The sequence below is a fragment of the Kribbella sp. NPDC020701 genome (assembly GCF_055562215.1).
In genome coordinates, this window is the sequence record NZ_JBVHFT010000007.1 from 109,153 (window position 1) to 165,820 (window position 56,668).

Annotated in this window: 56 protein-coding genes (2 of these 56 running past the window's edge); 29 read left to right on the top strand and 27 right to left on the bottom strand. The window is 68.1% G+C overall.

From position 1 onward, the window contains the following. The 5 genes in view from ACZ3HV_RS18310 to ACZ3HV_RS18330 are tightly spaced (at most 42 nt apart) and all read right to left on the bottom strand, a layout consistent with a single transcriptional unit that may run on beyond the window. Window positions 1-219 carry the 5' portion of a VOC family protein gene (locus ACZ3HV_RS18310; RefSeq protein WP_465685748.1) on the bottom strand. It extends 234 nt beyond the left edge of the window, so only the first 219 of its 453 coding nucleotides appear in the window; the start codon lies at window positions 217-219; its stop codon lies off the left edge, out of view. A 19-nt stretch (window positions 220-238) separates the two neighbouring features. Further along, window positions 239-1,303: an alcohol dehydrogenase catalytic domain-containing protein gene (locus tag ACZ3HV_RS18315; RefSeq protein WP_465685750.1), complete on the bottom strand. Its 1,065-nt coding sequence runs from the start codon at window positions 1,301-1,303 to the stop codon at window positions 239-241. Between the two features lie 42 nt (window positions 1,304-1,345). Further along, a complete protein-coding gene (locus tag ACZ3HV_RS18320) occupies window positions 1,346-3,883 on the bottom strand; it encodes an ATP-binding cassette domain-containing protein (protein WP_465685752.1) in 2,538 nt (845 codons plus the stop codon). A gap of 34 nt (window positions 3,884-3,917) precedes the next feature. Further along, on the bottom strand, window positions 3,918-5,024 hold the full coding sequence (locus ACZ3HV_RS18325; RefSeq protein WP_360359403.1) for a substrate-binding domain-containing protein: 1,107 nt from the start codon (window positions 5,022-5,024) through the stop codon (window positions 3,918-3,920). Continuing rightward, a complete protein-coding gene (locus ACZ3HV_RS18330) occupies window positions 5,021-6,016 on the bottom strand; it encodes an ABC transporter permease (RefSeq protein ID WP_465685754.1) in 996 nt (331 codons plus the stop codon). Before ACZ3HV_RS18330 ends, ACZ3HV_RS18325 begins: the two co-directional genes overlap by 4 nt. A 154-nt stretch (window positions 6,017-6,170) precedes the next feature. On the opposite strand from ACZ3HV_RS18330, the gene eboE reads away from it, so the two are divergent. From eboE to ACZ3HV_RS18345, 3 genes are read left to right on the top strand one after another with little or no spacing between them, the layout of a single operon-like run. Further along, window positions 6,171-7,394 (top strand): metabolite traffic protein EboE, encoded by a 1,224-nt coding sequence (gene eboE, locus ACZ3HV_RS18335; protein ID WP_465685756.1) that lies wholly within the window; start codon window positions 6,171-6,173, stop codon window positions 7,392-7,394. Between the two features lie 17 nt (window positions 7,395-7,411). Beyond that, a complete protein-coding gene (locus tag ACZ3HV_RS18340) occupies window positions 7,412-8,197 on the top strand; it encodes an SDR family NAD(P)-dependent oxidoreductase (protein ID WP_465685758.1) in 786 nt (261 codons plus the stop codon). A gap of 59 nt (window positions 8,198-8,256) precedes the next feature. After that, window positions 8,257-8,964 carry a helix-turn-helix domain-containing protein gene (locus ACZ3HV_RS18345; RefSeq protein WP_465685760.1) on the top strand — a complete coding sequence of 236 codons (708 nt, stop codon included), beginning with the start codon at window positions 8,257-8,259 and terminating at the stop codon, window positions 8,962-8,964. A 6-nt stretch (window positions 8,965-8,970) separates the two neighbouring features. Here ACZ3HV_RS18345 and ACZ3HV_RS18350 read toward each other — a convergent pair whose 3' ends face one another. Together ACZ3HV_RS18350 and ACZ3HV_RS18355 are read right to left on the bottom strand one after the other, a co-directional pair. After that, complete coding sequence (locus ACZ3HV_RS18350; RefSeq protein WP_465685762.1) at window positions 8,971-9,972, bottom strand: NADP-dependent oxidoreductase; 1,002 nt, start codon at window positions 9,970-9,972, stop codon at window positions 8,971-8,973. A gap of 25 nt (window positions 9,973-9,997) precedes the next feature. Further along, window positions 9,998-10,858 carry an alpha/beta fold hydrolase gene (locus ACZ3HV_RS18355; protein WP_465685764.1) on the bottom strand — a complete coding sequence of 287 codons (861 nt, stop codon included), beginning with the start codon at window positions 10,856-10,858 and terminating at the stop codon, window positions 9,998-10,000. Between the two features lie 148 nt (window positions 10,859-11,006). On the opposite strand from ACZ3HV_RS18355, the gene ACZ3HV_RS18360 reads away from it, so the two are divergent. The 9 genes from ACZ3HV_RS18360 to ACZ3HV_RS18400 all read left to right on the top strand — a co-directional run bounded on the left by ACZ3HV_RS18360 (window position 11,007) and on the right by ACZ3HV_RS18400 (window position 19,073). Next, complete coding sequence (locus ACZ3HV_RS18360) at window positions 11,007-11,582, top strand: TetR/AcrR family transcriptional regulator (protein ID WP_465685766.1); 576 nt, start codon at window positions 11,007-11,009, stop codon at window positions 11,580-11,582. A 148-nt stretch (window positions 11,583-11,730) separates the two neighbouring features. Further along, complete coding sequence (locus tag ACZ3HV_RS18365; protein WP_465685768.1) at window positions 11,731-12,141, top strand: alpha/beta fold hydrolase; 411 nt, start codon at window positions 11,731-11,733, stop codon at window positions 12,139-12,141. Further along, window positions 12,080-12,535, top strand: coding sequence for an alpha/beta fold hydrolase (locus ACZ3HV_RS18370; RefSeq protein WP_465685770.1), 456 nt, complete (start codon window positions 12,080-12,082; stop codon window positions 12,533-12,535). Before ACZ3HV_RS18365 ends, ACZ3HV_RS18370 begins: the two co-directional genes overlap by 62 nt. Before the next feature lie 231 nt (window positions 12,536-12,766). Continuing rightward, window positions 12,767-13,423: a PP2C family protein-serine/threonine phosphatase gene (locus tag ACZ3HV_RS18375; protein WP_465685772.1), complete on the top strand. Its 657-nt coding sequence runs from the start codon at window positions 12,767-12,769 to the stop codon at window positions 13,421-13,423. After that, complete coding sequence (locus tag ACZ3HV_RS18380) at window positions 13,416-13,763, top strand: STAS domain-containing protein (RefSeq protein WP_465685774.1); 348 nt, start codon at window positions 13,416-13,418, stop codon at window positions 13,761-13,763. Before ACZ3HV_RS18375 ends, ACZ3HV_RS18380 begins: the two co-directional genes overlap by 8 nt. 160 nt (window positions 13,764-13,923) lie before the next feature. Then, complete coding sequence (locus tag ACZ3HV_RS18385) at window positions 13,924-16,428, top strand: X2-like carbohydrate binding domain-containing protein (protein WP_465685776.1); 2,505 nt, start codon at window positions 13,924-13,926, stop codon at window positions 16,426-16,428. 324 nt (window positions 16,429-16,752) lie between these two features. Then, on the top strand, window positions 16,753-17,487 hold the full coding sequence (locus tag ACZ3HV_RS18390) for a GAF and ANTAR domain-containing protein (RefSeq protein WP_465685778.1): 735 nt from the start codon (window positions 16,753-16,755) through the stop codon (window positions 17,485-17,487). Window positions 17,488-17,604: 117 nt separating this feature from the next. Beyond that, a complete protein-coding gene (locus tag ACZ3HV_RS18395; RefSeq protein WP_465685780.1) occupies window positions 17,605-18,372 on the top strand; it encodes a GAF and ANTAR domain-containing protein in 768 nt (255 codons plus the stop codon). Continuing rightward, window positions 18,369-19,073: a GAF and ANTAR domain-containing protein gene (locus ACZ3HV_RS18400; protein WP_465685781.1), complete on the top strand. Its 705-nt coding sequence runs from the start codon at window positions 18,369-18,371 to the stop codon at window positions 19,071-19,073. Before ACZ3HV_RS18395 ends, ACZ3HV_RS18400 begins: the two co-directional genes overlap by 4 nt. A 102-nt stretch (window positions 19,074-19,175) precedes the next feature. On the opposite strand, the gene ACZ3HV_RS18405 is transcribed toward ACZ3HV_RS18400, so the two are convergent. The 4 genes from ACZ3HV_RS18405 to ACZ3HV_RS18420 are packed head-to-tail and all read right to left on the bottom strand — an operon-like array spanning window position 19,176 to window position 23,133. Beyond that, window positions 19,176-20,369 carry a serine/threonine-protein kinase gene (locus tag ACZ3HV_RS18405; RefSeq protein WP_465685783.1) on the bottom strand — a complete coding sequence of 398 codons (1,194 nt, stop codon included), beginning with the start codon at window positions 20,367-20,369 and terminating at the stop codon, window positions 19,176-19,178. A 28-nt stretch (window positions 20,370-20,397) separates the two neighbouring features. After that, a complete protein-coding gene (locus tag ACZ3HV_RS18410) occupies window positions 20,398-21,069 on the bottom strand; it encodes a GAF and ANTAR domain-containing protein (RefSeq protein WP_465685785.1) in 672 nt (223 codons plus the stop codon). Window positions 21,070-21,098: 29 nt separating this feature from the next. After that, window positions 21,099-22,115 (bottom strand): DNA topoisomerase IB, encoded by a 1,017-nt coding sequence (locus tag ACZ3HV_RS18415; protein ID WP_465685787.1) that lies wholly within the window; start codon window positions 22,113-22,115, stop codon window positions 21,099-21,101. Further along, window positions 22,090-23,133, bottom strand: a complete 1,044-nt coding sequence (locus tag ACZ3HV_RS18420; protein ID WP_465685789.1) for a Ppx/GppA phosphatase family protein — start codon at window positions 23,131-23,133, stop codon at window positions 22,090-22,092. Before ACZ3HV_RS18420 ends, ACZ3HV_RS18415 begins: the two co-directional genes overlap by 26 nt. A gap of 55 nt (window positions 23,134-23,188) precedes the next feature. On the opposite strand from ACZ3HV_RS18420, the gene ACZ3HV_RS18425 reads away from it, so the two are divergent. The 4 genes from ACZ3HV_RS18425 to ACZ3HV_RS18440 all read left to right on the top strand — a co-directional run bounded on the left by ACZ3HV_RS18425 (window position 23,189) and on the right by ACZ3HV_RS18440 (window position 27,974). Then, the gene (locus ACZ3HV_RS18425) at window positions 23,189-24,217 is read left to right on the top strand and encodes a LacI family DNA-binding transcriptional regulator (RefSeq protein ID WP_465685791.1); all 1,029 of its coding nucleotides are present in this window, start codon (window positions 23,189-23,191) and stop codon (window positions 24,215-24,217) included. A gap of 99 nt (window positions 24,218-24,316) precedes the next feature. Further along, window positions 24,317-25,417, top strand: a complete 1,101-nt coding sequence (locus ACZ3HV_RS18430) for a glycoside hydrolase family 172 protein (RefSeq protein ID WP_465685793.1) — start codon at window positions 24,317-24,319, stop codon at window positions 25,415-25,417. A gap of 10 nt (window positions 25,418-25,427) precedes the next feature. Next, entirely contained in the window at window positions 25,428-26,768 is a 1,341-nt protein-coding gene (locus ACZ3HV_RS18435) for a glycoside hydrolase family 32 protein (protein ID WP_465685795.1), read from the top strand. 141 nt (window positions 26,769-26,909) lie between these two features. Continuing rightward, window positions 26,910-27,974: a hypothetical protein gene (locus ACZ3HV_RS18440; RefSeq protein WP_465685797.1), complete on the top strand. Its 1,065-nt coding sequence runs from the start codon at window positions 26,910-26,912 to the stop codon at window positions 27,972-27,974. 44 nt (window positions 27,975-28,018) lie between these two features. On the opposite strand, the gene groL is transcribed toward ACZ3HV_RS18440, so the two are convergent. The 9 genes from groL to ACZ3HV_RS18485 form a co-directional block, all read right to left on the bottom strand. Beyond that, window positions 28,019-29,710, bottom strand: coding sequence for a chaperonin GroEL (gene groL / locus ACZ3HV_RS18445; protein ID WP_465685799.1), 1,692 nt, complete (start codon window positions 29,708-29,710; stop codon window positions 28,019-28,021). A gap of 37 nt (window positions 29,711-29,747) precedes the next feature. Continuing rightward, window positions 29,748-30,773 carry an NAD(P)-dependent alcohol dehydrogenase gene (locus ACZ3HV_RS18450; RefSeq protein ID WP_465685800.1) on the bottom strand — a complete coding sequence of 342 codons (1,026 nt, stop codon included), beginning with the start codon at window positions 30,771-30,773 and terminating at the stop codon, window positions 29,748-29,750. Beyond that, entirely contained in the window at window positions 30,770-31,477 is a 708-nt protein-coding gene (locus ACZ3HV_RS18455) for an iron-sulfur cluster assembly protein (RefSeq protein WP_465685802.1), read from the bottom strand. The genes ACZ3HV_RS18450 and ACZ3HV_RS18455 overlap by 4 nt, the downstream gene beginning before the upstream one ends. Window positions 31,478-31,485: 8 nt before the next feature. Then, window positions 31,486-32,529, bottom strand: coding sequence for an amidohydrolase family protein (locus ACZ3HV_RS18460; protein WP_465685804.1), 1,044 nt, complete (start codon window positions 32,527-32,529; stop codon window positions 31,486-31,488). 12 nt (window positions 32,530-32,541) lie between these two features. Further along, the gene (gene mimD / locus ACZ3HV_RS18465; RefSeq protein ID WP_465685806.1) at window positions 32,542-32,916 is read right to left on the bottom strand and encodes a propane 2-monooxygenase effector subunit MimD; all 375 of its coding nucleotides are present in this window, start codon (window positions 32,914-32,916) and stop codon (window positions 32,542-32,544) included. Then, on the bottom strand, window positions 32,913-34,097 hold the full coding sequence (locus ACZ3HV_RS18470; protein WP_465685808.1) for a ferritin family protein: 1,185 nt from the start codon (window positions 34,095-34,097) through the stop codon (window positions 32,913-32,915). Before ACZ3HV_RS18470 ends, mimD begins: the two co-directional genes overlap by 4 nt. Continuing rightward, window positions 34,094-35,137, bottom strand: coding sequence for an FAD-binding oxidoreductase (locus tag ACZ3HV_RS18475; protein ID WP_465685810.1), 1,044 nt, complete (start codon window positions 35,135-35,137; stop codon window positions 34,094-34,096). Before ACZ3HV_RS18475 ends, ACZ3HV_RS18470 begins: the two co-directional genes overlap by 4 nt. 92 nt (window positions 35,138-35,229) lie before the next feature. Further along, on the bottom strand, window positions 35,230-36,879 hold the full coding sequence (locus tag ACZ3HV_RS18480) for a ferritin family protein (RefSeq protein ID WP_465685812.1): 1,650 nt from the start codon (window positions 36,877-36,879) through the stop codon (window positions 35,230-35,232). Window positions 36,880-36,963: 84 nt separating this feature from the next. Further along, the gene (locus ACZ3HV_RS18485; RefSeq protein WP_465685814.1) at window positions 36,964-37,209 is read right to left on the bottom strand and encodes a hypothetical protein; all 246 of its coding nucleotides are present in this window, start codon (window positions 37,207-37,209) and stop codon (window positions 36,964-36,966) included. Window positions 37,210-37,376: 167 nt separating this feature from the next. Between ACZ3HV_RS18485 and ACZ3HV_RS18490 the strand changes: the two genes are divergently transcribed. The 3 genes from ACZ3HV_RS18490 (at window position 37,377) to ACZ3HV_RS18500 (ending at window position 41,690) form a co-directional block, all read left to right on the top strand. Then, window positions 37,377-39,179: a sigma-54-dependent Fis family transcriptional regulator gene (locus ACZ3HV_RS18490; RefSeq protein ID WP_465685816.1), complete on the top strand. Its 1,803-nt coding sequence runs from the start codon at window positions 37,377-37,379 to the stop codon at window positions 39,177-39,179. A gap of 94 nt (window positions 39,180-39,273) precedes the next feature. Continuing rightward, on the top strand, window positions 39,274-40,491 hold the full coding sequence (locus tag ACZ3HV_RS18495) for an MFS transporter (RefSeq protein ID WP_465685818.1): 1,218 nt from the start codon (window positions 39,274-39,276) through the stop codon (window positions 40,489-40,491). Continuing rightward, window positions 40,488-41,690, top strand: coding sequence for an MFS transporter (locus ACZ3HV_RS18500; protein WP_465685820.1), 1,203 nt, complete (start codon window positions 40,488-40,490; stop codon window positions 41,688-41,690). The genes ACZ3HV_RS18495 and ACZ3HV_RS18500 overlap by 4 nt, the downstream gene beginning before the upstream one ends. 9 nt (window positions 41,691-41,699) lie before the next feature. On the opposite strand, the gene ACZ3HV_RS18505 is transcribed toward ACZ3HV_RS18500, so the two are convergent. Next, entirely contained in the window at window positions 41,700-42,662 is a 963-nt protein-coding gene (locus ACZ3HV_RS18505; RefSeq protein WP_465685822.1) for a transcriptional regulator TrmB, read from the bottom strand. Between the two features lie 178 nt (window positions 42,663-42,840). Here ACZ3HV_RS18505 and ACZ3HV_RS18510 point away from each other — a divergent pair, with 178 nt between their 5' ends. Both ACZ3HV_RS18510 and ACZ3HV_RS18515 read left to right on the top strand, forming a co-directional pair. Further along, window positions 42,841-43,932, top strand: a complete 1,092-nt coding sequence (locus ACZ3HV_RS18510; RefSeq protein WP_465685824.1) for a WD40/YVTN/BNR-like repeat-containing protein — start codon at window positions 42,841-42,843, stop codon at window positions 43,930-43,932. A 34-nt stretch (window positions 43,933-43,966) separates the two neighbouring features. Continuing rightward, window positions 43,967-45,880, top strand: coding sequence for a putative Ig domain-containing protein (locus tag ACZ3HV_RS18515; RefSeq protein ID WP_465685826.1), 1,914 nt, complete (start codon window positions 43,967-43,969; stop codon window positions 45,878-45,880). On the opposite strand, the gene ACZ3HV_RS18520 is transcribed toward ACZ3HV_RS18515, so the two are convergent. Continuing rightward, window positions 45,864-46,034: a hypothetical protein gene (locus tag ACZ3HV_RS18520; RefSeq protein ID WP_465685828.1), complete on the bottom strand. Its 171-nt coding sequence runs from the start codon at window positions 46,032-46,034 to the stop codon at window positions 45,864-45,866. The genes ACZ3HV_RS18515 and ACZ3HV_RS18520 overlap by 17 nt on opposite strands. A 107-nt stretch (window positions 46,035-46,141) precedes the next feature. Between ACZ3HV_RS18520 and ACZ3HV_RS18525 the strand changes: the two genes are divergently transcribed. Further along, on the top strand, window positions 46,142-47,146 hold the full coding sequence (locus tag ACZ3HV_RS18525; RefSeq protein ID WP_465685830.1) for a hydroxyacid dehydrogenase: 1,005 nt from the start codon (window positions 46,142-46,144) through the stop codon (window positions 47,144-47,146). 13 nt (window positions 47,147-47,159) lie between these two features. Here the strand turns inward: ACZ3HV_RS18525 and ACZ3HV_RS18530 are convergent, their stop codons facing one another. The 5 genes from ACZ3HV_RS18530 to pcaH are packed head-to-tail and all read right to left on the bottom strand — an operon-like array spanning window position 47,160 to window position 51,078. After that, complete coding sequence (locus ACZ3HV_RS18530) at window positions 47,160-48,341, bottom strand: 4-hydroxybenzoate 3-monooxygenase (RefSeq protein ID WP_465685831.1); 1,182 nt, start codon at window positions 48,339-48,341, stop codon at window positions 47,160-47,162. After that, on the bottom strand, window positions 48,338-48,697 hold the full coding sequence (pcaC, locus tag ACZ3HV_RS18535) for a 4-carboxymuconolactone decarboxylase (RefSeq protein WP_465685833.1): 360 nt from the start codon (window positions 48,695-48,697) through the stop codon (window positions 48,338-48,340). The genes ACZ3HV_RS18530 and pcaC overlap by 4 nt, the downstream gene beginning before the upstream one ends. Then, the gene (locus ACZ3HV_RS18540; protein WP_465685835.1) at window positions 48,694-49,794 is read right to left on the bottom strand and encodes a lyase family protein; all 1,101 of its coding nucleotides are present in this window, start codon (window positions 49,792-49,794) and stop codon (window positions 48,694-48,696) included. Before ACZ3HV_RS18540 ends, pcaC begins: the two co-directional genes overlap by 4 nt. Continuing rightward, window positions 49,794-50,333 carry a protocatechuate 3,4-dioxygenase subunit alpha gene (pcaG, locus tag ACZ3HV_RS18545; protein WP_465685837.1) on the bottom strand — a complete coding sequence of 180 codons (540 nt, stop codon included), beginning with the start codon at window positions 50,331-50,333 and terminating at the stop codon, window positions 49,794-49,796. The genes ACZ3HV_RS18540 and pcaG overlap by 1 nt, the downstream gene beginning before the upstream one ends. Further along, the gene (gene pcaH / locus ACZ3HV_RS18550) at window positions 50,326-51,078 is read right to left on the bottom strand and encodes a protocatechuate 3,4-dioxygenase subunit beta (protein ID WP_465685839.1); all 753 of its coding nucleotides are present in this window, start codon (window positions 51,076-51,078) and stop codon (window positions 50,326-50,328) included. Before pcaH ends, pcaG begins: the two co-directional genes overlap by 8 nt. Before the next feature lie 193 nt (window positions 51,079-51,271). Here pcaH and sigK point away from each other — a divergent pair, with 193 nt between their 5' ends. The 7 genes from sigK to ACZ3HV_RS18585 form a co-directional block, all read left to right on the top strand. Further along, window positions 51,272-51,886 carry an ECF RNA polymerase sigma factor SigK gene (sigK, locus tag ACZ3HV_RS18555; protein WP_465685841.1) on the top strand — a complete coding sequence of 205 codons (615 nt, stop codon included), beginning with the start codon at window positions 51,272-51,274 and terminating at the stop codon, window positions 51,884-51,886. Next, window positions 51,883-52,608, top strand: coding sequence for an anti-sigma factor (locus ACZ3HV_RS18560; protein WP_465685843.1), 726 nt, complete (start codon window positions 51,883-51,885; stop codon window positions 52,606-52,608). The genes sigK and ACZ3HV_RS18560 overlap by 4 nt, the downstream gene beginning before the upstream one ends. Before the next feature lie 102 nt (window positions 52,609-52,710). Next, window positions 52,711-53,721, top strand: a complete 1,011-nt coding sequence (locus tag ACZ3HV_RS18565) for a zinc-binding dehydrogenase (RefSeq protein WP_465685845.1) — start codon at window positions 52,711-52,713, stop codon at window positions 53,719-53,721. Window positions 53,722-53,743: 22 nt separating this feature from the next. Next, complete coding sequence (locus ACZ3HV_RS18570; RefSeq protein WP_465685847.1) at window positions 53,744-54,166, top strand: SRPBCC family protein; 423 nt, start codon at window positions 53,744-53,746, stop codon at window positions 54,164-54,166. Between the two features lie 76 nt (window positions 54,167-54,242). Continuing rightward, window positions 54,243-55,628: a DHA2 family efflux MFS transporter permease subunit gene (locus ACZ3HV_RS18575; protein ID WP_465685849.1), complete on the top strand. Its 1,386-nt coding sequence runs from the start codon at window positions 54,243-54,245 to the stop codon at window positions 55,626-55,628. After that, window positions 55,625-56,572, top strand: coding sequence for a sigma-70 family RNA polymerase sigma factor (locus ACZ3HV_RS18580; protein WP_465685851.1), 948 nt, complete (start codon window positions 55,625-55,627; stop codon window positions 56,570-56,572). Before ACZ3HV_RS18575 ends, ACZ3HV_RS18580 begins: the two co-directional genes overlap by 4 nt. Before the next feature lie 13 nt (window positions 56,573-56,585). After that, window positions 56,586-56,668 carry the start of an isocitrate lyase/PEP mutase family protein gene (locus ACZ3HV_RS18585; protein WP_465685853.1) on the top strand. The gene runs 673 nt beyond the window's last position, so the window shows 83 of its 756 coding nt (coding positions 1-83); the start codon lies at window positions 56,586-56,588; the stop codon falls past the right edge of the window.

The following is a 56,668-nucleotide window of genomic DNA, read 5'->3' on the forward strand; positions in this document are numbered from 1 at the left end:
GTTGTCGTAATGGAGCAGCTCGACCACGCAGCTGCCGAAGCGGAGGAACGCGAACCGCAGCTTGGCGTTGGGTACGCCGACGGCCGCGGACAGCTCCGGACCGGAGCCATGGGCAACGAACTCGGGTTCCAGCCCGAACATCCGCTCGTACCAGGCCAGTGAGGCCTCGAGGTCGCGGACCGTGATGCCGACGTGGTGCATGTCGCCGAACGAACTCATCGGAGTCTCCTTCGTCAGGTCAGGAAGCGGAGCGGACCAGGACCTTGAGCTGGTCGCCCTGCGGATCGATCAACGGGTCGAAGCCCTTGGTCACGACGTCGGCCAGCCCGATCTCGGCGGTGATCACGCGGCCGACCGGGTAGGTGCCGGAGGCAACCATGCGGATGATCCGCGGCCAGTCGGTCATCCACCAGCACCAGCTGCCGTACAGGGTGAGGTCCTTGGCCGACAGCGCCATCGCGTCGAGGGTGGCGGGCTTGGTGTGCAACCCGGTCTGGACGATGGCCGCGCGTTTGCGGGTCTGCTCGACGCACGAGGTGAGGCCGGGAGTGCTGCCGGAGCACTCGATGGCGAGGTCGACGCCGTCGCCGTCGGTGAGCTGCCCGACCACCTCGTCGAGCTCTCCGGTGGTCGGATCCACCATCGGGCCGATGTCGAGCGAGGCGGCCAGCGCGGAGCGGTTCTTGTTCGGCTCGGCGATGATCACCGTCGACGCCCCGACCGCACTGGCGTACAGGGCGGACAGGATGCCGATCGGTCCCGCTCCGGTGACCAGGACGATGTCGCCGCCGGTGACCCCGGCGCGCTCGACGCCGTACGCCGCGACCGCCGCGGGCTCGACGACCGCTCCCTCGAGATCCGAGACCTCGTCGGGGAGCTTGGCGACCTGGTACTCCTTCACCACGGCGTACTCGGCGAGGCCACCGGTCTCGGCGCTGAGGCCCGTGCAGGCGAACTGCACACACAGGTGTCCCTGACCGCGGCGGCAGTAGCGGCACCGTCCGCACACGATGGCCGGCATGATCGAGACCCGGTCCCCGACGCTGACCCCGCGGACCGCGGCGCCGACCGCGGCTACCCGGGCGGAGAACTCGTGTCCGAGGGTCTGTGGCAGTGTCACGCCAGTCAGCGGATGCGGCGTCGTCGGGGTGACGATTGGTCCTACGGCGTACTCGTGCAGGTCCGTCCCGCAGATGCCGCAGTACAAGACCTCGACCAGTACGTCGTCAGCCTCCCGCACCTGGGGCTCGGCGACCTCCTCCACCCGGATGTCCTGTTTTCCGTAGTAACGCGCTGCTCGCACGGCGGTGTCCTTTCGTAGTCGGCGACGGGAGATCCCGTGCGGTCAGTGTGCGACGCCCTCGGCCTTGCGGCCGCTACCTCGCACCTGGCTGTAGACAAGGGCCGCGATCACGATCAGGGCGCCCTGGAAGAGGTACTGCCAGGTCTGGGTGAGGCCGAGGAACGTGGTCGCGTTGAGGAGCTGCACGATCAGGCCGGCGCCCAGCAGGGTGCCGACGAAGGTTCCGCGGCCGCCGAGCAGGCTGGTTCCGCCGAGCACGACGGCGGTGATGCTGGTCAGGGTGTAGCCGACGCCTTGGGCCGGATCGCCGATCCCCAGCTGGGACAGCAGGACGAGCGCACCGAGGAACGTGAAGAGCGACACGACGACGTACCCGGTGACGACCGTCCGCGTGGTCCGTACGCCCAGCCGCCGGGCCGACTCCTCGTCCGAGCCCACCGCCCGGATGTTCAGACCCCAGCGGCGGGTGCGCAGCAGGAACTCCATCGCGAAGGTGACCAGGACCAGAACGACGAAGGCCACCGGGACCGGGCCGATCGTCGTGGTGATCAGGTCGGTCGCCGTCCGGCTGATCAGACCGCCGGGCTTGTCCCGCAACAGGAAACTGAAACCCTGCAGAGCGATGTACGTTGCCAGGGTCGCGGCTACCGGGGTGAACTTGCCGAATCTGATCAGCGAACCGTTGACCACCCCGGCGAGTGCGGCGAGCGCGGCCATCAGGGCCAGTCCGAGGACCACCGCCGTACCGGAGTGTCCTTCGGTGAGGAAGAAGGAGCCGACCACGACGAGGAATCCCGCGAGTGGGCCGACGGACAGGTCGATGCCGGCGGTCATCAGGGCGACCGTCTGACCGAGCGCGATGAACCCGAGCGCACTGACGAGCAGCATCACCGAGGTGACGTTGAAGGGCAGCAGGTAGCGCTCGTTGCGGGAGTAGATGTACGCGCCGAGGCAGAGCATCACGGCGGCCAGAATCAGAACGGGGGCGTAGTCGCCCTCGAGCTTGCGGCGCCAGCGCGGGCTGAGCCTGCGGCCGGCCGCCCGTTCGGTCTCGGTCCGGGTGTGCGTGGTCGATTCGACCGCAGCGCGGATCATCCGCTCCTCGGTCACCTCGGCACCGGCCAGCGAAGCCACGACATGGCCGCGGGACAGCACGATCACCCGGTCGCAGAGTCCTTCGAGCTCCTTGGCGTCCGATGACGCGACGACGACCGGGACCCCGCTGTCGGAGACCTCCCGCAGGATGCGGTAGATCTCGGCGCGGGCGCCGACGTCCACGCCCTGGGTCGGCTCATCGGCCAGCAGGATCGCCGGCTTCGACAGCAGGGACCGGGCCAGCACGACCTTCTGCTGGTTGCCGCCGGACAAGCTGGTCACCGGTGACTCGAGACTGGCGGTCTTCACCGCCAGTCCGGCCACCTCGGCGCCGACCAGCTCGACCTCGCGCCGGCGACTGACGAACCGGGCCGGGCCAAGCCGCTCGAGAGCGCTGAGCGCGGCGTTCTCGCGCACCGACAACGACATCATCAGTCCCTCGTGATGCCGGTCGGCCGGCAGGTACGCCGAGGAGCGCAGCAACTGCCGATGGCCGAGCCGCTCCCCGTCGATGACCACGGCGCCGCTGTGCGCGTCGAGACCGGCGAGGGCCCGGAGCAGGTCGCTCTGGCCGTTGCCGACAACGCCTGCGACGCCGATGATCTCGCCGCGCCGAGCGGTGAAGGAGACGTCGGAGAACCGGTCACCCGACAACCCGTCGACGGTGAGTACCGGCTGCTCGTCGTCGGCACCGAGCTGCTTTGCCGGGAAGGTGTACTCCAGTTGCCGGCCGACGATCATGGCCAGCAACTCCTCGTCGGTGACCTCGCCGACCACAGCGGTCCCGCGGTGATGCCCGTCCCGGAGAACGGTCACGCGGTCGGCGAGCTCACGGACCTCGGCGAGGCGATGCGTGATGTAGACGACGGCGGTGTCCTCCGCCGCGGCGGAACGGATCAGGTCGAACAGCAGCCCGACCGATTCCTGGCCGAGTGGTGCCGTCGGCTCGTCGAGGATGAGCAGCCGCGGCTTCATCGCCATCGCCTTCGCGAGCTCGAGCAGATGTTTCTGCGCGATGCTCAGGTGGCCGACACGATCCTCCAGGTGCGCGGTGCATCCGACGCGCTCCAGCAGTGCTCGCATCGCCGTACGCCGATCGGGACCGTCGAGGAAGCGCGCGGGCACGGCGACCGCGATGTTCTCCGCGACGGTGAGGTCCGGCAGGACCGCGGGGTGCTGGTGCACGATCGCGATCCCCAGCTCGGTCGCCCGTCCCGGCGTGAGCTCCTCGACGACCTCGCCGAGGACCGCGATGGTGCCGCGGTCGGGAGCAATGGCGCCGGAGGCAACACCCATCAGGGTGGATTTGCCGGCGCCGTTCTCACCGAGCAGTGCGTGCACCTCGCCGGGCCGGACCTCGAGCGACACGTCGGTCAGGGCGGCGACAGCGGCGTACGACTTGGAGATGCCTTGCAGCGCCAGGGTGGGCTGCGTCGCCGCGTCCGTCGTCCGGGCAGCTCTTGTCTCCTGCGTCACGTTGATCACCACAGCGTCCTTCGGGTCAGGTGTTCTGTCGGACTCACTTGAGGAGCTTCGCCTGCTCCTCGCCGGACATCTCCGCGGACAGGTAGACGTCATCGGGCAGGTTCGACTTGCACTGCACCGGCTTGTCCTTGGAGGTGGAGTCCTCGAAGACCACCGAGGGGAACGTCGAGGAGGCCGGCACCTGTCCGCCGGTGGCCCGTGCGACCGCTTGCTGGATGGCCAGCCGGGAGTGGTCGTTCTGCGTCGAGACCGTGAACAGCTTGAAGTCGGGGTTCTTGGCCTTGTTCTTCTCCCAGAAGCAGGACAGGACGTTGCCGTCGGAGGCCGCGATGGCCGGGATGGACCGGCCGCTCTGCTCGAACACCGGCAGCGCGCCCACCAGGGACGGGCCGAAGTCGGAGACGATCACGTCGATGTCGGAGTTCTGCGAGATCGCCGCCGTCAGCCGCTTCTGCGTCTCGGCCGGATCCCAGTTGGTGACCTCGAACGGCTGCTCGCCGATGAACTTGTACTTGCCGGTGGCATCGAGCACCGAGTGCAGGCCTTCGGCTTCCTTGCGGCCCTGGCTGTTCCCGGGCGGGCCGGACAGGAACAGCACGTTGCCGCCGTCCGGCAGGATCTTCTTGATCCAGTCGCCCCAGTTCTTGCCGGCGTCGGCGAAGTTCGTGTCGACGAACACGTCGTAGTCCTCGCCGGCCTTGCCACCCGGGTCGACCCGGTACGGCACGGTCACGACGCCGGCCTTGTAGGCGCTGCGGATCGCCGGCAGCACGGCCTCACCCGCGTCGGGGAAGACGACCAGCGCGTTCACACCCTTCGCGACCATCCCCTGGATGTCGGCGATGGCCTTCTGCGTGTCGCCCTGGCCGTCGGCGTACTCGAAGCTGGTGACGCTGGGGCACTTGGCGGCCTCCGCCTTGGCGGACGCGGTGGTGACGAGGCGCCAGCTGTTGCCGCCGAAGCCGTCGGTCATGCCGAGGACGGCCTTCTTGCCCCCACACCAGGAGGGGACGTCGCCGCCGGCGGCCGCGTTGTTGGAGGTGTTGGCGGAGCCGGAGCCGCCGCAGCCCGCGAGTGCGAGGCCGACGGCTCCGGTGCCGAGCAAGGCGATCAGACGTGCGCGGCGAGCGGATCGGATCATGACAGGGTTCCCTTCCTGGAACTTGCCGTAGTGAGGGGCAGCTGAGGGGCCGACGTGAACCGGCGGCGTACGGCGGTCCAGTCGACGCTGTAGAGGGCGACACCCACGGTGAGGGCAGCCGCTTCGACCAGAGTTCGGATGGCGAACGAGACACCGAGCGCGAGCACGAACTGCTCGAGCTGGGAGAGGAAGACCGCGGCGACGGCCGTCGCGACCAGGAAGCCGCGGCCGCCGAGCAGCGAGGTCCCGCCGAGCACGACGGCGGCGACCGATGGCAGAAGGTAGGCGTCGCCTTGGAACGCGGTGGGCTGGGCGATGATCCCGGCCAGCAGGACGCCCGCGAGCCAATAGAGGATCTGGGCCCACACGTAGGCACCGGCGCGATACCAGGTGACCGGGAGTCCGGTGGCGGCCGCGGCGGTCGGGTTCGCGCCGATCGCCTCGAAGCGGCGCCCGCCGACGGTGGTCTTCATGACGATCGTGGCGATCGCGACCACGACGACCGCGATATAGACAGAGTTCGGAATGCCGGCGGTGACTCCCCCGGCCACGTCTCGCAACAACGCGGTCGTACGCCGGGGCGAACCACCGGAGATGCCGAGTACCACGGCGTACAACAGGGCGTTGACGCCGAGGGTGGCCACGATGGGGTTCAGCCGGCGCCGGCCGATCAGTACGCCGTTGAGGACACCGAAGCCGATCGCGACGACGAGACCGAACAGCAGCGCGCCCGGCAACTTGGCGTCGTCACCGGCCGGCCGGTGTGTGGTGATCACCACCGCCAGCGAGACCGCGCCTGGAACGGACAGGTCGATGCCGCCTTGCTGCACGACCAGCGTCTGCCCGATGCCGACGATCGCGAGGACCGCCGCGAACGGCAGCATGCCCAGCAGCGCGCTGTGGTCGACGCTCGTCGGCGCCAGTACCGCGCTGGCGGCGACGAGCAGGATCAGCGCCGCGCTGACGGTGATCAGTCCCCGGGAGACGCGCATGCTTCCACCTCACAGTCACCAGCCGAATGTTTGGTGGGACTGTACATATGGCCCCTGATGTTCACAAGACCCCAGCTTCTGTGACCTTGAGTGAACATTTACTCAGGATTCTGAGGTATTGCTAGGCGCAAGTGTTCAGTGCTACTAATCATTCATGAAGCTCAGTGACCGGCTCGGCCACCTCACCTACTCGACCCTCGTCCATCCCGGTGACACCTGGGCCGAGATGCGCGACAGCGTCGTACGCCATGTGCCGGAGGTGAAGCGGCGGGTGTCTCCGGACGCACCGATGGGCCTGTCGCTGCGGCTGTCCGGCGCGTCCGTGGCGACGTTGCTGGACGATCCGGCCGAGCGCGCGGACTTCCTCGGCTACCTTCGCGACCAGGATCTCTACGTCTACACCGTCAACGCGTTCCCGCACGGCCCCTTCAAGGGCCGGTCGGTGATGGAGCAGGTGTACGAGCCGGACTGGGCCACCGAGGACCGCACTCTCTACACGATCGGTGTCGCCGAGGTCCTGGCCGACATCACCGAGGCCGACGTCGAACCGTCCATCCAGACCGCCCCGCTGGCGTTCCGCCCGAACGTCGACGGACCGGCGTTCGTCGACCGCTTCACCACGAACCTGCTCCGCGTCGTCGCCCATCTGGTCGACGTGGAACGCCGTACCGGGCGCAAGGTGAAGCTGGCCCTCGAGCCCGAGCCGTTCTGCTTCCTGGAGACGACCGAGGAGACCGTGCGGTACTTCGAGGAGCGGATCTACTCCCGGGCCGGCATCGCCGAGTTCGCGAAGCTGGCCTCGGTACCGGTGTCGGCCGCGGTGGGGCTGGTCCGGCGGCATCTCGGCGTCGTCTTCGACATCGGGCACCAGTCGGTGGAGTTCGAGGACATCCCGGCCGCGCTGGAGTCGCTGGTCGCGGCCGGCATCCCGATCTTCAAACTGCAGGAGGCCGCGGCGCTGTGGGTGCCCGAGGTCAGCGCGGACACAGTACGGGCGCTCGAGCAGTTCACCGACACGATCTACCTGAGTCAGACCACCGAGCGCCGCGACGGGCAGCTCACCCGGTTCCTCACCCTCGGGGACGCGATCGAGGCCTGGAACGAGTCGCCGGGTGGTCGGCGTGAGTGGCGGACGCACTTCCACGTACCGGTGTTCCTGGACGAGATCGGTGGATTCCGGACCACCCGGTCGAGCATCGAGGCCGCGCTCGACCTGCATCGGCGTACGCCGCTCTCGGACCACCTGGAGATCGAGACCTACACCTGGGACGTGCTCCCGGAACACCTGAAGACCGGCGACATCGACGAGTACGTCAGCCGCGAGATCGACTGGGTCCGCAACACCCTCGGGGTGCGCGACCCGGTCTTCACACACTGAGAACGAGGGGTCAGCGGATGTCTGGACGAGTGGCCGGCAAGAGCATCATCATCACCGGCGCGGGCAGCGGCATGGGCCGGGTCTTCGCCCTGGGCCTGGCCGGCGAGGGTGCGACCGTGGGAGTCCTCGACCGCAGCAAGGAGGCCGCGGAAGCGGTCGCCGCCGAACTGTCCGCGGCCGGGCTGCCGGGTATTCCGCTCACGGCCGACGTGAGCCAGCGCGACCAGGTGAGCGCGGCCTTCGACGCCTTCGTCGAACAGACCGGACGGCTGGACGTCCTGTTCAACAACGCCGGTTTCAACGAGCCGATGCACCTGCTCGATGTGACCGAGAGCAACTGGCACGCCATCATGGACGTCAACGCGCTCGGCACGCTGATCGGCATCCAGGAGGGGGCCCGCAGGATGATGCCCCTCGGGGAGGGCAAGATCGTCAACACGTCCTCCATCGCGGGCCGGCAGGGATTTCCCTCCTTCGCGCCGTACTGCGCGAGCAAGTTCGCGGTGAACGCGTTGACCCAGGCGGCCGCGCGGGCACTGGCCGAGCACAACATCACCTGCAACGCGTTCGCCCCGGGCGTGGTGGACACCCCGCTATGGACGAGGCTGGACGAGGATCTGATGAACATCGGCGACGCGGACCGTCCCGGTCAGGCGATGGCCGATTTCGCCGCGGACATCCTGCGCGGGCGGGTCGCCACCGGCGAGGACATCCTCGGCACCGCGCTGTACCTGGCCTCGGCCGACTCGGACTACCTGACCGGCCAGGTGATCATGATCGACGGAGGCATGGTGTTGGTGTGAGCCCTTCCGATCAAGGCCCCGTTGCCCGTTCCCACCCCGCCATGACCCCAGGAGTCGCCGTGACATCACCTATCGCACCGCAAAGCCCGGAGGATGCGACGGCGGTCAACCTCGGGCTCCAACTGCGGACGGCCCGGCAGAAGTCCGGGATGACACTGCGCGAACTGGCCCGGAAGCTCGGCGTCTCGCCCTCCTTCCTGTCCCAGATCGAGAACGGCAAGTCGCAGCCGTCGGTGGCGACGCTGTACTCGATGGCGCAAACCCTCGGAGTGTCGATCGACCACCTCTTCGAGAGCGAGGACGCTCCGGACGAACCGGCTGAGGCTCCAGCGGACAAGCCGGTAGCCGACGAGGAACCCGGGACCGTCCGGCGCTCGGATCTCGGGTCCCTGGAACGAGTCTGGGAGGACACCGGAAGCACCGGCCGGCTGTCGGTCACGTCGCCAGGCAACCGCACCCGCCTGGTGATGGACACCGGAGTCGTGTGGGAGCAGCTGGCCACGAACACGGCCCATCAGCTGGACTTCATCGAGATCGTCTATCCCCCCGGCTCCAGCTCGACCAACGACGAACGCATGCTCCGCCACGACGGCTTCGAGTACGGCTACCTCCTCGAGGGCGAACTGGAGGTCACCTTCGGCTTCGAAACCTTCATGCTCCACGCCGGCGAGGCCCTAGGCCTGAACTCCTCCGTCCCCCACCTCTTCCGCAACCTGACCACCGCCCCAGCCCGAGGCATCTGGTTCGTCCACCACGACCACAACTAGCCAACGTCATCTCATCGTGACGACGACTTTTCCTTGGGTGCGGCCGGTTTCGACGTAGGCCAGCGCGTCTTTGGTCGACTCGTAGGGGAAGACCTTGTCGATGACTGGGCGGATGGTGCCGGCGTCGACGAGTGTGGTGATTTTGCGCAGTTCGTTGCCGCTTGCCTTCATGAAGAGGAACGAATAGGTCGCCTGCCGGCGGCGTGCCTGCTTCTTGATGCGGTAGCTCAGCAGGGTCATGGCGAGCCTCACGAACCACGACGCTCCGATCTCTTGCGCGAAATCAGGATCGGGTGGACCTGCGATGCCGATGACGGTTCCGCCGGGTCGCAGTACTCGCAGAGACTTCTCGAGGGTCTCTCCGCCCAGCGGGTCGAGTACGACGTCGTAGTCGTGCAGGATCGTGGCGAAGTCTTCCTTCTTGTAGTCGACGACCACATCGGCTCCGAGGCCCTTCACCAACTCGACGTTGGCGGTGCTCGTCGTCGTGGCCACGATTGCGCCGAGATGTTTGGCCAGCTGGATTGCTACCGTCCCCACACCGCCCGAGCCTGCGTGGATGAGTACCTTCTGGCCCGGGCGCACGTTCGCCCGTTCGACGAGCGCCTGCCAGGCGGTCAGGGCGACCATCGGAAGGGAAGCGGCTTGTTCCATGGTGAGTGATACCGGCTTCGCCGCCAGATCGTCTTCGCTGATTGCGATGAACTCCGCGAAGGTACCGATCCGATCCTTGTCGGGTCTCGCGTAGACCTCGTCGCCCGGCGTGAACCGCTGCACCCGAGGGCCGACCCGGACGACGACTCCGGCCAGGTCGTTGCCGAGGATCAACGGAAGGCGGTACGGCAGGATGCGCTTGAACTCGCCGTCTTTGATCTTGGCGTCGATCGGATTCACGCCGGCCGCATGGATCTGAACCAGTACGTCGTTGTCTCGCAGCTCCGGAACCGGCACTTCGGCGGCCCGGAGGCCGTCCGTGCTCTGATACCGGTCGATGATGAAGGCCTTCACGATGTCTCCGGTTGCGGTCGCGGGCTCACAGGAACCGCAGGGCGCGCTGGACGAAGTCGTCGTGGAACTGGAACACCCCGCCGTGACCGGCGTCGGGGTAGATGACGAGCTGGCTGTTCGGCAGTCGCCGGTCGAGGTCGACGGTGTTCGAGGTGGGGACCATCTTGTCGTTGTCGCCGTTCGCGACGAGGACGGGCTGGTGGATAGTCGCCAGGTTCGCGGGCTTGTCCAGGCCCCAGCGGTGGATGGCCTTGAGCTGAGCGCGGAACGCGCGCACGGTGATGGCCTTGTCGCGGTCGTTGGTGCGCTCTTCCAGTCGGGCGAGGAACTCCTTGCCGGCGCGGATCCCGTTCGGGGTCCTGGTGAAGAACAGGAACTGTTTGGGGTCCTGGCGGGTGAGCAGTCCGCGCGCGGTGTCGAGGTAGGAGATGCGGGTCACCTTGTCGATGCCCACGCCGCCGGCCGGACCGGTTCCCGCGATGATCATCCTGCGCACGAGCCGCGGCTCTTCCCGGGCGATCACCTGCGCGATCATGCCGCCCATCGAGAACCCGAACAGGTCGACCTGATCGAAGCCGAGGGCGCGGATGAAGGTCACCGCATCCCTCGCCATCTCCTCGATGGTCGTCGGCGTTGACCCGCTGGAGGCGCCGACACCGCGGTTGTCGAACGTGACGACCCGATGCTCGGCAGCGATGCCGTCCACGACGCGGGGGTCCCAGTTGTCGAGTACGGCGGCCAGGTGGGTGAGGAAGACCACCGGTAGGCCGGTCGTCGGGCCGAGCTCCCGGTAGGCGAACCGGACTCCGTCCGCGGAGAGGGTCCGCGTGGGGGCGTCCCGCCAGGACGTCGTCAGGCTCCCGTGCACGGCTGGTGACTCGTTCATTGCTGCTCCTTCTGTGGTTGCTCAGCTGTCGATGTGTCGATGTTTTAGATTATGATCATAATTCTATGGACCCGGCAAGCCTCTGCGGCAAAATTGGCGTATGGATGTAATCTAATTACTGGGAGTGGCGAGGCGACTGGAGGAGTAGATGGCGCGGTACGGCAAGGAGCACAAGGAGGCCACCCGGCAGCGGATCACCGAGACGGCCGGCCGCCGGCTCAAGCGGGACGGGATCGACGGCTCGGGCGTCGCGACACTCATGGCGGACGCAGGCCTGACCAACGGCGCCTTCTACGCCCACTTCGACTCCAAGGACGATCTGGTCGCCACCGTTGTCGCCGACCAGCTCCGCGGACAGCGCGAGTGGCTCAGTTCCCTCGCGACGGATCGCGCCGGGATCGAACGGATCGTCCGCGAGTACCTGTCCCCCGCACACCGCGACAACCCCGGGGAAGGGTGCCCCTCGGCCGCTCTCCTCGACGAGATCGGACGCTGCCCGGACGCGACGAAGCAGGCCTACACCGACGGCGTGCTGGCGTTCATCGACGACATCGCCGCCCAACTCGCGCCCCACGATCCGGAATCGGCGCGTATGACGGTGCTGAGCGCCTACGCCCTGATGGTCGGAACGATGCAACTCGCCCGCGCCCTGGCCGATCCCGAGCTCTCCGATCAGCTTCTCGAGCAGGGCATCCAGAACGCCCTCACCGTGCTCAACACATAGAAGCGGTCCGGGGCCGCTGCTGGTTTGAACGGGCCCGGACCTAAAGCCACTGAGCCCCCGAGAGCCCCGCCGCTTCTGCGCCTCCAGTGCCCCGATTTCGGTTGGTCGATTCGTCGTCGGCGGGGAGAGGTGCTGCGAGGATGGCTGGGTGGACGTCTTGCGCAGGAACAGGGTCAGCGTCGTCGGGAATCCGGATGGCCGGACCGTCGTGCTCGCGCATGGGTTCGGGTGTGACCAGAACATGTGGCGGTTGACTGTTCCTGCGTTGGTTCGGGATCACCGGGTGGTGCTGTTCGACTATGTCGGATCCGGTCGGTCCGATCTGTCGGCGTTCGACGAGGTGCGCTACTCCTCGCTCGGTGGGTACGCGGACGATGTGGTCGAGGTTTGTGCCGCGCTGGACCTGAGTGAGGCAGTGTTCGTCGGACACTCGGTCAGCGCGATGATCGGCGTACTGGCCGCGCGGAAGGGCGCTGGAGCGCATCAGTGCGCTGGTGATGGTCGCGCCCTCCCCCTGCTACCTCGACGACGCCGGCTACCACGGCGGGTTCAGCGCTGAGGACATCGAGGAACTGCTGAGCTCACTGGAGTCGAACTACCTCGGGTGGTCGGCAGCGATGGCGCCGGCGATCATGGGTACTCCTGATCGACCCGAGCTCGGCGACGAGCTCACCACCAGCTTCTGCGCCACTGATCCCGCGATGGCTCGGGTCTTCGCGCGTACGACGTTCTTGACCGACTCCCGCCCGGATCTGGCCTCGGTCCGGGTGCCGACCTTGGTGCTGGAGTCGACCGAGGACGTGATCGCACCGCGTGAGGTCGGCGCCTATGTGCACGCCGCCGTCGAGGGATCGACCCTGGTCACCTTGGACGCGACCGGTCACTGCCCGCACCTCTCGGCGCCTGACGCCACCAACAAGGCGATCGTGGAATTCCTCGCGGGCCTGAAATGACCGACAGCACCGAGGAGGCGTACGAGACCGCCCCCTGCGGACTGCTGTCGACGTCGATGGACGGCACGATCGTCAAGGTCAACAGCACGTTGCTCGACTGGCTCGGTATGACCCGTGATGCGGTGGTGGGACGACTTCGGTTCGTCGACCTGTTGACCGTCGGCGGGAAGCTCTACCACGAGACCCACTTCGCTCCTGCAACAGTCCTTGCTTCCAGCAACCATACCGGCGGTGCCGGGGGTGGAGACCGCGGCGTACTACCACACGGCCTCGCCCGACGAGCTCGGCGGCGACTTCTACGACGTGTTCGCCATCGACAGCGAGCGCTGGGGCTTCTTCCTCGGCGACGTCTGCGGCAAGGGTCCCGAGGCTGCCGCGGTGACCTCGGTGGCTCGCTACACCCTGCGGGCAGCCGCGATACATGACCCGACTGCTGCGCTCGACACGCTGAACGGCGTACTGCACGAGCGGTACGCGGGCGGCGACGATCGCTACTGCACGGCCGTGTTCGGGACTCTGCGGAGTGACCTCGAGACCGGCCAGGTCGCGGTTGAGTTCGCGTCGGGCGGTCATCCGCCACCACTGCTGATTCGTGCCGACGGCAGCTGCGATTACATGGTCAGTCCGGACGGCACGCTGATCGGCATCCTGCCTTCGTCACGGTTCCCGCAGACTCGCATCACGCTCGATCCGGGCGACATGCTGCTGCTCTACACCGACGGACTGACCGAAGCCCGGGTCAACGGCAAGCGAGACCTGTTCGACCTCGACGACACCCGCGCCTTCGAGATCCTCAAGCGCTACTCGCAGGAGCACAACGTCAAGCTGCGCGACGTCGCCCAGGAGCTGATCGACACCCGGAAGCTGCGAGGCAGCGGCGATGGGTGACGATCAGCTGACGGTCGAGGTGGTGGACCGCGGCCCGGACATCCTGATCAGCGTCTCCGGAGAGATGGACTTCGGTACGAACGCCGACTTTCTGCGAGTCGTGCAGCCGTTGGCAGAGTCCGGACGCCCACTGGTCGTGGACCTGGCAGACCTGGCCTTCTGCGACTCGAGCGGCCTCGGCGCCCTCGTCCGCGTTCACAACATGACCGAGGCGGCCGGTGGCACCCTCTACCTGGCCCATCTGCGCCCACAGCTCAAGTCCACCATCACCGTCACCATGCTCCACCGCCTCTTCCACATCCGCGACGACCTCCCCGACCCAGGCGCGGCCCCGAACTGACCTAGCTCATCAACGCCCCCCGCGTGGCGGTGACGCGGTGTTGGCAGCTTTGGCCGTTTGAATCTTGACAGAGTTAAGTAAAGGGCCCAATATCCTATCGGATCCTGGTTTCGGAGACCGGGGCGCTCGGCTGTCGGCATCATCAGAGAGGTCACCGCTCATGATCAGATCCCTTCGAAAGAAGGCGATGCAAGGCGTCATCACCGCTGTCACAGTCGGTGCGCTGCTCCCAGCCGCGACGTCGTCGGCCGCTCCAGGCGCGAGTGGGCCGCCGCAGGGGCCGCACCGAGACACCACGAAGTCGAGCGTCACCAGCGCGGCGACCATCAGCACTCCGGCGACCGTGACCTCGAGTACGAGTCTCGGACCGGCGGGTGCGGCGGCGCAGAAGCCCTACATGGGCTGGAGCAGCTACAGCATGCAGGTGTACAAGACCGGCAGCTGGATCACGGCGGACCAGATCATCGCCCAGTCGGACGCGATGCACAAAAAGCTCCAGCCGTTCGGATACAAGTACATCAACATCGACGCCGGCTGGAACGGCGGCATCGACGGGTACGGCCGGCCCGTGCCGAGCAAGACGCTGTTCCCGAACGGCCTGCAGGCCGTGATCGACCACATCCACGCCAACGGCCAGAAGGTCGGGCTCTACAGCATCCCCGGGATCTCCCAGGCGTTGCTGGACGCGAACCTTCCCGTGTACGGCCACCCCGGCTGCACCACCGGCGATCTGGCGGTGCAACCCCACCAGCAGGGCGACTACTGGGGCTTCGGCTACCGCATCGACATGACGAAGCCCTGCGCCCAGGCGTACATCGACTCGATCGCCGACGTGTTCGCCTCGTGGGGTGTCGACTTCCTGAAGTTCGACAGCGTGACGCCGGGCTCGGGTCACAACGATCTGTCCCTCGACGCCCGCGACGAGGTCAAGGGCTGGTCGCAGGCGCTCGCCACCCACAAGATCTGGCTCGAGCTGTCCTGGGCGCTCGATATCAACTACGCCGATTACTGGAGGTCGGTCGCGAACGGCTGGCGTCTGGACTGGGACGTCGAGTGCTACTGCCAGGGTGAGGCGCTGACGGCCTGGCCGAACATCGCGCGGCTCTTTCCGAAGGTGGCCGACTGGTGGCGCCACGGCGGACCGGGCGGCTGGAACGACCTCGACTCGCTCGACGTCGGCAACGGCACCATGGACGGTCTGACCAAGGACGAGCGCCGTACGGCGGCAACCCTGTGGGCAGTGTCCGCGGCTCCGTTCTACATCGGCAACGACATGACCAACCTCGACTCGTACGGCCTCGAACTGCTGACGAACCCCGAGGTGATCGCGGTCAACCAGGCCGGCCGTCCCGCGCAACCGGTGTCGACCAAGACCAACCGCCAGGTCTGGTACTCCCTCAACGCGGACAGCTCCTACACCGTTGCCCTGTTCAACCTCGGGACCACCGAGGCCAACATGACCGCGAACTGGGCGGACCTCGGACTCACCGGCTCCGCGAAGGTGCGCGACCTGTGGGCGAAGAAGGACCTCGGCACGTTCGCCTCCAGCTACACGGCGGCGACCGTACCTCCGCATGGCGTTCGGCTGTTCAAGGTCACGCCGCAGAAGGGCTCGACGATCCGCGTCAACGACGACGATCTGCGGGTTTCGTACCAGGGCGACTGGCAGCGCAACGGCAACCGTGAGGTTCCCGCGGTCTCGGAGCCGCTGACCGTGACCGTGACGGACACCGGCACTCCCCCGGCATCCAACCCGGCGACTTCCGGCGTACGCACGGTTGAGCTGAACAACGATGACCCGGGAATCGTCTACACCGGTTCGTGGAGCCGCAGCACGGGCCGTGGACTCGGTGACTATCAAGACGACGTGCAGTACACCGAGACCAACGACGACGCCTTCAGCTACAGCTTCGTCGGCACCGGCGTCGACTACGTGACGGAGAAGGATCCGTCGCAGGGCCAGGTCGACATCTACATCGACGGCGCCCTCAAGCAGACCGTCGACACCCATGCCGACGGACGCTCCGCGCAGCAGACGGTGTTCAGCATCTCGGACCTGCCGAACGGCAGCCACACGATCCGCGGCGTCAAGAAGTCGGGTCAGTTCATGCTGGTCGACAAGCTGGTCGTCCGGCAGGAGAGCTTGCTGAACCCGGGTACGGCGTCCTTCGACAAGCAGCCGTCCGCCCAGGCCGATGTCACCACCCAGATCGGTCGCGACCCGGGCGAGCTGGCCGGGATCGCGAACGCCGGCACCGACCTGGTCAAGGGCACCGACTACACCGTCGACGGCCAGACCGTGACGATCAAGAAGGCGTACCTCGCGACCCAGCCGACCGGCACCACGAAGCTCGACTTCCGCTTCCGTGGTGACTATCGCGACGACGTCCACGCCACGACAGCCAACGGCGCGGCCTTCGAGTTCGCCTTCAAGGGCACCGGCGTCAGCTGGTCCACGGCACTGGCTCCGGACCAGGGCGAAGCCGACGTCTACCTCGACGGCAAGCTCGCGGGCCAGGTCAACCTGTCCAACCCCGCGCGTGTCACGACCCGCGAGGTCTTCACCCGCACCAGCCTGAACGATGCGGCCCACACGCTGCGCATCGTGAAGGTCTCCGGCGACGTACTGCGCACCGACGTGGTCCAGTACACAGCGACACCCTGACAGCCGCGGGCTGGGGGTCCGAGGGCTTTCGGATCCCCAGCCCAGCGGTGTTCTCAGTAGCGGGCGATCCCTTCCAGAGGTGCTGCTTGCCGAGGGCAACAGCCACCGGCAGCGTCACAGGACGTCGATCTGCACAGCCTGCCGGTACGAGCAGCAGACGGAACGCGGGCGTCACCCAGCGACGCACCTGACACCTCGATCCACGGTCCGATAACCGTACGCCGTCCCCGGTTCCCCGGCCCACTCCCGCGCCCCGGGCGGGAAGACATCAGGAAGTTACGGATTCGAACTCGTCCCGGCGGCTCTCGGGTGGATGATTGGTCTATGGGTGGGCCGCGAGAATCGGACACGCTCGCCGCCGCGGATCGCCGGACCTCGGCCGATCGCGCGGGCGCCGACGTGTTCGGACGGCTGGCGACGGAGCTGCATGAGGCCGAGGGCGTGGAGAACACGGTCGAGGCCGTCGTGCAGTTCGCGCTGTCCGCGCTGCAGTGCAGCTATGCGGGGATCGCGCTGATCGGCAGCACCCGGCGGCTGGAAGTACTGGCGCTCACCGATCCCCACGTCGCGTCCTTCTACCAACTGCAGATCGACGCCGGCGAAGGCCCGGTGATCACCGCGATCCAAGAGGGCAGCATGGTCGTGGTCACCGATGTAGCCAGTGACACGCAGTGGTCGCCGGCGTGGCGCACCCGGCTCCGGGATGCGGGCATCCGCAGCGTGGTCCACGTGCCGCTGCTGGCCGCCGGGCGTGTCGCCGCAGTTCTCAGTCTGTTCAGCCAGCTCCCGGACGCATTCGACGCCGATGATCTGGCGGTGGCGCACATCTTGGGCGAGCACGCCTCGGTCGCGATCGCGACCGCGCGCCAGGAAGCCGCGCTGCTCCAGGCGATCGATGCGCGCAAGCTGATCGGACAGGCGATGGGCATCGTGATGGAGCGCTACGACCTGGACGCCGACCGGGCGTTCGAGGTCCTGAAGCGCTACTCCCAACAGTCCAATCGCAAGCTGCGCGACGTCGCCCAGGAACTGATCGATACCCGCCGCCTGCCCGGGTGATACCAGCCCGAAGAGGCCCGGATAGGAGTAGTGTTTGGATCTTACTGCGGTTACGGCCAGGGGGGCCGCGCCGAGACGGGTCGCCGCATCCGGATCGGCAGGAAGAAGGTCCTCTACATGGCAGCACCCGACAAGGGTGAGCTCCTGGCCCAGTTGGCACGGGCGATTGCCAATCCCACCGGTGATCCGCTGGAGTCGCGCCTGTGCCAGGCGTACCTCGAGATCCTCGGAGGTGACGGGGTGTCCCTGACCCTGGCCAACGGACTCCCGGAGCGGATGATGCTGCACAGCACGAGCGCCGCGGCCACTCGCCTGGACGAGCTGCACGAGGTTCTCGGTGAGGGACCCAGCATGCAGGCCTACCGATCGAACACCATCACCACTCTCGATCTGCATGCCGCGGCCAGTGACTGGTCGACCTTTGCAGCCACTGCCCGGGCGGCGGTCGGAGAACTCATCATCCACGCCGTACCGATCAGCCCGGCCGGCCACGTCCTCGGCGTCATGACCATTCACCGTACGTCGTCGGCCGGCCTTCCGGACGCGGAGATCGCGCAGTTCCTGGCCGACGCGATCGGTACGGCGCTGCTGCACAACCCGGACAGCTACCTCGAGGACCTCGGCCGCCGCGGCTGGTCCGAACGGGCCACCATCCACCAAGCCACCGGGATGGTGGTCGTGCAACTGAAGCTCAACACCACCGACGCTGTCGCACTGCTGCGGGCCCACGCGTTCACGCACGGCTTCAGCCTCGGTGCCGTCGCCCGACTCGTGGTGAACCGCGAGTTGCGCTTCTCCGACCCTGACAACACGACCCGGCCGTCGCCTCCGCGGCCTCCTCGTGACAGCAACACTGATTCTGATGGGGGGACTTCTCCAGCATGATCGCTGCGAACGCATCCCAGGCCTTCGCCAACGCCGCTGCGGCGATGGTCGGACCTCATGACGTGGCCGGAACCCTGAACGGCCTGCTCAACGACTGCAGATCACTCACTGGAGCGGCAGCCCTCGGCATTCTCGTCCGCACGGACGGCGGGCAGTTCGAACTCCTGGCCGCGACCTCGCACGCCGTCGTGGAACTCGAGCTGTACCAGATCCAGCGCGACGCCGGACCCTGCCTCGAAACCCTGAACACCGGCCAGGCACTCTACGTGTCGAGGACCGAGGAGATGATCCGGCGCTGGGGCGAGGTCGGGCAGGCGATCACCGCGGCCGGCTACACCCAGGTCCAGACCAGTCCGATGCTCTGGCAGGGCGAAACGATCGGCGCCCTCAACACCTTCCACCGCAACGACAACCCGCTCGAGGACACCACCCTGGCCTTGTCCCAGGCCTTCGCCGATATGGCGACCGCGGTGATCGTCCAAGGCACCGACCTGTCCGGTCCGCAGGTCGTCACTCGGATCAGCGAGGCGCTCCATGGCCGCATCGTGATCGAACAGGCCAAGGGCGTCCTCGCCGAGAGGTACAACCTCGACATGGCCGAGGCCTACCAGATGCTGATCGAATGGCCGGCTCACGACGGCGAGACTCTGACCTCGATCGCGACCCAGATCCTCCAGCAGGCCGAGCAGGGCCGCCTGTAACCACTCTGCTGACATACTGCCTGGTTGGGGTTCATGGTGGACCGTCGATGCAGTCGTGCAGTTCGCGCCGCAGGCCGACACCCGCAAACTGCCCGGCTGACCTCAGGGCTTGGGCTTCTTCGGCCCCTTCGGCTTGTCCGGTTTGCCCTGCGAGGGGTGGTCGCCGGGGGCCGGCTTGGCTTTGGCCGGACTCGATCGAGGTGGCGGTTGCGAATGGTTGGTGATGGTCGTCTTGTGGGTGACCGTCGGGGCCGTCGCGGTCGGCGGCGGCGTGGTGCGTGGAGTGACTGAGGGAGTCTCGGTCGGAGACAAATCGCTGGTTGCCGGGAGGTCCACACCTCGGGTGTCCAGGACGAGGCCGCCGGCGGCCGACAGGGCGAGTGCGAGCGCCGCCCCCACTCCGGCGAAAACGGTTCTCGAGGGCGTCCGGGGTACGGGAAGGGCTGTGATCTCGGCCGTGTCGGCTTCCGGGTCGATGCCGTTCGGCGGCTTCGCGCCGGCGGCGAGCTGGGCCGCGGTCGGGCGGCGGACCGGGTCCTTGGCGAGCATCCAGAACACCAGTGCCTCGAGGTCGCCGGCCAGCTCCGGACGGAGCTCGCTCGGCGGGACCGGTGCACGCTCCACGTGCTGGAACAGGATCGCAGCGGGCTCATCGGCAACGAACGGGAGCTGTCCGGTCACCAACTGGTACAGCACACAACCCAGCGCGTAGATATCGGACGCCGGCCCGGCCGGCTGACCCAGCGCACGCTCCGGCGACAGAAAGTGACTCGTGCCGACAATGTGACCTGCCGAGGTCATCGTCGTCGTGGATTCGTCAAGGAAACGCACGATGCCGAAATCGGCGACCTTCACCGTCCCGTCCTCGGCCAGCAACAGGTTCCCCGGCTTGACGTCGCGATGCACGATCCCCTGCCGATGAGCCGCCGCCAGCCCGGCCGCTGCCTGCCGTACGACGTACTCGGCCCGCTCCGCCGGAAACGGCCCCGTCCGCTTCAGCTCGTCGCCCACCGTGCGACCGCTCACGAGCTCCATCGCAAGGTACGAGCAATCCCCGTGGGCACCGAAGTCGTACGCCACGACGACGTGTGGATCGCGGATCCGTGCCGCCGCCCGCGCCTCCCGCAGGAAACGCTCCGAGACCGCGAGCGTCTCGGGAACCGGCAGCATCAGCTTGACGGCCACCTCCCGCCCCAGAACCTCGTCCGTCGCGCGGTAGACCTCACCCATCCCACCGCGCCCGATCGCCTCGGCGACGCGGTACCGGCCCGCGATCAACTCCCCTGCTCGTGCCATTCGAAACCGGTACCCGCGGCCACGCCGATCAGTCGCGGGAGGTCTCGATCAGGCGGCGGGCCACCTCGCGGAGCTTGATGTTGCCGTCCTGGGAGACGCGGGTGAGGAAGGCGAACGCGCGTTCGTCGGTCAGGTGGTAGCGCTCCATCACGATGCCGACCGCCGTACCGATCATCGTGCGGGTGCCGACCGCCTCGCGCAGGTTGTGGATCTCGCGGGCATAGTCGATCGCCATCGCGGCCTGATGGCGGAAGAGTTCGCCGATGGCACCGAGATCACGGAAGGCGCCGAGCTTGCGGGCGTACAGGTTGAGGGCGCCCCGGGACTTCGGAGCGGTGAAGAGCGCAATGCCCGCCTGCGCCCGGATACCGGCAGCCACTGCGCTCGCGGCGTACTTCGGAAATCGTTCATCGTGGGCAAGATCAGGTGACGCGATATGAACGGAATCAGCCGCCGCCTCGTAGCAAGGTCCTTCACGCAACTCGTACTGCGCGGCGTCGACGCCCCACAGCACGTCATCGGTGGGCGAGACCGTCTCCAGCCGGCCGTCGGAGTGCAGGACGGTGATACTCGCGTAGTCGGTTTCCGGCAGGGACTCGACCGCCGCCGCCGTGATGCGACTGAGCGTGTGATCGAGGTCGCCGGGAGTCAGCGTCCGCGCGAGCCGCTGAGCCAGGTCGAGGAGCCGGTCATCATTCACGGCATCCCCAGTACCCCGAACCCCGAACGCTAGCCGCGGGAGTCTCGGTCCAGCAGGCGATTGACCGAGCGTTCGAGGGTGCCGCGGGTCTTTTCGTCGTCGAGATCGGTGCCGACCCGGTCGACGGCGTCCGCGATGGTGTGGCCGTGCTCGTACTGCGTGACGACGCGAGGATCGACGTACGACGCCCGCGCGACGGTCGGCGTGTTGCCCAGGTGCTCGGACACCTCCTCGAGCATCTCCTTGACCGCGGCGTTCAGCGCCTTCTTCGTGCGGGGCGGATCGGCCTCTGCCAGATCCACGGCGGCGTGCACGGTGGCAGTCCAGGTGCGCAGATCTTTGACCGTGTAGTCGTCGCCGACCAGTTCCTGAAAACGCTCGTTGATCATGCCGGCATCGATCTCGTGATAGCCGTCGTCGTCGCGGTACACGAGCAGCAGCGGGTTGTCGTGCCGGCCACGCTTCAGGGACCGTACGGCGGTTGCGAGCCGATCGTCATCGAGTTCGATGGTCCGGTCCTGTCCGCCTTTGGCGACGAAGTCGAACACCACGTTGCCCTTGCTGACGCGGACGTCGTCACGCAGCAGCGTCGCGGCCCCGCGGCTGCCGTACTCCTCGGCGTACTCGGTGTTGCCGGTCCGGAAGACGCCGTAGTCGAGCATGCGCAAGGCGACCGCGATAACCCGCTGCCGGTCGAGCCCCTCCGTACACAGATCGGCGTCGACCGCCTCCCGGAACGCGGGCAGCTTACGCGCCAACTGACGAACTCGGTCGTGCTTGTCCGCGTCCTGGGCCGTCCGCCAGTCGTCGTGGTAGAGGTACTGGCGCCGCCCGGCCTCGTCCGTGCCGATCGCCTGGATGTGCCCGTTGGGGTAAGGGCAGATCCACACGTCGGTCCACGCGGGCGGGATGGCCAAGGTCCGGATCCGCTCGACGACGTCGGTGTCCTTGATCGCCTTGCCCTTGGTATCGGCATAGCTGAAGCCACTCCCACGGCGCCGGCGGGAGTAGCCCGGCTGATCAGGATGACTTTGGCGAAGACGCATACGGCATCCGGGTCACGTTGGCCGGTGGGGTGCCGGCGGTTTCGAGCACCTCGACCGGCTGCAGGGAATCCAGGGTGAGTGGCTGCTCCTGATGCATCACCGTCTCCAGGTGGTGCAGGATGATGCCCTCCCGCAGCGCCCACGGCGATACGTCCAGCCGCTTGATGTCGAGCGTCGTCATCACCGCATGCGCGGCGATGGCCCCGGCAACGATCTGCCGGGCGCGCGCCTCGGAGACACCGCGAAGCCGGGCCCGCTCGGCGGTCGAAAGCTCCGCCAGCCGGGGAATCCACGCAGCCACATCAGCACGGCGCAGACGACGCCGTACGAACGGACCGGTGCGTTGCGACGGAGCGCCGGCCAGCCGGGCCAGTTGCTTGAACGTCTTCGAACTGGCGATCACCCGCTTGGGATCGCCCTCCCACCGAAGCCGGTCCGACACCTCACGAAGCGTCGACCGCGTGTGTTGCCGCACCTCGCGCAACTGCCGCTTCGTCGGCGGATCGTCGGGCAGGAACGCCCTGGTCAGCCGGCCCGCACCCAACGGGAGCGAGACCGCTAGCTCGGGCCGCGCGTCGCGGCCGAGCGCGATCTCCATCGACCCGCCGCCGATGTCGAGAACGAGCAACCGGCCGGCCGACCAGCCGTACCAGCGCCGGACGGCCAGGTAGGTCAGCCGCGCCTCGTCCTCACCGGTCAGGAACCTCGGCTTGATACCGGCCTCGACTTCCAGCCGAGCGGCGATCTCGCCGCCGTTGACCGCGTCCCGGACGGCCGACGTCGCGAAGGCGAACAAACGTTCCACCTGCAGTGCCCGCGCGGCGGCCACGGTGTCGCGGACCGCGGTGATCACCCGGTCGACTCCCTCGTCGGTGATCGAGCCGTCCGGCTGAATCGCCTCGCCGAGCAGCGTGGCGTGCTTCACCGCGTGTGTCGGCAGCGGCGGCGCACCCGGCGACGCCTCGACCACCTGTAACTGGGCCGAATTCGACCCGACATCCAGTACTCCGATTCTCACCGCACCCCTGTTCCCCACCCGGAAACCACGTGATTCTGCGTGAGATGCTGGCGCCATGAGCAAGCGGCGGGTGACGTCGGCGGATATCGCGAAGGCGTCCGGGGTCTCGCGGTCCGCGGTGTCGCTGGTGCTCAACGGGCGTGGCGACGGGATGGTCGACGCGCAGAAGCAGAAGCGGATCCGGGCCATCGCACACGAGTTGGGCTACGTGCCGAACGCATCCGCGGTGAACCTGCGCCGCCAGCGGACAGCAACCATCGGCCTGGTCACCGACGCCATCGCGAGCGCGCCGTTCGCCGGTCCACTGTTGTCGGCGGCCAGTGATGTGGCGCTCGAGGCCGGCTACATGATCCTCACCATCGATACCTGGCAACATCCGTCGTACGTCGATGGCGCGCTCGCGACCCTGCGTGCCCGGGACGTGGACGGGCTGATCTACGCCGACGCCGGACTGCGGCAGCTGGACCAGATCGACGTACCACCAGGCGTTCCGCTCGTGCTGGCCAACGCGTTCGTTGCCGACGGCTCCTTGCCGGCGTTCATTCCCGACGACGAAGGCGGCGGACGCGCGGCCGTCGACCTCGTGATCGCCGCCGGCCACCGTCGCATCGCCTTGATTACTGGCAATAGCGACGCGCCGGCCACCGTGCAGCGCGTCCGCGGGTTCACCGCCGGGATGAAGGCCGCAGGCCTGCCGATCCACGGCACCATCGTCCCGGCGAGCTACAGCGTCGGCTCCAACCATGCGGCCGCGCTCGAACTGCTGCAGAGCCCCGACCGGCCGACCGCGATCCTCGCCGCCAACGATCGTGGCGCGACCGGGGTCATCCTGGCCGCGGCATCGCTCGGGCTGTCCGTGCCGAACGACCTGTCGGTGGTCGGGTACGACGACGAGCAGTTCCTCGCTGCCGAGGTCCCGCCCGGGCTCACCACCATCGCGCTGCCGCACCGCGAGATGGGGCAACGTGCCGTCGCGGAGTTGGTCGCCCGGATCGCCGGCAAGGGGTCCGGGGAACCCCGCACGGAGCGCCTCCCCTGCGTCCCCGTGCTCCGCGGCACCGTCGCCACACCACCGCCCGGCTGACCCGGCTCGCCGACCCCGCCCGGGTTCCGGATCGGACCTTGACACTGCGGACCTAACACCTGTTAGGTAGCGCACGGTCATCGATCGAATGAGGGACTCATGACGGATTGGTCTGCACTGACTCGATCGCCCGGCCGCCGCCGGAGCCGGTCCATCAACGCGGAGAACCCGACCGGCGCACCCGGACAGGCAGCCATGACGGCTTCGGCGCTCGGCCCTTCCCGCAAAGGCCGGCCGGCGATCTCGCTGGAGTCGGGCGAGACGGCAACGCTGGCCGATATCACCGGTCCCGGCACGATCCGCCACCTCTGGATGACTGTGCCGGACAAGACCGCGGCCGGTCCCTGGGTACTGCGGGATCTCGTGCTGCGGATGTGGTGGGACGACGACGAGCAGCCGGCGGTCGAAGTACCGCTCGGCGACTTCTTCTGCAACGGGTTCGGCCAGCGCGCGCTCGTCACGTCGGAGCCGATCGCGGTCGCGCCGACCGGCGGGCTGAACAGCTACTTCCCGATGCCGTACCACCGCCACGCCCGGATCGAGCTGACCAACGAGCACCCGGGCACCATCGGCGGGATCTACTACCAGATCGACTGCACGGTGGACGACGAACTCGCGGACGACACCGCGCTGTTCCACGCGCACTGGCGACGCAGCAACGCGTCCACCGCTCCGGGTGAAGACCACGTCATCCTCGACGGGATCGTTGGTAGCGGCAACTATGTCGGCACCTACATCGGCCTGACCGCGCTGGAGCGGTTCTGGTGGGGCGAGGGCGAGGTGAAGTTCTACCTCGACGACGACGAGGATTACCCGAGTCAGTGCAGCACCGGACTCGAGGACTACGCCGGTGGCGCGTGGGCCTTCCAGGATGCGCTGCGGACCAATCCCCCACCCGTGCCGCTCACCTTCAGTGCGCCGTACTGCGGGTATCCGTTCTACTCGGCCGAGGACACCACGGGCCACTCGCCGTTCGTCACCAGCACGCTGCAGTCGCACGGCATGTACCGATGGCATCTGCCGGATCCGGTGATCTTCCACCAGCGACTGCGGATCACGTTGCAGCAGATCGGTGCCTGGGATCACGGGCACTTCGAACGCAGCGACGACATCTCCAGTGTCGCCTACTGGTACCAGCTGCCGGGTGGTGCGAACGACCTGCCACCGCTTCCGTCCCGCGAGCACCGCCGTCCACGTTAGAAGGGCTTCCATGACCGACTATCAGGAATCCAACCGCGGTCAGTTCCACTTCAGCCCGCGGGCCGGGTGGATGAACGATCCCAACGGACTGCTCCACTACCGCGGCACCTACCACTTCTACTTCCAGCACGCCCCGAACAACCTGGTCTGGGACACGATGCACTGGGGTCACGCCACCAGCACCGACCTGGTGCACTGGCAGCAACAACCCAACGCTCTCGATCCCACTGTCCACGTGGGCGACCTGTGGTCCGGCGGCGGCGTGGTCGACGTACGGAACACGTCCGGACTGAAGGACGGAGACCACGATCCGATCTTCGTCTTCACCGGCACGCAGGGCGTCCGGACGTTCTACAGTATCGACGGTGGCATGACATTCACGGCGTACGACGAGGGCCGGGTGATCGCCCGGCCGAGCGGTCACGAGAGCCGGGACCCGAAGGTCGTCTGGCACGAGCCGACCCAGACCTGGGCGATGGTGGTGTGGTCGGACAACGACGGGAACGGGACGGACTTCTTCGTGTCGCCCGACCTGCGGACGTGGGAACGGACCGGACGGTACGTCGCGGACTGGTTCTTCGAGTGCCCGGACTTCACGCCGATGGAGTTGGACGGCACGGTGCATTGGGTGCTCCGGGACGGACGGGGCACGTACGTCGTCGGCGACTTCGACGGGCGGGAGTTCCGGACGGACTGGACCGAGGCGCATACGGTCACCGTGAACCCGGGTGGTGCGGCCGGTCACTACTATGCGGCGCAGTCGTTCGACAACCTGCCGGACGGACGCGTGGTGACAATGGCGTGGCAGGGGCTCAACCACGGCTCGACCTGGACCGGCAACGCGAGCTTCGCGGTACAGCAGCGGTTGGTCGCGACGCCGGACGGGCCCCGGCTGTTCAGCCTGCCGGTCGACGAGATCGCCTCACTGCGTCGATCGACGAAGACCTGGGGCCCGGAACAGCTCACCGCGGAGTCCCCCCTCCTCATCGACGACGCCTCCACCAGTTACGAGCTCGAGGCAACCATTGATCTCACCGCGACCCCGGCCGGTTCCTTCACCTTCCGGCTGCGCACGGGGTCCGGCGGATCGGCCGCCCATGAGGTCAGCTACGACATCGGAGCCGCCCTGCTGGACGGCGTACCGCTGGCTGCCGACGGCACCCTCACCATCCGCCTCCTCGTCGACCGCGGGCAGCTGGCGATCTTCGCGGCCGACGGCGCCTACTACGCGTGCTACAACGTCGACTTCGACACCGCCTCCACCGGCGACGGCCTTCAACTCACCACCACGGCTCCCCTCCGGTTGGAGTCCCTCACGCTGCACCAGCTGGCGTCCATCTGGCCTCTATAGATGCACGTTCGGACCCAGAAGTTGCGCCCGGCCGTGGATTGTCCGGCGATCGTTGCGCCCCGGCGAGATTTCGGGATTCCCCAACAAATAAAGGGATTCTGAGGCTAGCGCGACAAGGAATCATCGTGCCACCCTGCGGACATGAGGACGAAGATCTGGGCGGTTGTGACCGTCGCGGTAGCGCTGGTGCTGGGGGCGATGCCGGCGCCGGTCGCGAGCGCCGTACCGGAGATGACGAGTTTCGTTGATCCGAACCTGAAGGTCACGAGCGTCACGCTCGGGCGTACGTCGGTTGTCGTGTCCGGACTGAACACCGTGGCTGTGCCGGTCACGGTGGTCGGCGGGTACACCACGACGGGGTCGTACACGATCTATCTCAATGTGTTCCTCGATCGCACCGGTGGCACCGGGCCGGCGAGATACATGGTCGCGGCACTCCTGACGCTGGCCTCCGGGACCAACGAGAGCGGCACCTGGACGGGCTTCCTGTACGTACCGTCGACGGCGAACGGGACGTTCAAGGTCAACGGAGTCATGGAGGGCCAGATCATCGACGGCTCCAACGGCAGCATGACGACCCCGACCCCGTTCGCCGGCCCGACGATCACCGTCACCGGCGTGCACCTGCCGAAGATCGGCGTCTCGATCATCCCGAAGGTGGTGCCGTTCGGTTCGGCGTACAAGGCCCGGGTCGCGATCACCGACGCCACGACCGGCAAGCCGTACGGCAGCCGGATCAACGTCCAGATCACCTTCGACAACCTCTGTGTCGAGTACGACGGGGACCGCTACCTCACCAATACCGCAGGCGTCGTCGAACGGAGTTTCCCGGCCGGCGCCGCGGACGCGCTGAACTGTGTCCGGTTGCGCGGCCGGGCGTTCGACACCGCGGGGCTCCATTGGTGGGTCGCCCGGCCGGGGATCGTCGCCGCGACGCCGTCCAAGACAAGCGTCAAGGTCGGTACGATCGTCCCCGTCAACGGCTCGGTCGCCGGTGCACCCGCGAGCTGCCCGGTGATCCTGCAGCGCCTGTACGGCGCGACGGTTTGGCGCGGGGTGAGCCAGGCCGTGGTCCGGCAGAGCGGGCGATTCACGGTCCTCGCGCAACCGCCGTACGTCGGCAACGTGATCTACCGCGTGTACTTCCCGAGGTGCTGGCAGTATCAGGCCGGCTACAGCAAACCGTTCACCATCCGCGGTCTGTGACCCACGGCCGCCCTCAGCCGAAGCTGAGGGCGGCCCGGAGGGTGTCAGCCGACGGAGGGGCCCAGACCGAGCGATTGCGGGGTGCTGGAGTCGGGTGACGGTTGGTGCAGGCCTTCGTCCAAGGCGCCGTACTCGGTCATCAGGGCAGGGCTGCCGCCCCACGGCGTCTGTTCCTCGGCGATCAGGGTGTTCGTGGTGAGCAGCAGACCGGCCACCGAGGCGCCGTTCTGGAGGGCCGAGCGAGCGACCCGGAGCGGGTCGATGATGCCCATCTCGAGCATGTTGCCGTAGCGGCCTTCGAGGGCGTCGAAGCCGTCGTCGACACCGAGCTGGGAGGTCCGCTCCAGCACCTCCGCGCCGTTGTAGCCCGCGTTCGCCGCGATCAGGTACGCCGGCTCACGCAGCGCCCGCCGGACGATCTCGACCCCGGTCTGGTAGTCGCCCTTGACGTCGAGATCGTCGAGAGCCGACGCGGCATGCAGGAGGGCCATACCGCCACCGGCCACGATGCCCTCGGCCATCGCGGCCCGAGTCGCCGACAACGCGTCCTCGACCCGGTGCTGGAGCTCCTTCAGCTCGGCCGGGGTCGGCGCACCGACCCGGATGACCGCGACCTTGCCGGACAGCGACCCGATGCGTTCGGTGAGCACGTCCTCGTCGACTCCGAAGGTGGCCCGCTCCAGTTCGGCGCGCAGCTGCGCGATCCGGAACGCGACCTCCTGTTCATGACCGGGCTCGGCGACGATGGCGGCACGGTCCGCGGTCACCCGGACCTGCTCCGCGCGGCCGAGCTGGTGCAGGGTCATCGACTCGAGGGTGAATCCGGAGTGCCGGCTGTAAACGGCACCACCGGTGATCGCGGCGATGTCCTCCAGTTTGTGCAGCCGCCGATCACCGAAGCCCGGTGCCTTGACGGCGACACACTGGAACAGACCGTTCACATGGTTGTGCACCAGCATGCTGAGCGCGGTCCCCTCCAGGCTCTCCGCGATGATCACCAGCGGCCGCGGCTCGCGCATGATCTTGTCCAGCAGCGGCATGATCTCCTGGACCTTGCTGATCTTCTCGCTGCACAACAGGATGTAGGGGTCGTCGAGAACGGCCTGCAGGCTGCCGGGGTCCGTGACCATGTACGGCGACAGGTAGCCGTTGTCGAACTCGAATCCCTCGACGAAGTCGACGCTCATGCCGTGCGTGGCCGACTCCTCGATCGTGACGATCCCGCCGTCGCCGACGGTGTGCAGGGCCTTCGCGATCACCGCTCCGACCAGGTCGTCGTCGTTGGCCGAGATGGCCGCAACCCGGGCGAAGTCCTGCTCGGTGACGACCGGGTGGGCGACCTCGCGGAGCCGCTCGACGAGCCTGCCGACCGCGAGGTCGATCCCACGTTTCACCAGCACCGGGTTGCCGCCGGTCCCGATCGCCTGCATGCCCTCGCGGACGATCGCGTGCGCGATCACGGTCGCCGTGGTGGTGCCGTCGCCGACGATGTCGTTGGTCTTGATCGCGGCTTCCTTGACCAGCTGGGCACCCATGTTCTCGAACTGGTCCTTGAGGAAGATCTCCCGGGCGATGGTGACGCCGTCGTTGGTGACCACCGGCGAGCCGGTGATCTTCTCCAGGATGACGTTGCGCCCCTTCGGGCCCAGAGTCGACTTCACCGCCTCGGCCAGCTGGTCGACACCGGACAGCATCAGCATCCGCGCCTGCTCACCGAATCGCAGTTCCTTGGCCATGAGTGCCCTCCCGGTCGTCTACTACCTGTCAAGAAACCTACGGAACGAGGATCGCGCGGCCACGGACCCGGCCGGCGTCGAGATCGGCGACCGCCTCGGCGGCCGCGTCGAGCGGATACGTGCGGGTGTGCAGCGTGACCTTGCCGGCCTGGGCGAGCGCCATCAGCTCGGTCAGTTCGTTGAACGTGCCGACGATGTTGCCGACGATGTTGCGTTCGGTGGAGATGATGTCGAGGGTCGGGATCTGGACCTGGCCGCCGTACCCGATGACGAAGTACGAACCGGCCGGCGCGGTCATCGCGAACCCGTCCTGCTCGGCACCCTGCTCGGCGACGAAGTCGAGGACGACGTTCGCCCCGGCGCCACCGGTGAGCTCGAGCACGGTGGCAACTTGTTTGCCATCAGCAACCACCGTCTGGTCCGCGCCGAGCTGCTCGGCCAGCTTCAGCGCCTCGGGGTTGCGGTCGACCACGATGATCCGGGCCGCGGTCAGTGCGGCGAGGCACTGGACCCCGATGTGGCCGAGCCCGCCGGCGCCGATCACCACACACGTCGTACCGGGCGGCAGCAGCGGAATCGCCTTGCGCACCGCGTGGTACGCCGTGATGCCGGCGTCAGCGAGTGCCGCGACATCCTCTGGCCGGGTCGTCGGGTCGAGCTTCACGCACGCGCGTGCGGACGTGAGGAGGTACTCCGCCATCCCGCCGTCACTGTCGAGACCGGGGAACGTGCTGTTCGCGCAGTGCATGTCGTTGCCGGCCCGGCAGGCCTGGCAGAGCCCGCAGGTCGGGGTCGGGTGCAGGATGACGGTGTCACCGACCTGGACATTGGTCACGGCCGAGCCGACCTCGTGCACCCAGCCGGCGTTCTCGTGGCCGATCGTGTAGGGCAGGGTCGGGTGCATGGCCTCGGCCCACTGACCCTCGATGATGTGCAGATCGGTGCGGCACACGCCGGCGCCACCGATCTTGACGATCACGTCCAGCGGACCCTTGACGACCGGTTCCGGTACGTCCTCGACCACTGGCTGCTGGTGGTACCCGTGCAGTCGAACCGCCTTCATCCCGATCCCTCCTCGCCGGCCCCGGTCTCGGCGTACCGGTGCCGCAGCATTCCCCTACAGATGCCGGTGTTGGCCTCGATCCCGGTCCGGGTGAGGCGTGCCTTGCCCAGATACTTAGGCGCCCCGGCACCGGTGATCGCGTCACCGGTGCCGGGGTCCAGGAGCAGCGGCGCCGCCAGGTCTGCGCGCAGGCCGAGCTCGGCCCGCCGCCGGCGCAACCGCTCCAGCTCGTCCGACGGTGGTACGTCGCCCAGCGTCAGGCCTGCCAGCTCCGCGGGATCCATGCCCGAGGCAATCAACGGCCGGCACACCTGATCGGTGCCGGCCAGGACCGCCTTGGACACGAAGGTCCGGCGCAGCTCGTCCAGCTCGTCCTCGGCCTCACCCGCGAAGGAGGCCACGAACCCGGCCCGGGCCGCGACGCCGGCGTTGATCTGGTCAGCGGCGAAGTGATCCACCAGGGCGACATCGACGGCGCGTACGGCGGGCAGCGCGGAGACCACGTCGTACGCGTCGGCGACCATCAGGAAGGCGAAATTGGGTGCGCAGAAGTACGTCGGCAGGCGCAGCCGGACGACCACGTCGCCCGCCGCCGACACCACGCAGGTGGACACGAACCCGAGCGTCGTGATCGGCTCGTCCAGCTCCGGGTCCCGGACCGCGTCCAGGGCGGTGAGCACCGCCCTGGACCGTTCCGTCACCATTGCTGTCATTACTGCGTGACCAGCTTCGCGTCGTCCTGCGCGGCGGGTTCGGCCTCCTTGAGCTGGTATTCGTCGGGTACCTTCAGGTCGTACAGCTTGGCCGCGTTCAGCCCGAGGATCTTCTTCTTGCCCTCGACCCCGAGCCGCGGGTAGTCCGCGAACTCCGGCTCGTCCGGGAACTCCCAGTCGACGAACCCCTCGACCTGCCACTTCGGTTCCCAGATGCCGTAGTCGCTGCCGAAGGTCATCTTGTCCTCGCCGACCCAGAACAGCAGCTCCCCCATCACTTTGGCGAAGAACCGCGGCCGGGCGTGCATCAGGCCGCCGATGACGACGGACAGACCGGCGTACACGTTGGGCTCCTGGGTCGCCATGAAGCAGAAGTCCTCGATCCGCGGCAGCCCGACATGCTCGACGATGAAGTTGAGCTCGGGGAAGTCCGTCGCGGCGTGGTCGATGTCGGAGACGTCGAACGCGTCCTTGTCCAGCGGCCAGATCGTGGGGCCCTTGTGGACGTGGATGTTCTTGATCCCGAGTTCCTGGGCCTTCTCCAGATAGCGGTACGATGCCGGGTCGCTGAGCTTGTAGCCACGGGACCCGTTGTTCCACTCGGCCGTGTAGAGCTTGACGCCGCGCGAGCCGTACCGGTCGACGTTGCGCTTCAGCTCCTCCAGCCCGGCGTCACTGTCGCGCGGGTCGAACCGGGTGTTGTGGACGAACATGCCCGGGTGCTTCTCACCCAGTGCGGCGTTCCGCTCGGTGGTGTTGAACCCTTCTATGTACCACTCCTTCAGGTACGTCGGCTGGAACACCGCGACGTCCACGTAGCCGTCCTCGAAGACGTCCTTCATCAGGTCGTCCTCGGAGTACTTCATGAACTTCTCGATCGGCCAGTGGGTCTCCTTCGGCGCCAGGCTCATGTACGCGTGGAAGCACTCGATCCACCCCTTCGCGTACTGCTCCGCGCCCGGCACCCAGTTGTCCGGCGCCGCGTTCCAGAAGTGCATGTGGCTGTCGACCACGTAGTACTTCTCGCCGTTCTTCTCGTACACGTCCGGACCCCCTTACTTGGAAGCGGTCAGGTCGAAGCCGAGGTACTCGGCCGCGTCCTCGGGATTGGCGACCAGGATCGTCCGGTCGTCGGTGTGGATCATTCGGCCGTAGTGCGTCGACATGTTCTCCTCGAACTCGGCCTGGTCGAAGTAGCCGGGCTCCTCGCCGAGCGCCTCGGAGACCTCGTCGTACACGACGTCCATCCGGCCGACCGCGTCGACCCGGATCATCGACGGCAGCGGCGTCACGGTGACGTTGTCCAGGTGGCTCATCACCTCGGCGACGACCGCGCCGACCTGATTGTTCATCAGGGTGAACCCGGCCTTGTTGGACGCGGTGCTGTTCGACTTGAAGGGGCTCTCGACGGATGCCTTGAGCGTGGTCACTGTGCCAACTCCTTCGGTTCTTCGAGGCCCAGCGAGGTGACGATGCCGCTGAACCGGCTCTTGACCCGGTCGAGGCCGTCCTCGAACCGTGGCGGTTTCGCGTCCGGCTGCGACCACAGCGGCTGCAGGGTCCGGGCTGCCGTCAACGCCCTCGAGGTCCAGTCCGCGGCCCAATCCTGCATGATCGCCTTGTTGTGGTCGGCGAACTCGCGGTCGTTCGTGAGCAGCTCGAACATCGCCGTCGTGTAGCGCAGGTCGCGCTCGGCGAAGTCGTACTCGGCGGCGCCGACCACGGTCGGCGTGACGAAGTCGCCGTTCCTGGGCGCGGCCTGCTGGACCAGCTGGCTACGGAACAGTTCGCCGACGATCGGCTCGAACACGACGTTCGCGGCGAAGATCGCCTCGCACCAGTCGTCAATCCCGGTCAGCCGCTCGGCGAGTTCGCGGACACCCTGCCAGGCCGGGTCGGACTTCCAGGTTTCCAGGTGGGCGCTGCCGTCGAAGCCCTCGATCTCCTCGGACAGCGTCAGGTTGTACAGCGCGAGATCCTGGGCGGCGCGGATCCGGTGCATGCTGTTCACCGAGATCGCGTTGTTGTGCATGTTCGTCGGTGCGCGCCGGTTCGCGTTCGCGTACAGGTAGAGGCCGAGACCGTGGTCGACGTGCATCCAGGCGCCGATGTGGTGCTCGACGAAGCGCACCCAGTTGGTGTTCCACTGCTCGAAGGCCTTGGACTGCCGGGCGGCCTCGATGTTCTGGCTGATCTGGCGGACGACGTTGGAGTTGTAGCGGTAGAGCGAGAGCTCCCACTCCTCGTTCGGGTCGCGGAACTCGTGCCAGCCGGTCGCCGGCCAGTTCTCGACGATCATGCCGCCGGTGCCCGGTCCGCGCTTCGGCACGGGCTTGTCCGAGCCCCACGCCTTCAGCACGGTCCAGTCCAGCGGATACCCGCCGCGCCCGTCCGCGAACCCGTAGAGCCAGCCCTGCGTGAGGTAGTGCCGCGGATCCGGTTGGACCTCGACGGTCACGTCCTCGTAGTGGCTCTGCTTGCGCTTCTGCGGCGTGTAATAGTTGAACTGCCGTGAGTACGAGTCCGGGAACACGCGAGCGCCAGCTTCGGCGTCGGTGAAGACCGGCTTCGGCACGCTCCGCTCTGCGGCGGAGTCTTGTGTGGTGGTCATCGGCTTTCTGCCTCCAGCACCTTCGAGTCACCGGCGTCGCCGGTCGTGGTGAACTTGTCGTAGTAGATGCGCTTCGTGACGACGCCCAGGCCCTCGAGCAACGGGATCGCGGCCTCGACCATCGGCGGCGGCCCACAGACGTACGCGTCGGCCCCCGTCAGGTCCGGCTCGCACCGCCGGACCACGTCGGTGATCAGACCCATCTCGCCGTCCCACTCGTCCTCGGACAGGGCCGGCACGTACTGGAACCGCGGCAGCGTCTGTTCGAGCCCGCGGAGCTCTGCCTCGAAGCACAGGTCGCGGCGTGTGCGAGCGCCGTAGTAGAACGTCGTCGGCCGATCGATGCCCCGCTCGGCCATCGACCGCAGCAGCGCCAGGATCGGCGCCATCCCGGCCCCGCCACCGAGGAAGATCAACCGGGCGTCGAGGTTGTCCCGGAGCGTGAAGACCCCGAAGGGTCCGGACAGCTCCAGCCGGTGACCGACCTGCAGTTCCCGGTCGAGGAACTCCGAGAAGATGCCGCCCGGGTAGACCTTGATGACGAATTCCAGCTGACCGCTCTCCCGGCTGGACGTGTTCGCCATCGAGAACGAGCGAGTGGCGTCCCAGCCCGGCACCTGGATGTCGACGTACTGGCCGGGGAAGAACTTCAGCTCGCCGGGATCCACCAGCTTCAGGACGAGATGGCGCAGGTCGTGGGTGACCGGCGTGATCGCGACCACCTCGGCGGTGCGTTCCTGGATCGGCAACCCGGAACGGATCATGTCCTCGTCGTAGTTGAGCAGCTCGATCGTCAGGTCCTCGTAAGGATGGGCGCGGCACAGCAACGTGTAGCCCTCGTCCAGCTCGTAGTCGGGCAGTGCGAACGTCGAGTACCGGTCGAGCTCGATGTCATCCCCGTCCAGGACGAAGGACTTGCAGGACGAGCACTGTCCCTCCTTGCAGCCGTGCATCAGCATCACGCCCTGCTCCGCCGCAGCGCGCAGGATCGTCTGCTCCTCGTCGACCTCGATCTCGATGCCGACAGGTTCGAATCTCACGACATGCTTCTCGCCCATGGCTCCTGCTGCTGGTCGAGGGGATGGATCGGGGCGGGCGGGTACCCGGCGCACCCACCCGCCCCGGGAAGGGATCAGGCGTCGGCCGGTGCCCTTCCGGCAGGGCCGCCACGCACGTAGCGAGCCGCGAACGCGGTCCGCTCCTCGTCACTCATCTCGTTCAGCAGGACGTTCGGGCTCGCCAGCGGCGGGCACTTGCGCAGGTCGTCCAGCGTCCACATCTTGTCCGGGTTCAGATCGAGGTGTGGCTGCGCGACCATCGTCTTGCCGTCGTCACGGACGAACCCCATGTCGGAGACCACGTCAGCCCAGTTCCAGCCGTGGTAGAGGGTCTCCCACTCGCGGTGACCGATCAGCTTGCCCATGTTCGGCGTCTGCCGGCCCTGGTACGTCGGCCGGAAGGCCGTCTCGTCGGTCCACTTGCACATCTCGTGGCAGTACGTCCGCCACTGGCCGTCGACCTTGGCCATCACCATGTCCTCGCGGACCAGGCACGGGACCATGCAGGTCCAGCACCGGTGCGGGTACTCGTAATCGACGTCCTCGAACACGATCGGCTTGTGCCCGTTCGGCATCGACAGCCGGTTGTAGTTCTCCCACCACGCGCCGTACTTGTCGTACCAGCCCGGGTACTTGTACTCGAACCACTCGAAGTCCTTGTCCGTCATCGGGTCGATCCGCCAGTAGTTGGCGAGCCAGCCGGTGGCGAAGAACTGGGCGACCTCGTGCACGTAGCCCTTGTTCCAGATCTGGTTCCAGGACTCTTCGATCAGGTCGTGCGGGATCTCGAGGCCGTACTTCTCCAGCGGCACCAGGTAGCTGCGGTAGTAGTCGTCGTAGATCCAGCGCCGCCACATCTCGGCGTAGCTCTCGCGGTCCTTACGGCGGTCCTTCGTGCCGTACTCGATGAACGTTCCGATCGCCGCGTCTACGACACGGTGGTTGTTCCACCAGGCGTAGCGCAGGTCGCGGGCGAGCAGCTGGTGGTTGCCCTCGTCGGCGAGTGCCATCAGCAGCGTCGCGTACCCGTTGCTGATGTGCCGGGACTCGTCGGACTGCACCGAGTGGAACACCGTCGGCAGCAGGTAGTCACCGTTCGCGGCCGCCTCAGCCGGCATGGCGACGAACAGCGTGTTCGTGAACGCCGTCTCGGCCACGATGGTCAGGTAGATGCTCGCCGCGGTGATCGCGTCACCGGTGATGAAGCCTTCGGCGAACTGGCGCCCGATCGTGCCGCAGTAGTCGCTCTGGAAGTCTCGCAGGCTCGAGTTGAACCCCGCCGGGTCGATGTAGTTGTTCATGTACAAGCGTTTGAGGTTCTGCTGGATCGTCGAGTGCCTGACCTCGTCGATCATCTGGATCGCCTGGCCGTTGTGCAGCTCAGGGTTCGGCACCGTCCGGAACAACAGCGGCATCGCCCGGGCGGCGGAGATCTCCGGCAGCGGAATGATGCTGAGGAAGAGCTTCTGCCACTCCAGCCAGCGCTCCTGCACCTGGCGGAACATGTTGCCGCGGATCGCGCCGTCCGAGGCGCCGTACACCCGGTGGTCCTTCTCCTCCTGCATCGGGAAGTACGACCGCAGGACCTGCTTCAGCGGGTCCTTCTTCTGTGCCTTCTGGAACGTGTAGTCGGTTCCGTACTGGGAGACCGGCTCGTGGTACGCCGGTTCCCAGGACAACTCCTGGATCTTCTGGTGGGCCTTCGCCACACTCTGGCGACTCATGGCACTCCTCCCGCTCGACTGGCCGACTGTTCTTGCAGTACATCGCCGCTGCGATGTGACTGAGGTCTCAAATTGAGATGGCGATCACGGCTCGCCGAACATCGCCTCCCGGAGCTCCGCGAGGCGGTCCTGTTTCTGCTGGACGAGGCGCTGGTCGCCTTGTGGATCGGGCTGAATACCCAGGCAGCGCAGGAGTTCCGCGGCCGGTTCGCCCGGGTGCCCGGTGGCCCCGAGGACGGGATGAAGTCCCACGTCGGCCAGATATTCGAAGACGACATTCACGATGGTCCACGGGTTGTACGACTCCTGGCCCAAGACATCGTTGTCCATCGGAACCTCCACAGGTCACCACTTCAATCACACGCCCGTCAGCGGCCGCCGGTCGTCTCAATCTGAGACACCGCTTGCGTCTGGCTGTATTAGGCTCGAAGAGCGATGACCGGGTGGGGCCGCGCGAATCCCTGCGGTGCCGTGCCTGCCTGGCCTCAGGAGGCTCCGTGGACGAACTCGCTGCGACGGACGACAGCGTGCGGGCCGCCACGGCCCGGCTGAACTTCCTCACCCTCGATCCCGTGCGCCCGCAGGACGTCCGGCCGCCGATCCTTGCGTCCTGGGTGCGATCGCGGCGATGGAACCTGCCGGCCGACCGGATCACGCTGCCCTATGTCGCGGACCCGGATCTCGACCTGCCGTTGACTCGCAGCGCCCGTCCGGTGCTGCAGCAGTTGCACCAGAATCTGGACGGCCAGCCGATCAGCATCATCCTCACCGACCGGACGGGGATGGTACTCGAACGTTTGACCGCGGACGCCGAGCTGAGCCGGCACCTCGACAAGGTGTTCCTGGCGCCTGGCTTCAGCTACGCCGAGCAGTTCGCCGGGACGAACGGGATCGGGACCGCCCTCGAAGGCGGCGGTCCGATGCACGTCTTCGGTCATGAGCACTACGCCGAGGATCTCGAGGACCTCGCGTGCGCCGGCGTACCGATCAAGCACCCGGTCACCGGCAAGACCGTCGGGGCCATCGACCTGACCTGCTGGCGCAAGGACGCCGGCTCGCTACTGATCGCACTCGCCAAGATCACGGCCGACAACATCCGAGAGGCGATGCTGACCGACAGCTCCACGCGGGAGCTGGCGCTGTTGCGCGCGTACAAGCAGAGTGCCCGGCGGCTCGGCGACATGGTGCTCGCCGTCGACGACGACGTCCTGCTGATGAACGCCAACGCCCGGCAGTCCCTCGATGCCGCCGACCAGCGCGCGGTGCTCGGCCACGCCGCCGAGCTGCTGGAGCGCGGCGATTCCGATGCGGTGGTGGTGGAGCTGCCCACCGGCGGCTGGGCCAGGATCACCTGCCGGCCGGTCACCGTCGGCCGGCACGACGAGGCAGCCGGGATCATCCAGGTCAGTGCGCTGAGTGCCGGAGTGGACGGGCCGACGCCGGGCTCTGTGCACCGCCCGCCGTCCCGGCCGGTGCTGCCGGGGCTGGTCGGCCGGAGTGCCCCCTGGCTCGGCAGCAGCCGCGAGGTCGACAACGCGTGCCGGGCCGGGCAATGGGTCGTCCTCACCGGCGAGCGCGGCGTGGGCAAGGTCGCTCTCGCACGCGCCGCACACCACCAGAACAACCCCGGCGGCCTGTTCCATGTGGTCGACGTCGCCATCTCGGGCGCCGGCTTCAGCGCGGACCTGGAGGCCGAGCTGGCCGACGACTCCCTGCATGCGCTGGTCATCCGGCACGCCGAGCGACTCGATGCCGCCGGTGTGGACGCAGCCATCGAGTCCTTGTACGCCCTGCAGGAACGCCGGCCGTCGGCGCCGCCCTGGATCGCACTCACGCTCACCGGTGACGACGAGGAGGCCGCGGACCTCGCCGACCTGCTGGCGTTGTTCCCACTCACAATCGAGGTGCCACCGCTGCGGCACCACATCGAGGACGTCCGGGACCTGGTGCCGCACTTCCTCAACCAGATGAGCCACGGTGAGCTGACCTGCTCGCCGGAGTCGATGCAGCAGCTGATGCGCTCGTCGTGGCCGGGGAATACCGCGGAGCTGTGTCACATCCTGAAGCAGGTCGTCCTGCGGCGACGCCGGACCGGCGTGATCACGCCCGCCGACCTGCCGGCTCGCGTCCAGGCGATCAGCCGGCGCAGCCTCAGCCAGCTCGAGTCGCTCGAACGCGACGCGATCATCCGGAGCCTGGTCGCCAACGACGGCCACAAGGGCCGGGCGGCGAAATCCCTCGGGATGTCCCGCGCCACCATCTACCGCAAGATCCACGACTACGGCATCCAGCCGCAGTAAGAGTTGACCGCAGCTGCACAAGTAGCAGCCGCTGGCGACAAGTTTGCTCAGTTTCCTCTTGCCGTGCACGGCTCCGTCAGGGTTCGATAACGACATGACGGAAATACGGGCGGCCGGTGCGACGGATGGGCAGAAGATGTCGTACCGGCCGTTGCTGTGGCTGGCGGTAGCGCTGTTCTCGACCGGAATCGACGGGTATGTCCTGGCGGGGCTACTGCCTGCGATCGCCTCGGACCTGCGCGTCAGCGCGGCGGCCGCCGGACAGCTGATGTCCGTGTTCGCCCTGACCGCGGCGCTCGCGGGGCCGGTGCTCGGAACGCTGACCTCGCGGTGGGAGCGCCGTACGACGATCGCCCTGTCGCTCGCCGTCTTCATCGTCGGGAACCTGATCGTCGGACTCGCGACGCTCTACTCGGTCGCGATCGCCGGCCGGGTCGTGGCGGCGCTGGGCGCCTGCTTGCTCAACGCCGCCGTCACCGGGTACGCGATCGCGCTCACGCCGGAGCGCCATCGCGGCAAGGCGTTGTCGTTCGTGCTCGGCGGGTGGATGGCCGCGACCGCGCTCGGCGTACCCATCGGCCTGGTGATCGGACAGACCAGCTGGCGCCTCCCGATGATCATGGTCGCCGTCGTGGGGACCATCGCGCTGGCCGGCATCCTGCTCAAGCTCCCGAAGCTGCATCTCCCCGGTGGAACCCTGGTCGACCGCCTCCGCCCGCTGCGCCAACCGCGGCTGCTCGCGGGCCTGCTGGTCACGACCGGCATCCTGTGCAGCAGCTACGCCTGCTTCACCTACGCGACTCTGATCCTCGGTCCGCACTTCCACGCCGAGTGGATGATCATCGTGATCATGTTCGGGTACGGCGTCGCGAGCATGCTGGGGAACGCGGTCACGGGCCGCCTCACCGACCGCTTCTCCGCGATCCGCGTGCTGACGGTCGTTCTCTCCGGACTGCTGCTGAACGCGATCGTCGGCATGGTCGCACTGTCACTCTTCCCGCTCACCCTCGCCGCGGCCTGCGGGCTGCTGTGGTTCTTCACCGCGGGTGTCGGCAACGGCGGCGCGGCCGTCCCGCAACAAGCCCGCCTGGCCTCGATGGCGCCGGACTCCGCGACGATCGTGATCGCGCTGAACGGCAGCGCGATCTCGCTGGGCTCCGCGCTGGGCAGTGGGCTCGGTGGCGCCGCGCTGGCCGCCGGCTCCGCGGCCAACGACCTGCTCGGCGTCTCGGCTGTCGTCCTCGCCATCACCGTCACCCTCCACCTGACCGTCTCCCGCTCCACCACCGCCGCAAAAGTCGCCGTCGAGTGACGAACACGTGCGCCGCGGAGACTGTTGAGGAGCAGGAGTTCTCGTACCGGCCGCTGGTCTGGCTGGCGGTGGCGACGTTCTCGATGGGAATCGACGGGTACGTCCTGACCGGGTTGCTGCCGGCCGTCGCCGCGGACCTGCAGGTGAGCGCGGCGGCCGCGGGCCAGTTGATGTCCGCCTTCGCGCTCACCGCGGCCTTCGCCGGGCCGGTGCTCGGGACGCTGACTTCGCGGTGGGAGCGCCGTACGACGATCGCCGCGGCGCTCGCCGTCTTCGCGCTCGGCAACCTGATCGTGGGGCTCGCTACGAACTACCCGATCGCGTTCGGCGGTCGGATCGTGGCGGCGCTCGGCGGCTGCCTGCTGAACGCCGCCGTCAGCGGGTACGTGATCGCGGTGACTCCGGTCCGGCATCGTGGCAAGGCGTTGTCGTTCGTGCTCGGCGGGTTGCTGACCGCGACCGCGCTCGGCGTACCGGTCGGCCTGGTGATCGGACAGTCCAGCTGGCGATTCCCGATGATCCTGGTCGCCGTGACGGGAACGATCGCGTTGGCCGGCATCCTGCGCGGCCTGCCGCGCCGGCACCTCCCCGCGGGCAGGCTTGCCGACCAGCTTCGCCCACTCGGCCGGCCCCGGCTGCTCGGCGCTCTGCTCGTCACCACCGGCATCCTCTGCGGCAGCTTCGTCTGCTTCACGTACGCCGTCCTGATCCTCGGCCCGTCCTTCCCGGCCGGCTGGATGATCATCACGGTCATGTTCGGGTACGGCGTCGCGAGCGCGGTGGGCAATGCGATCACCGGCCGGCTGGCGGACCGCTTCTCGGCACCGCGCGTGCTCACCGTCGTCCTGATCGTGCTGCTGCTGAACTCGATCCTCGGCGTGGCCGGCCTGATGCTGACGTCGGCCGTCGTGGTCGCGGTGCTCGGCCTGATCTGGTTCTTTGCCCAAGGCATCGGCAACGGCGGCGCCGCCGTACCGCAGCAGGTCCGCCTGGCCGGCCTCGCCCCGGAATCGCCCGCGATCGTGATGGCCCTCAACGGCAGCGCGATCTCGCTCGGTTCGGCGCTCGGCAGTGGGCTCGGCGGTGTCGCGCTGGCCGCCGGGACCGCACCGAGTGGCCTGCTCGGCGTCGCGGCCGTCGTCCTCGCCGTCACACTGGGCCTGCATCTGGTCGTCGTCACATTCGGAGGGTCGTCCTGACGGAGCGCCTCACTCCCACCCGCGACGGCCGGCTTGGAGGCCGGCTTGGAAGCGGCTGGTGGCGCCGAGTTGCTCCTGGACCTGGGCGATCCGCCGGCGCAAGGTACGGCCGCTGACACCCAACTGGCGGGCGATCGCCTCGTCCTTCATGCCGCTGGCCAGCAGGTTGATCAGCGTCGCGTCGGGATGGGCGGTGGCGGGCCCGGCCAGTCGGAGCGGCGTGGCCTGGCCCCACAGTTGGTCGAACAGCGCCTGCAGCGCATTGGTCAGCGCGGAGTCCGTGACCACCACGGCACGCGCCTGACCCGGCGTCGACGGTCCGTCACCGGCCAGCGGGAGTATCGCGGTCCGGCCGTCGACGATCAGCAGCTTCACCGGGACCTGCGGGAGCACTCGAGCTTGTTCGCCACGCTGGGCCATCGACCCCAGCCGCTCGACCCAGCCGGGATGGTCCAGCACCTCGGCCGCGTAGATCGCCCGGAACCGGACACCGCGATCCAGCAGGGCCAGCTCGGCGCCGGACACCTGGTGGCTGCCGTCGGCGACGTACGGCGGGGTGTCGGTGCCGACCGCCTGTTCGGTTGCCCCACGCAACATGTCGTCGATCCGCGCCTCGATCGCGTCCCGGCCGACCGCGATCTCGATCAAGCGGCTCGGCTCGGCCTGCAACTGGCCGGCACTGAACTCCCGGGCCAGCTGGTCGGTCATCGCGGCGACACCGTCCAGCGCCGCCCGCCGTTCGCGCACCAGCATGCCGAGCCCGGAGCGCGGATCGACCGGCGCCGGCGCGGCCTCCGAGCCGCTGCGTACCAGTCCGACCGCGATCAGCCGCCCGACCGCGGCCTCGACCGTTGCCTCCGGCTCCTCCAGCGCCTCGCTCAACTGCCCGACCGGAACCCCCGGATCACGCAACAACTGCCGGTACACCTGCGAGTCCAGAGCAGACAGCCCCACCGCTTCCCAATCAGCCACGGATCGAGGGTAGTTGGCCGCAATCGGCGTTTGGCCGGATCCGGCGCCGCACAGGCTCGGTCAGGGCTTAGCGTGTCCCGAGGAAACGTCGTTGTCCGAGGAGTGAACTGTGCGTTTACATGCTGGTCGTGCTCTATGGAACGCCTTCCCCGCCCCACCGCCCCGGTCGATCGCCCTGGTGGGCGCCTTCGCCACCGCCGTTCTGGTCGGCTCGGGAGCCGGCGTGGCAACCGCCCAACCCGCCGAACCGGCGTTCTCACCGCAGTCGATCGTCTGGCCCACGCAGACCGACGGCTACCTGCTCGGCGGCGTCGCCTGCGGTACGGCGGCCTGCCCGGCCGAGGTCAAGGCCACCCACGACGGCGGCAAGACCTGGACCACCGCCGGCCGGACGCACAACGGGCTGGCCAAGAGCGGCGAGCCCGGCCTGACCAGCCTGCAGTTCGCCAACCAGAAGTTCGGTTGGGCCTACGACCCGTTCCTCGAGGTCACCCGGGACGGCGGCCGGACCTGGACCCAGGTCCCGGTGCCCGGCGGTGACGCCAAGATCCTCAACCTGCTGGCCGCCCCGGACGGTACGTACGTCGTCACGTCCGGCTGTGCGATCGGGACCGGCATCTGCGACGACCGCCCGCTGAAGATCTGGCGCGCACCGGCCGGCAAGTCGACCGGCTGGAAGCAGCTCGACCTCGCCGTGGCGGCCGACGACCACGTCAGCATCGATGCCGAAGGGTCGACCGTCTACTTCCTGGCCGCACCGTTCATCGGCTCGGGGCGCCTGTCCACGCTGGACAACGGCAAAGTCCTGTCGACCAGCCCGGTGACCTGCGCGGACCCCGAGGACGCCACCATCACCGACCTCGCCACGAACGGCCCGGGCCGGGTCTTCGCCCTCTGCATGGCGAACTTCGGCCGCGGCCACTCCGACAAAACGCTCCTCGTCTCCGGGGACGGCGGCAAGACCTTCCGGTACGACGCCATCCCCGGCGGACTCGGCCTGGCCAGCCAGCTGGCGGTCGCCCCCGACGGTGCGGTCATGCTGACCACCGTCACCGCGAGCCTGGTCTACAACCGCCCGACGCTCTCGAAGTCGTGGCGCGTCGATCAGAACTGGCTGGAGAACAGCGAGCACATCCACGACCTGGTCTTCCAGTCCGGCACGACCGCGTGGCTCGTCGAGCGCGATGCGGCGTACACCCCGGACACGCAGCTCTGGGTGACCCACGATGCCGGCCAGAGCTGGCAGCAGACCACTGTCGTCCCGGCGTGACGCCGATCCACTCTCGAATCATCGGAGTACACCTGTGATCTCACTGCGCCGGTTGGCGATCCCGCTGGCCCTGGTCCTGGTCGGTGCCACCACCACGGTGGCGGCCGCGGACGTCCAGGAGTCCCCGAAGGTCGTGGCCAGCTGCGACCAGAAGGTCGAGCCGGGACACTTCACGTGCTTCGCGCAACGACGTGCCGATCTCGGCTTCCGGACCCGGGTCGCCGGTGCGCCCGCCGGGTACGGTCCGGCTGACCTGCAGTCGGCGTACAAGTTGCCTTCGGCATCGGCCGGTCAGGGTCAGCGTGTCTACATCGTCGACGCGTACGACGACCCGACCGCCGAGCCGGACCTGTCCGAGTACCGCACGCAGTTCGGGCTGCCGGCCTGTACGACGGAGAACGGCTGCTTCCAGAAGCTCAACCAGGACGGCCTGTCCAGCCCGCTGCCCGCCCCCTCGCGCTCGTGGTCGGGCGAGATCTCGCTGGACCTCGACGCGGTGTCGGCGGTCTGCCCGCACTGCGGCATCACGCTGATCGAGGCGAACTCCGCCAGCGACGACCTGCTGAAGGCGGTCGAGACCGCCAACCGGCTGGGGGCCAAGTTCGTGTCGCTGAGCTGGGGCGGACCGGAGTCCGCCGACCTCGCCAAGCTCGACAGCACCTACTTCAACCAGCGCGGTGTGGTCTACGCGGCCTCGACCGGCGACAGCGACTACGACGCCGGGGTCTCCTATCCCGCGAGCTCCGAAGCCACCACCGCGGTCGGCGGCACGACGCTGACCAAGGACGACTCGGCGCGCGGCTGGACCGAGACGGTCTGGAACAGCTTTCCGGGCAACGGCACCGGTTCGGGGTGCTCCGGCATGATGACCAAGCCGAGTTGGCAGTCGGTCATCCCGGCCGCGGTCTGCCCGCAGCGCGCGGTCGCGGACGTGTCCGCGGTGGCCGACCCCGCGACCGGTATCGCCGTCTACCAGACCACCGGCGGCGACGGCTGGGCCGTGTACGGCGGAACCAGCGCGGCGGCACCGATCGTCGCCGCGATCTACGCACTTGCCGGTGACCCGGACCCCGCCTCCCGTCCGGCGAGCTATCCGTACGGCGTCACCGGCAACCTCAACGATGTTGTCCAAGGCAACAACGGCGCCTGCACCCCCGCACCACTGTGTACGGCGCAGGCCGGCTGGGACGGCCCGACCGGCCTCGGTACGCCGAACGGCACGCGCGCTCTCACCTCGCCGACCACCGGCAACCACATCACGGTCACCGCGCCGGCGCAGCAATTCAGTGCGGTCGGTGATGTCGTCCTGCTCCGGGCCCGCGCGACGGACTCCGGACATCGCTCGGTCCGGTTCAGCGCGACCGGCCTGCCGACTGGTCTGCGGCTCGACGCGTCGAGCGGCAGCATCTACGGCCGGCCGACTCAGCCAGGCACTTACTCGGTCACGGTGACCGCGACCGACTCGACCAAGGCTCGGGGCAACACCGTGATCAGCTGGGTCGTCAGCACTCGCCAGGGCGCGCGCGGCGTGGTCAACGGCGACTTCGAGGCCGGCAACGGTGGCTGGGCGCAGACCACGGACGTGATCCGTGCGGACGGTCAGTACAGCCACGACGGCCTCGGCTATGCCTGGCTCGGCGGCACCGGCACTGCCCACACCGACTCACTGAGCCAGCGCGTCACCGTTCCGTCGTTCGGCAAGCCCGCGCTGCGGTTCGCGTTGCGAGTCGCCGGCGAGGACGTCAGCACCCCTGACGAGCTCACGGTGACTGTCGACGGTCACGTGGTCCGCACCTACACGGCTGCCCAGAGCGGTCCGTCGTACCGCGATCAGGTTGTCGACATCAGGCCGTACAGGGGTCGGACCGTCACTCTGGCCTGGACGAGCACCGAGGACGACGGAACGCCGACGACCTTCCTGCTTGACGACATCAGTCTCTCGCGCTGAGTTGCCACCAGGCATCGCGACCGAAGGACCACAGCAACGACAGCAGACCGGCGGCAGGCAGGAGCGCGAGCCAGCCGCCGGCTGCCACGCTCGGCAACAGACCGGCCAGCAGTACGCCGAGCACCAGCAGGATCGCCTGACCGAGCCCGATCACTCGACGCAGCTGACACGGCAGATGTCACCATCAGCACCTCAGGCCATGCGACGTCAGAGTCGCCCCCTAACCGTCCGTGGGCCCGATGCGGTTCATAAGATCTTGCCGTGACTGAGAAGCTCCGCATGCTGCTGGTGGCGACGCCGTCGTTTCGGGACATGGTGTTCTCGGCCGCGAGTATCGCGCGGCTCGATGCTCTCGGGGATCTCGTCGTCCTCGATGATCCGACGGACGCCGGCGCGCTGATGGCCGAACTGCCGGGTTCCGACGTACTCATCACGTCGTGGGGCGCGACGCCGCTCACGGCCGAGGTGCTGGATCACGCGGATCGGCTGCGGCTGATCGCGCACAGCGCCTCATCGGTGAGGCATTTCGTCACTGACGAGGTGTTCCGTCGCGGCATCCGGATCACACAGGCCGGTCAGGCGATGGCGCGTCCGGTGGCCGAGGTTTCGTTGGCGTTCACGCTGAACATGCTGCATCGGATCCACCGGTACGACCACGCGTTGCATCGCGGGGCGACCTGGCAGGAATCCATCGACGCGCCTCCCCAGCACGGGATCACCGGCTCCCGGATCGGCGTGGTCGGCGCCTCCCGGACTGGTCTCGAGTACATCGCGATGATCGTTGCCCTCGGCGCCGAGGTCGTCGTCCACGACCCCTATCTGAGCGACGAGCGCGCGGCTGAGCTCGGCGTACGGCGGGTTGACCTGGACGACCTGCTCCGGACCAGTCGGGTGGTGGCTCTGCATGCGCCGACCCTGCCGGAGACACGGGAGCTGATCGGCGCCCGCGAGCTGGCCCTGATGTCCGACGGCACGGCCCTGGTCAACACCGCACGCTCGTGGTTGGTCGACTCGGACGCGTTGCTCGCCGAGCTCCGCACCGGCCGGATCGACGCCGCGCTCGACGTCTTCGACGACGAACCACTGCCGAGCGACAGTCCACTTCGGGGGCTGCCCAACGTCCTGCTCACCCCGCACCGCGCCGCCGGCACGGTCGAGTGCTACCTCGAGATGGGCGAGATCGTTGCCGCCGAGATCGAGCGCCACGCCGCCGGGTCCGCCTTGCAGTACCAACTCACGGAGGCCGCCCTCGCCCGCATGGCTTGACTCCTGTGTTCGGTCAGGACGGCCAGCCTGTGTACGACTCGGCGAGGAAGGCGGCGCCGTGTTCGGAGTCCACGACCGCGGACAGCTCGGCCAGTTGGCGGCGTGCATCGAAGCCCGTGGCACCCGGGGGCGTGTGGAGCAATGTGGTCAGCCAAGTCGAGAAGTACTGCGCCTTCCAGACCCGGGACAGCGCGCGCTCGGTGTAGGTGTCTAGTGCGGAGTCGTCCTTCTTGAGTACGGCGCGCTCCAGCAGCTCGGCGAGGACCCGGACGTCGGCGAGCGCCAGGTTGAGACCCTTCGCGCCGGTAGGTGGCACGGTGTGGGCGGCGTCGCCGGCCAGGAACAAGTTGCCATGGCGGATGGGTTCGCAGACGTAGGAACGGAAGGGGAGGACGGACTTGCTGAAGATGCGGCCCTCCTGCAGTGCAAAGCCGTCCGCACCAGCGAGCCGGGACTGCAGCTCGGACCAGATCCGGTCCTCCGACCAATCGTCGACGGACTCCTCCGGCGAGCACTGGAAGTACATCCGCTGCACGGACGCGGTGCGCTGGCTGATCAGCGCGAAGCCACGATCGGAGCGCGTGTAGATCAGTACGTCGTTACTCGGCGGCGCCTCGCACAGGATGCCGAACCACGCGTACGGATACTGCCCGAAGTACTCCCGTCGACCGGCCACCGCGGACCGGGTCATGCTGTGCGAACCGTCGGCGCCCACCAGCACGTCACACCGGATCTCGTGCTCGACTCCGTCCGCGTCACTGAACAACATCCCCGGCCGATCCGTAGTGATGTCGACAATCTGCGTGTCGACAACGCTGTACCGGACGTCGCCACCGTCGCGCTCGCGGGCGGCGGCGAGGTCGAGGAAGACGTCGGTCTGCGGATACAGCCAGGTCGACGCGCCGACCAGTCCCTGAAAGTCGATGCGATGACTGACTCCGCCGAAGCGCAGGTCGATCCCCTGGTGCTCATGACCGTCGCGCAGGACCCGATCCGAGACACCCGAATCCACCAGCAGCCGGACACTGTCGCGCTCGAGGATGCCGGCACGAGGCGTCTGCTCGATCTCGTCATGACTGCGGATCTCGATCACCACCGACTCGATGCCGGCGACGTGCAGCAGGTGCGAGAGCATCAAGCCGGCCGGACCACCACCCACGATGCCGACCTGCGTACGGCCGAGCCGGCGCGTCACCTCTCCTCCTCCTTCAGTACGGCGTCCGCCACCGCGAAGGCGTGGTTGGCGGCCGGAACGCCGCAGTAGATCGCGGACTGCAGGATCACCTCGGCGATCTCCTCGCGCGTCAGACCGTTGCGGAGCGCCGCGCGCACGTGGAGCTCGAGCTCGGACCAATGGCCGTGAGCGATCAGCGCGGTCAACGTGATCATGCTGCGTGCTCGCCGGTCCAGTCCGGGCCGCGTCCAGATCTCGCCCCATGCATAGCGCGTGATGAGGTCCTGGAAGTCCTTGCTCAAGTCGCTCCCGGCTCGATCGACATGCGCGTCGCCCAGCACTTCCCGCCGGACCGCCATGCCCTCGTCGTAGCTCATGACTTCCTCCACCGAGCGAGTGCGAGATCAATCAGGGCGTCAGTCGCACCGAGGTACGACGCGGGGCCGCCGGACGTACCGCGCTCACTCACCAGATCAGCTGCAGCCGACTCCACGCGACGACGCATCACTTCTGGATTCACCTCGAGACCTTCGACCAGATCGGCGGCCTGGCTCGACGCCGTGATCGTGAGTTCGAGCAAGCGGCGCAGAGCCGGCCACTCGGCATGCCAAGCACCCGGCGACCGTTCGTCCTGGCTTTCGGCAGCACACAAATGCAACTGCGCACCCAGCTGCGGCGTCTGCAACGCGGCACTCCGGACCAGCACGCTCAGCACTGGATTCTGCTTATGAGGCATCGTCGACGATCCCCCCGCCGAGGTGTCCCGCACTTCACCGACCTCAGGACGCCCGAGCAGCAGTACATCCCCCGCGAGATGCCCGAGCGCATCACACGTCTCGACGAGCGCATCACCCAACCGCGTGACCGGCGTACGACGTGTGTGCCAACTCAGCTCCGGCGCAACAAGATCCAGCTCCGCGGCCAACGCGCGTACGGCCGCGATCGGATCCGGCAGCAGCTCGCCGACGAGAGCCAACGTCCCTGCAGCGCCGCCGCATTGGACCGGGAACGTGACTGCCTGCAGAGCATCGCGTGCGTCGAGCACCCCGGTGAGCCACTGCACGGCCTTGAGTCCGAAGGTCACAGGCACGGCGTACTGCGTCAGCGTCCGCCCGGCCATCACCGACCCGCGGTGCTCAGAAGCCAACCCAGCAAGGGAATCCGCCACCCGATCAAGATCTCCGACAACGCGCGTCACAGCGTCGCGCGCCAGCAGCATGAGAGCCGTGTCGAGCACGTCCTGACTGGTCAGACCGCGGTGCACCCCCTCGGCCTGCAACGACTTCACCAACGGCAGTACAGGATTCCCAGCCGCCTCGACCTCGGCTGCCGGCGGCTCGACCGCCTTCAGCTCATCCGGAAGCCCAAGCACCCGCAGCCAGGCGGCCTCGACCCGAACGAGCGCCTCCACCAGCGCGTCATCGTCCACCACGCCCGCGGCGCGGTGTGAGCCTGGCTCGAGCAACGACGCCATCACGAATACCTCAGGAACACCGTCTCACGCGGCCCCTGCAGGTGGACGTCGAAGCGCAGACTCCCGTCCTCCTCGCGGACGGCGATCAGCGTCGACCGCTCGTCCGCAGCCAATCCGTCCAGCAGCACATCACTCGACCCCGGAAGGTAGATCCGCGTGAACAGCCGGTTCAGCAGCCCGCGAGCGAAGAACGTGACCGCGAAGAACGCCGCTGCACCCGGCTGCACCGGACCCGGCTCGACCGTACTGAACCAGTAGTGACCCGTCGGGTCGGTGTTACTCCGCCCCCACCCCGTGAACCGAGCACCGTCCCGCCGCAGCGACCCCTCGATCTCGGGCACCACTCCGGCAGCGTCTGCCTGGCGGATCTCGAGCAGCGCGTCGGGCATGCCGTTGCCGTCCCCGTCGTACACATAACCGTGCAACCACACTGAGCCCGGTGTCCCCCGGCGTACCAGCTCCCGATCGCCCGGGTACGGCAGGGCGTAGTGGAAGAACGGCCCGACCGTCTGGCCGGGGGTCGCGGCGAGGTCAGTCATCCGCGCGCTCCATCAGGGTGGCGTGGCCACCGGTCAGGACGATGTCCCAGCGATAGCCGAGCAGGAGCTCGTGCTCGGACAGGCTGTGGTCGTACGTCGCGACCAGCCGCTCGCGGACCTGGGGATCGGTGATGGACTGGTAGATCGGGTCGAGCGCGAACAGCGGGTCACCCGGGAAGTACATCTGGGTGATCAGGCGCTGGGTGAAGTCGGTGCCGAACAGCGAGAAGTGGATGTGCGCCGGGCGCCACGCGTTGCGATGGTTCCGCCACGGGTACGGTCCGGGCTTGATGGTGGTGAACGAGTACCAGCCGTCGTCATCGGTGAGGCACCGGCCCACTCCGGTGAAGTTCGGGTCTACCGGCGCGGGATGCTGGTCGCCCTTGTGCACGTATCGGCCCGCCGCGTTCGCCTGCCAGATCTCCACGAGCTGCCGCCGGACCGCGCGCCCCTCACCGTCGACGAGCCGGCCGCGCACCAGGATGCGCTCGCCGATCGGCTCGCCGTCGCGCTGGATGGTCAGATCGGACTCCAGTACGCCGACGTCGGACTGCCCGAACACCGGCGCGACCAGCTCCGCCCCCTCCGGATCGGCGTGCCGGAGCTCCTTGGTCGGATGCCGCAGCAACGTGCTCCGGTACGGCGGGAAGTCGAGCCGCGGCTGTACGTCGCCGGACCGAGCGTCCGCGTGGATCTTCTCGATCTCCTCGCTGATGACCCGCTGGCTGGTGAGCTCTGCTGTCACCCGCTCAGGCTAGGAGCCGGACCACCCGGCGGAGACCGCCAACTTCCACCCAACGGAAGCCCATCCGCACTAGCGACGGCACCGAAGTACAGCTGTCAGCGCTGTCGTCAGGAAGAGAACACGCCATGTCCAGGACCGCCAGCGCTACGGTGTACTTGATCGATCCTGTCTTGATGCCACCTGCGAACTGACCGTGAACGAGCACACCCCACTGCCCTGGCCGGGCGGGTCGCACCAGCGACCCGGCGAGGTCACGGACGGCGACCTGCTGGTCCTGACCGCCAGCGGTGACGTCGCCGCCTTCAGTGCGCTCTACGATCGGGTCACCCCTTGGGTGTTCGGCCTGGTCCGGCGGATCCTGCGCAACCCCGCCCAATCCGAGGAGGTGACCCAGGAAGTGATGATCGACGTCTGGCGTACCGCGACCAGATTCGACGCCGACCGCGGCTCCGCGCACTCCTGGATCCTCACCATCGCCCATCGGCGGGCGGTCGACCGGGTCCGCTCCGAACAGGCCGCGGCCGATCGCACCGAACTCGCCGGCGTCCGGTCCGCGGAGGTCGATTTCGACCAGGTCTCCGACACCGTGACCACGCGGCTCGAGGCCGAGCAGGTACGGCGCTGCCTCGGCTCGCTGACCGAGCTCCAGCGCGAGTCGATCGAGCTGGCGTACTACAACGGTTACACCTACCCCGAGGTCGCCCAGCGCCTCGGGGCGAAACTGCCGACCATCAAGGCGAGAATGCGCGACGGCCTGATCCGGCTCCGCGACTGCCTAGGAACCACCCACGGGGGGCGGACGCCATGACAGAACCAGACGTGCACACCCTCACCGGCCCCTATGTCCTCGACGCCTTGCCGACCGACGAGCGGGACCGGTACGAGGCGCATCTCGCCGAGTGCACCTTCTGCACCACCGAAGTCGCCGAACTGCGCGGAGCCGCGGTCAAGCTCGCCACTCAGGTCGCGGCCCCGCCGCCGCCCGCGCTCAAGGCGAACGTGCTCGCCGCGATCGACCACGTCCGTCAGCTGCCCCCGCTGGTCCCCGGCGAGACCACCGCCGGCCCGCCGGCCCGCCGCCGCTACACCCGGCGATCCGTTCTGACGCTGGCCGCGGCCGCACTCGCGGTGGCGGGCACCGGTGGCATCGCGATCGACCAGTACCGCGACAAGACCGCCGCGGTCCAGGCCAACGAACGGGTGGCCGCCGTACTCGCGCAGCCCGACGCACAGACCGTCCACGGGCCGGTCAGCGGCGGCGGCCAGGCCACAGTCGTCTCGTCCGCGAGCGCGGACTCGGCAGTCGTCGTACTGCGGGATCTCCCGAAGCTCCCGAACGACCGCACTTGGCAGCTGTGGATGATCGACCCGGACAAGACCGCCCACTCCGTCGGCCTGGCCTCCGGCGACCTCACGCAGGTCGTCAACGGCTCCGTCACCGGCGCGATCGCCTTCGGCCTCACCATCGAACCCGACGGCGGCTCCCCCAAACCAACCCTCCCCACCGCAGCAACGCTCCCCATGACCTGACGCGAGTACTGTCGCCTCAACCTGCTCGCGCCGGCCGAGGGCGATCACCTGGAAACGGTCGGGACGGTCCTGAAGTGAGCCACCGACAGACCGAGGAGAGACATGCGGGCGATCGTCATTCAGGGCAAGCTCCAGCTTGTCGAGATGGAGCTTGCCACTCCGGTTCCGGGGCCGGGTGAGGTTCGGCTGCGGATGGTGTACGGCGGGATCTGCGGTTCGGACCTGCACTACTACCACGACGGCGCGAACGGCTCGTACGTCGTCCGCGAGCCGCTGGTCCCCGGGCACGAGCTCTCGGGCACGGTCGACCTCGACCCGTCCGGCGAGCTCGCCCCAGGTACGCCGGTGACGATCCATCCGGCCACCTTCGGCACCCTGGAGCCGGGGATCGAGGATCGCCCGCACCTCTGGCCGGACGGCGCCTACCTCGGTAGTGCGTCCACCTGGCCGCATACCCAGGGCGGGATGAGCGAGTTCGTCGTCGTGGGCAGGCACAGGGTCCGCGCCCTGCCCGCGACGCTGCCGCTGCGCCGCGCGGCCCTGGCCGAGCCGCTGGCCGTCGCCCTGCACGCCCTCCATATCGCCGGCGGTGTCGAAGGCCGGCGGGTACTCGTCTCCGGCTCGGGCGCGATCGGCCTGCTGACGGCCGCGGCCGCACTGGCCGCGGGCGCGACCGAAGTGGTGTCGACCGATGTCCTCCCGGGTCCGCTGCGGCGAGCCCGGGAGCTCGGGGTGCACGGCACCATCCAGGTCGATACCGAGGAGATCCCCTCGGCGTACTTCGACGTCGTCCTGGAGTGCACCGCGGTCCCGGTGGCGATCAGCGCCGCCCTCGAGGCCGCTCGCCGGGGCGGGATCGTGGTGCTCGTCGGCATCCCGGCCAACGAGCCGCTCGGCGTGAACCTCTCCCCCCTGGTCAACCGCGAGCTCCAACTCCGCGGCACTCTCCGCTTCAACAACGAGATCGACCACGCGGTCCGGCTCCTGGACGCCGACCCGCGACTCGAGCAGGTGATCACCCACGAGTTCCCAGCCACCCAAGCCGTCGAGGCCTTCGGCATCGCCACCGACTCCAACACCTCAGGCAAGGTCCTCATCTCCCTCTGGCCCTAGACGTCCGTCGTACACTCAGCGCATGCCGGGCCTGCGGCACACCATCACCATCGCGGCCCCGCCCGAGCGGGTGTGGGCCGTGGTCGTCGATGTCGAGCGCTGGCCCGAGCGGATCCCGACGGTCGAAGCCGTGGAGCGTCTCGACGCCGGAGCGCTGGCCGTCGGCTCCCGGACCCGGTTGCAGCAGCCTCGGCTGCCCACAGCGGTGTGGACGGTCACCGAGCTGGTCGACGGGTCGTCGTACACCTGGGAGTCGAGATCGTCCGGCGTTACCGTCACCGCCATGCACGTCGTCGAGCCGCGTCCCGACGGGAGCCGGCTCACCCTCGCCCTGAGAGTGTCCGGTTGGCTGTCCGGGATCGGCTGGCTGATGTCGCGGTCGCTGACCAAGCAGTACGTCGAGACGGAGGCCACCTCGATCAAGAGGGCCGCCGAGACCACCTAGAAAAGCACTCATCGCAGCGATGAGTTCGGGGGACGGCGCTGGTCTGTACAGGTGAAAGCAATCTCCTGGAGGACCCGTGCGGACAACGAACGAACAACGATGGGTTTTGGGGCTGGCCTCGCTGGGGTCGGTCATGGTGGCACTGGATGTGCTGGTGGTCGCGGCTGCGCTGACCACCATCCGGGCCGATCTCGGCGCCTCGGCCGAGCAGCTCGAGTGGACGGTGAACGCGTACGCCCTGAGTTTCGCGATGCTGATGATGACCGCCGCGGCGATCGGTGATCGCTGGGGGCGGCGGCGTACGTACGCCGGTGGCCTGGCGCTGTTCACCGTGGCGTCGGTCATCTGCGCGCTGGCCACCTCGCTGCCGTGGCTGATCGCCGCGCGCGCCGTGCAGGGCATCGGTGCGGCGGTGGTGATGCCGCTGGCGATGGGGCTGCTGGGAGCGGCGTTCCCTCCGGAGCGGCGCGGCTGGGCGACCGGCGCCTTCAGCGCGGTGACCGGCCTGGCGGTCCTGGGTGGACCGATGATCGGCGGTGCGGTGACCGAAGGGCTGTCCTGGCAGTGGATCTTCTGGATCAACGTGCCGATCGGCGCGGCGGCGATCGTCCTGGTACTGCGGAAGATCCCGGAGAGCACCGGCCCAGTACGCCGGCTCGACCTGGTCGGTGCGGTCCTGATCAGTCTCGCCGTACTCGGTCTGGTCTGGGGAGTCGTGCAGGGTGAGACCGCCGGTTGGTCGAGCGCCGAGGTACTCGGTTCGTTCGCGGCAGGCGTCGTCCTGCTCGCCGCGTTCGGAGTCCGGGAGAGCCGATCGGCCGAGCCGATGATCCCGCTCGCCCACTTCCGCAACCGGACCTTCACGGCGGCCAACTCGGCCGGCTTCTTCCTGAGCGCCGCGCTCTTCAGCGCCGTCTTCTTCCTGTCCCAGTACATGCAGGTGGTCTTCGGGTCGGCTCCCCTGAAGGCTGGTCTGCAGCTGTTGCCATGGACGGCCACGCTCTTCGTCGTCGCCCCGATCTCCGGCCGGTTGATCGACCGCGTCGGCGAGCGCCCGCTGGTGGTGATCGGGATGGTGCTCCAGACGGCCGGCATGTTCTGGGTCAGCCGAGGCACCGGTCAGTACGGCGAGCTCGTGCTGCCGCTCGTGATCACGGGCTGCGGGATCTCGCTGGCGATGCCAGCCGCACAGAGTGCGGGCGTCGGAGCGCTGCCCCGGGACGCCGTGGGGATCGCGTCCGGCGTGTACAGCATGACCCGTCAACTCGGCGGCGTGGCCGGGGTCGCCGTCCTGGGATCGGTGTTCGCCTCGGCCGGTGGGTACACCGGTCACGGTTTCACGAGAGCCCTCGCGGGGTGCGGCGTACTGTCGTTGCTCGGGGCACTGTCGGGCCTCGGCATCGCCGCCCGGCGCCGTACCGACGAGCCGGTCGTCACCGAGGTGGTGGAGGGAGTGCGATGAACCTCGAGGAAGAGTTCGCGCTGCATCGGGGCGGGCTCGTCGCGCACTGCTACCGGATGCTCGGGTCGCTGCACGACGCCGAGGACGCGGTGCAGGAGACGTACCTGCGGGCCTGGCGTGGACACGCGGACTTCGAGCACCGGTCGACCGTCCGGACCTGGCTCTACCGGATCGCGACCAACGTGTGCCTCAACCTGCTGCAGCACAGCAGCCGCCGAGTGGTCCCGTCCGCGCTCGGTGCCCCCGGCAACGATCCGGACGAGCTCCATCCGCAGGCGCTCGAGGTGCCTTGGCTGGAGCCCTTCCCGGACCAGTTGCTCGGCGCCGATCCGGCCACCGTCGTCGGCGATCGGCAGAGCCTTCGTCTCGCGATGGTTGCCGCGATGCAACACCTTCCGCCGCGACAGCGCGCCGTACTGATCTTGCGCGAGGTGCTGACCTGGCCGGCGGCTGAGGTCGCGACGATGCTCGACACCACGACCGCCGCCGTGAACAGCTCGCTCCAGCGGGCCCGGGCCGAGTTGGCCCGGCTCCGGCCGATCGAAGAGGACCTGAGCGAGCCGGACGAACCGCTCCGACGCGCCGTGCTCGACCAGTTCTCGGCGGCCATGGAGAGCAAGGATCTGGTCACGTTGGAGGGCTTGTTCACCGAGGACACCCGGTGGGAGATGCCGCCGATCCCTACCTGGTTCAGCGGGCGTCGCGACGTACTGCGGCTCCTGGACTCCAAGCTGCGGCCGGGTCCGGACCGGCGGATGCTGGTCGAGACCTCAGCGAACGGACAGCCCGCCTTCGCGCTGTACATCCGAGGCGACGACGCCTTGTATCACGCGCATTCTGTCAAGGTCCTGACCCTGACCAAGGCCGGTATCGCGGCCGTTCTCGCCTTCCACCAGCCCGCGCTGTTCCCGGCGTTCGGGCTGCCCCTCATTCAATCCCGCTGAGACGGAGATCGTCATGTCACTCGCAACTACACTCCGGGCGCTGCACGTGCCCGGCGCACCCCTTGTCCTGCCGAACGCCTGGGACGCGGCCTCGGC

Coding starts and splice junctions, on each gene's coding strand:
- ACZ3HV_RS18405 (WP_465685783.1), bottom strand. CDS start 20,369: ATGGCACGAGCAGGGGAGTTGATCGCGGGCCGGTACCGCGTCGCCGAG.
- ACZ3HV_RS18415 (WP_465685787.1), bottom strand. CDS start 22,115: ATGCGTCTTCGCCAAAGTCATCCTGATCAGCCGGGCTACTCCCGCCGG.
- groL (WP_465685799.1), bottom strand. CDS start 29,710: ATGGCCAAGGAACTGCGATTCGGTGAGCAGGCGCGGATGCTGATGCTG.
- ACZ3HV_RS18480 (WP_465685812.1), bottom strand. CDS start 36,879: ATGAGTCGCCAGAGTGTGGCGAAGGCCCACCAGAAGATCCAGGAGTTG.
- ACZ3HV_RS18330 (WP_465685754.1), bottom strand. CDS start 6,016: ATGCGCGTCTCCCGGGGACTGATCACCGTCAGCGCGGCGCTGATCCTG.
- ACZ3HV_RS18385 (WP_465685776.1), top strand. CDS start 13,924: ATGATCAGATCCCTTCGAAAGAAGGCGATGCAAGGCGTCATCACCGCT.
- ACZ3HV_RS18360 (WP_465685766.1), top strand. CDS start 11,007: ATGGCGCGGTACGGCAAGGAGCACAAGGAGGCCACCCGGCAGCGGATC.
- ACZ3HV_RS18470 (WP_465685808.1), bottom strand. CDS start 34,097: ATGACCACCACACAAGACTCCGCCGCAGAGCGGAGCGTGCCGAAGCCG.
- ACZ3HV_RS18455 (WP_465685802.1), bottom strand. CDS start 31,477: ATGGTGACGGAACGGTCCAGGGCGGTGCTCACCGCCCTGGACGCGGTC.
- ACZ3HV_RS18440 (WP_465685797.1), top strand. CDS start 26,910: ATGAGGACGAAGATCTGGGCGGTTGTGACCGTCGCGGTAGCGCTGGTG.
- ACZ3HV_RS18395 (WP_465685780.1), top strand. CDS start 17,605: ATGGCAGCACCCGACAAGGGTGAGCTCCTGGCCCAGTTGGCACGGGCG.
- ACZ3HV_RS18430 (WP_465685793.1), top strand. CDS start 24,317: ATGACGGATTGGTCTGCACTGACTCGATCGCCCGGCCGCCGCCGGAGC.
- ACZ3HV_RS18435 (WP_465685795.1), top strand. CDS start 25,428: ATGACCGACTATCAGGAATCCAACCGCGGTCAGTTCCACTTCAGCCCG.
- ACZ3HV_RS18560 (WP_465685843.1), top strand. CDS start 51,883: ATGACAGAACCAGACGTGCACACCCTCACCGGCCCCTATGTCCTCGAC.
- ACZ3HV_RS18370 (WP_465685770.1), top strand. CDS start 12,080: ATGGTCGCGCCCTCCCCCTGCTACCTCGACGACGCCGGCTACCACGGC.
- pcaC (WP_465685833.1), bottom strand. CDS start 48,697: ATGAGCTACGACGAGGGCATGGCGGTCCGGCGGGAAGTGCTGGGCGAC.
- ACZ3HV_RS18565 (WP_465685845.1), top strand. CDS start 52,711: ATGCGGGCGATCGTCATTCAGGGCAAGCTCCAGCTTGTCGAGATGGAG.
- ACZ3HV_RS18495 (WP_465685818.1), top strand. CDS start 39,274: ATGACGGAAATACGGGCGGCCGGTGCGACGGATGGGCAGAAGATGTCG.
- ACZ3HV_RS18580 (WP_465685851.1), top strand. CDS start 55,625: ATGAACCTCGAGGAAGAGTTCGCGCTGCATCGGGGCGGGCTCGTCGCG.
- ACZ3HV_RS18450 (WP_465685800.1), bottom strand. CDS start 30,773: ATGAAGGCGGTTCGACTGCACGGGTACCACCAGCAGCCAGTGGTCGAG.
- ACZ3HV_RS18340 (WP_465685758.1), top strand. CDS start 7,412: ATGTCTGGACGAGTGGCCGGCAAGAGCATCATCATCACCGGCGCGGGC.
- ACZ3HV_RS18540 (WP_465685835.1), bottom strand. CDS start 49,794: ATGGCGTCGTTGCTCGAGCCAGGCTCACACCGCGCCGCGGGCGTGGTG.
- ACZ3HV_RS18325 (WP_360359403.1), bottom strand. CDS start 5,024: ATGATCCGATCCGCTCGCCGCGCACGTCTGATCGCCTTGCTCGGCACC.
- ACZ3HV_RS18485 (WP_465685814.1), bottom strand. CDS start 37,209: ATGGACAACGATGTCTTGGGCCAGGAGTCGTACAACCCGTGGACCATC.
- ACZ3HV_RS18570 (WP_465685847.1), top strand. CDS start 53,744: ATGCCGGGCCTGCGGCACACCATCACCATCGCGGCCCCGCCCGAGCGG.
- ACZ3HV_RS18390 (WP_465685778.1), top strand. CDS start 16,753: ATGGGTGGGCCGCGAGAATCGGACACGCTCGCCGCCGCGGATCGCCGG.
- ACZ3HV_RS18380 (WP_465685774.1), top strand. CDS start 13,416: ATGGGTGACGATCAGCTGACGGTCGAGGTGGTGGACCGCGGCCCGGAC.
- ACZ3HV_RS18425 (WP_465685791.1), top strand. CDS start 23,189: ATGAGCAAGCGGCGGGTGACGTCGGCGGATATCGCGAAGGCGTCCGGG.
- ACZ3HV_RS18400 (WP_465685781.1), top strand. CDS start 18,369: ATGATCGCTGCGAACGCATCCCAGGCCTTCGCCAACGCCGCTGCGGCG.
- ACZ3HV_RS18355 (WP_465685764.1), bottom strand. CDS start 10,858: ATGAACGAGTCACCAGCCGTGCACGGGAGCCTGACGACGTCCTGGCGG.
- pcaG (WP_465685837.1), bottom strand. CDS start 50,333: ATGACTGACCTCGCCGCGACCCCCGGCCAGACGGTCGGGCCGTTCTTC.
- eboE (WP_465685756.1), top strand. CDS start 6,171: ATGAAGCTCAGTGACCGGCTCGGCCACCTCACCTACTCGACCCTCGTC.